Raw genomic sequence first — 56,698 nt, forward strand, 5'->3', positions numbered from 1 at the left:
GGCCCATGTGCGCGACGTAGATGCCGAGGATCGGATCGAGGCCGCCGGGCAGCGGTGCGCACCTATAGGCACCACCCCTGGCCGGGGGTGGGATCCCGACCGTCGCACCCATGCGCCACGATGGCTCCATGTCGTCATCACGCAGGCACTTGCCGTCGTGGCTCGGGGGCCACCGGCACGGCCATGGGCACAAGCGGAAGCGGAAGAAGGGCAGCTGGCTCGACGGCTGCGACTTCTGCGACTGCGATCTGCCCTGCTGCGACTTCGGCCTGCTGTCGACCTCGCTCCTGCTGGCCGCGCGGACGCCGCTGTCCGAGCGCGCCGCCACCACGGCCATCCGCGGCTACCGGCGCTTCTTCTCGCCCCGGGTGCCGGTGAAGTGCCGGTTCGAGCCGTCCTGTTCCGCCTACGCGCTCGAGGCGGTGACCCGGCACGGCACGCGCGCCGGGTTGCGCCTCGCCGCCGCCCGGCTGCGCCGTTGCCGCCCGGGTGTGCCGTACGGAACGCACGATCCTGTCCCGCACGACCGTTGAGGAGGCCGTGTTTTGGGTGAAGTGAGCCGCCGGACCTGGCTGCCGCGTCGTCGCGGCGACGAGGCGAACCCCGAAGACCTGCCCGCCGACCCGTTCCCGCCCGAGCCGCCGCCGCCCGAGCCCGAGTCGGTGCCGATGGAGGCGCCGCCGCGGGTCACGCTGGCCGCGGTGCGCCTCGCCGCGCTCGGCCTGGCCCTGGTGCTGACGATCGGGATCACCATGGCCCGGCTGTTCGTCGGCGGGCCGCCGTCGGTCGAGGAGTTGCGGGCGCGGGCCGGGGTGGACAATTGGTCCACGATCGCCATCGGCGTGAAGGACGATCAACCCGGCACGGCCGAGCGTCGCGAGGACGGCACCTGGGCGGGGTTCGACATCGAGATCGCGTACATGATCGCCGAGGATCTGGGTTTCCGCCGGAGCGAGGTGCGCTTCTACGGGATGGAGAGCGAGGATCGGGCCCGGATGCAGGCCAACGACCCGGACGGCAAGCGGGTGCCGGTCCAGATGGTGGTGGCCAGCTACAGCATCACGCCGGAGCGGGAGGCCCGTGACGAGGTGACGTTCTCCCAGTCGTACCTCTACACCGAGCAGTCCGTGCTCACCCTGCACGGCCACAAGAAGGTGTCGGCGCTGGAGGACTTCAAGGGCAAGGACGTCTGCACACTGTCCACTGCGACCAGTGCCTCCGCGCCCGAAAAGGCGAAGGCGGTCGTGCACCAGCGCAACCGGATCAGGGAGTGCGTCGCCGACCTGCGCGCCGGCGACGTGGACGCGGTCACCACCGACGCGGCGATCCTGGCCGGGTACAAGGCGAGGTTCCCGACCGAGTTCGACCACTGGGACCTCGGTCTCGACTCGACCGAGCGGTGGGGCGTCAACGTGGGCCAGAACCAGGCCCTGAAGACGCTGGTCGATCTCACCCTCTACCGCTCGCTGAAGGACCCGCAGGACAACCGGTGGGAACTCGCCTTCGATCGGAACTTCCAGGCCGAGGTCCCGCTGAACAAGGGCACCCCGATCGCGCAGGCGCAGCAGCCCGACGTGACCAAGCCGCGGGTGCGTGAGCAGCCGTGGGAACGGGTCGTCCCATGACCGACATCTACGTCAAGGACGGCGGGGTCGCGCCCCGGCGCCGGCGGGCCCAGCTCAACTGGCTGCTCACCGCGCTGCCCGCGTTCCCGCTGGTGCTGCTGGTCCTGCGGGTCTGGTATCTGAGCCGGCAGGACCTGCCGACCATGCTGCTGCTGGTGCAGTACATCAGCCCGCTCGGCATGATCAGCGCGCTCGGCATCACGCTGATCTGGGCGGTGCCCGCGGTCATCCTGGTGCTCCGGGTGCTCGGCGGGATGCTGCTGGTCAGCGCGCCCGCCGAGGCCGGCCGGTCGCTGCTCGCGGTGACCGCGCTGCGGATGCCCGACTGGGTGGTGCTGCTGGCCGCCGGGCTGGCCGGGCTCACCTGGCAGTTGCGGCTGCTGCCGGTGCTGCTCATGCTGGTCGTCGCGATCATGGGTCTGACCGCGTTGCAACGCTTCCAGGCCGACCGGTGGCTGATCCCCTGGGTCACCGTGGGGGTGCCGATCGCGGCCGGGTTCCTGGTGCTGGTGTTCGTGGCGCCGGGCATCCGGGAGGCGCTCGCGGTGGGCGAGTACGACACCGCGCTGCTCCTCGGCGTACCCCCCTTGCTTGGTCCTTTCCTCACCGGGCCGGTGCCGTCGCGGGCCGCCCGCTTCGCCACCCACTGGCCCGCGGTCGGCGCCACCCTGATCGCGCCGCTGGTGGTCGGGCTGCTCTTCCTCCGCGCGCCGGTGCTGCCGAACAGCGCCGTGGAGATCGGGCCCGAGGGCGGCAAGGTCACCGATGTCGTACGCGGCCAGCTGATCGCCGTCGACGACACCTCGACCACCGTGCTGGGCCGCGGCGGCCAGGTCACCTTCCTGTCCAACGATCAGGTCCGGTCCAAGACGCTGTGCCCCGAACCGGTGCACGGCCCGGACAGCGTCGTGGTGGTACGCGGCTGGGCCGCCGAGGCCTCCGCGCTCACCTGGCTGGCGCCCGTGGTGCCCGCCACCGACATCGATCCACGCTGCCTGGGCCGCCCGCTCGCGCCCGGCTGACAACGATTTCCTCGGCGGCATCCGCGCCACGCCGCCGACCGGCTAGAGACACGGTGGACATGACCTGGCAAGCTTCCGCCATGACCTTGCACCTCCGGTGGGCGGCCGTCACCGACCAAGGACGCGTCCGCAGCAACAACCAGGACGCTTTCTACGCCGGTGACCGCCTCCTCGTCGTCGCCGACGGCATGGGAGGGATGGCCGCCGGCGACGTGGCCAGCCGCCTCGCCGTCGACGCGATGGCCTCGCTCGACGTGGCGATCGACAACGAGCAACAGATGGATGCTCTGCACAAGGCGCTCGAGGCGGCCAACGGCCGGATCGCCGAGACGGTCGCCGAGGACACCGCCCTGCAGGGCATGGGCACCACGCTCACCGCGGTCATCTTCTCCGGCGACCGGGCGGCGCTCGCCCACGTCGGCGACTCGCGGGCCTACCTGCTGCGCGACGGACGGCTCAACCAGCTCACCAAGGACGACACGTACGTCCAGATGCTCGTCGACCAGGGCCTGATCCGGCCCGAGGAGGCGGCCGGGCACCCGCGGCGGGCAGTGGTCACCCAGGCGTTACAGGGCGAACCGGTCAGCCCGTCGTACGTGATCGTGGAACCGCAGCCCGGCGACCGCTGGCTGCTCTGCAGCGACGGGCTCACCACCGTGGTCTCGCCGGAGGCGATCGAGGCCGTGCTGCTCGAGGTGGCCGACGCCCAGGACTGCTGCAAGCGGTTGCTGGCGCTGGCGCTGGAGGGCGGCGGGCCGGACAACATCACCGTCATCGTCGCCGATCTGACCAGCGAGAACCAGGCCGACCTGGGGTAGGTTACACCGGTCGTAGTGGCGATGACCGGGGTCCGGTTGGTGGTGATGACGACGGCGCGGCTGAGCACCACGCGGATGCTGCCCGTGGCGGTGGCGCTGATCGCGCTCATTGTCGCGGCCGGTGAGTTCGTCGTACCCGCCGGTGACGGCCGCCGTGTCTACCACGTCCTCATGCAGCTGATCGTCGGCGTCGCGGCCGCGGTCGTCTGCCTGACCATGGCCACCCGCCGCGAGGACGCCGGGCGGCGCTGGCGGCAACTCGTCGGCATCGGGCTGGCCGGCTGGGCCGCGATGCGGCTGTGGTGGCTGATCCGCGCGTTCGCCGACCCGGACGGCCTGGCCCGGCTGCGGCCCGGCGACGTCGGGTTCCTGGTGCTGCCCGCGCTGATGTTCGCCGGGCTCCTGATCGGCGCGGCCGCGTTGCCCCGGCCGGTGCCGCTGCCCGGACGCCGCGACCTGGTCATCCTGGTCATCGACAGCGTGCTGCTGGCCGGGTCGCTGATCGCGCTGGTCTGGTCGCTGGTGCCGGAGCGGGTGTTCGAGCAGGGCGGGCGGACCCCGACGGTGCTCGCGCTGGCCGTGGCGTACCCGGTCGCCGATCTGATCCTGATCGCGATGGCCGTGCTGATGCTGATGATGCGGCAGGGCGGCGGCGCGGTCCGGCGCCAGCTCCGGCTGATCGCCGCGGCGCTGGCCGCGTTCGGCGTCGCCGACACGTTGCGGCTGTTCGACCTCGGCGCGGACGGGCTCAACCCCGCCGCGGCGGCCGGGGCGCTGCTCGGGCCGGCCCTGCTCGCCCTGGCCGCGCTGGCGCCCGGGGCCGCCGCGGGCGACCTGAATTTGGCCCGGCGCGAGCGGGACTGGCTGCACCTGCTGCTGCCGTACGTCCCGGTGGTGGCGACCGGGGTGGTGATCGCGGTCCGCACCGGCACCGGCGGGCAACTGACGTCGTTCGAGGCGTACCTCGGCTGGCTGGGTCTCGGTCTGGTGGTGGCCCGGCAGATGTTCACGATCGTCGACAACCTGGTGCTGCTCTCCCGGGTCACCGAGGGGCAGCGGCGGATGCGCCACCAGGCGTATCACGACCCGCTGACCGGGCTGGCCAACCGGGCGCTGTTCCGGGAACGGCTGGACGCCGCGCTCGCCGCCCGCAGCGCCCACGGCGGCCCGCTGGCGCTGCTCTTCGCCGACCTGGACGACTTCAAGCTGATCAACGACAGCTTCGGGCACGCCATGGGCGACCGTCTGCTCCGCGCCATCGGCGAGCGGCTGCTCGGCGTGGTGCCCTCCGGCGACCTGGTGGCCCGGCTCGGCGGGGACGAGTTCGCGGTGCTGCTCGACCATCGCGCGGCCGACGCCGAGCTGATCGGCAACCGGATGCTGGCCGTGCTGCGCGAGCCGTTCCCGATCGACGGCCACACCATCGGGGTCGGCGCGAGCATCGGCCTGGTGCTGCCCGAGCCCCACGACCGCGACCTGACCGCCGACACGTTACTGCGAAGAGCAGATGCCGCGATGTACGCCGGGAAGCGCCGCGGCAAGGGAACGATGGCGCGCTACTCCGGTGGCGCCGACGGCGGCCCGCACGCCGACCTGCCGCACCAGCTCGCCCAGGCGCTGGCCGGCGACCCGTCGGCGGCCGGTTTCGAGGTCTACTACCAGCCGATCGTCCGCTTCACCGACGGCGTCACGGTGGCCGTCGAAGCCCTGGCCCGCTGGAACGACCCGGTCGCCGGGTTCGTCGACCCGGACGTCTTCGTGACCGTGGCCGAACGCACCGGCCTGGTCGGCGCGATCGACGACTTCGTGCTGGACCGGGCCTGCGCCGACGCCGCCGTGCTGGCCAACATCTACGGCCGGCCGATCGACGTGCACGTCAACGTGTCGGCGGCCCGGTTCTGCCAGCAGGGCCTCGATTCCGCGGTGCTGGCGGCCCTCGACCGGCACGCCGTGCGGCCGTCCCGGATCGTCGTCGAGATCACCGAGACCCGGCGGATCCCCGACCTGCCGCGGGCCATCGAGGTGGCGACCCGGCTGCGGGCCGCCGGGGTGCGGCTGGCCCTGGACGACTTCGGCAGCGGCTACAACGCGCTGGCCCAGCTGCATTCGCTGCCGGTGGACATCGTCAAGCTGGACGCGACCCTGACCGACGTCGAGGTGTCACCGGAACGCTCCGAGGCGCTGTGCCGGTCGGTGCTGGCGATCTGCGAGTCGCTGGGGCTGACCGTGGTCGCCGAAGGGATCGAGACGGCGCCGCGGGCGCACGCGATGGCTTCGATGGGATGCCCGCTGGGGCAGGGTTATCTGTTCGGCCAGCCGGTGCCGCCCCATCGTCTCGGCGAACCGGCCCACCCCCTGGTCTCGTAGACCGGCCAGGTGTTGAGCCGCCGTCCCCCTGGTCGCGGATGAAGTCGAGATGAGCTTCTGTACTAGTGACATTGATCAATGGGGTTTGTAGGCCGGAGGGATGAGATATCCCGCAGCATCGGTAACGCGGATGCTGCCGCAAACTACCGCTAGGCCCGCTTCCACATTCGCCACCGGGGCCGGCGCCCCGGAAGCGAATGTGAAACAGAACCTGGCCGAGCGGGCCCGGTCCTCTCCATCACCGAGGACGAGCCCGCTTCCCGGCAGCCGGCCTCAGCACCCTCCGCACGTCGCTCAGAAGGTGACGTCCAGAGAGGAGAGACGGTGGCCGAGCGGCGGGGTCGGCTGCCAGGCCGGAGACCGGTACGCCGGCGCGATGTCCGGGCAGCGGTCCAGCAGGATCCGGAAGCACTCGTCGGTCTCCATCCGCGCGAGCGCCGCGCCCAGGCAGTAATAGGTGCCCATGCCGAAGGCGAGGTTCCGGCCACGCTTGCGGTGCAGGTCGAAGGTGTCCGGGTCGGTGAAGTGCTCCGGGTCCCGGTTGCCGGCCATCAGCGCCAGGTAGACGCGCTTGCCGGGCGGGATCGGATGACCGTGCAGCTCGATCGGCTCGGTGACGGCCCGGCCGATCACGCTCGCCGGGCCGTCCAGGCGCAGCATCTCCTCGACCGCGAGCGGCGTCAGGTCCGGGTTCTCCTTGAGCAGCGCGAGCTGGCCGGGGTTGTCGAAGAGCAGCACCAGGCCGTTGGCGATCAGGTTGGCGGTGGTCTCGTGGCCGGCGAAGAGCAGCAGCACGCAATTGGCCACCGCCTCGTCCTCGGTGATCTGCCCCTCCGCCTCGGCGGCGACGAACATGCTCAGCACGTCGTCGCGCGGTTCGATGCGGCGCTCGGCGGCGATCACGCGCAGGTAGTCGTGCATCTCGAGCATGCTGCGCTGGGCCTGGCGCAGGCCCGGCACGTCTCCGTTGCCGAAGACCGCCAGGATGTCACGGGACCAGAGCTGCAACCGCTCGCGGTCGCTGGTCGGCATGCCGAGCATCTCGGCGATCACGTTCGCCGGCAGCGGGTACGCGAGGTCGCGTACGACGTCCATCCCGCCCTTGCCGGCGACCGCGTCGAGCAACTCGTTGGTGATCGCCCGCACCCGTGGCCGCAGCCGGTCCACCATGGCCGGGGTGAAGTAGCGCTTGAGCAGTTGCTGGAAGCGGACGTGCTCGACCGGGTCGGTGTGTCCCATCCACATCTCGATGGACCGCCGGACCGGGGCCAACTCCTCCTGTTCGGCCGGCGTCAGGCGGAGCAGGCTCTGCGTCATGTTGGCGGTGTCCATCCGCTTGTCCCGCAGCGCGGCGACGATGTCCGCGTGGCGGGTGAGCAGGTATCCGTCGAACTGCGGGAGCCGAGCGAGCGGACTCTCCGCGCGCACCCGGTGCAGGAAGGCGTTCGGATCCGCCTGCACCTCGGGGGTGAAGACGTCGTAGTCCCGGATCGTCGCGGTTTGATCACTCATGGCCGCGATTCTGCCTACTTCGGTGATCCATCTCCATGCCGGAATCCGCAATGGACGATAAACCGCAGCTAGGGCGTGTTTCATAGCCCGGCCCAGCGATCTCTCCTCGCGCGGCACCTCTTTACGTACATGAGGTTTCTGCTTCCCGGCCTCATCGAGCGTGGTGGACGCGATCATCAGCGCCGCCGAGCTGCGCCCACGGATCATCGAGGAGATCGAGCACGGCAGGAAGCTGACGGCCGGGGAGGCCACCCGCTCAGGAGCGTTCGAGGCGGCGCGCCAGATGGCGCCCGGTCGCGCTGTTCCGGGCCTCGGCGATCGTGGCGGGAGGGCCGGTCGCGACGACCTGGCCGCCCGCGTCCCCACCGCCCGGGCCGAGGTCGATGACCCAGTCGGCGCCGGCGATCGTTTCCAGGTCGTGCTCGACCAGAACGACGGTGTTGCCGGCGTCGACGAGTCGGTGTAGTTGCCGCAGCAGCAGCGAGATGTCCGCGGGGTGGAGTCCCGCGGTCGGCTCGTCGAGCAGGTAGAGCGCGTGGCCGCGGCGGGCCCGCTGCAACTCGGTGGCAAGTTTGATGCGTTGGGCCTCGCCACCGCTGAGCTCGGTCGCCGGCTGGCCCAGCCGCAGGTAGCCCAGCCCCACCTCCCGGAGCGTCTCGAGGCTCCGGGAGGCGGCCGGCAGGTGGGCGAGGAACTTGGCGGCGTCGTCGACGGACATCGCCAGCACGTCCGCGATGTTCTTGCCGCGGTAGGTCACCTCCAGCGTCTCCGCGTTGTACCGCGCGCCGTGGCAGGCCGGGCACGGGGCGTACGTCCCGGGCAGGAACAGCAGCGCGAACTGGGTGCCCCGCGACGCCGTTGAGGCTGGCCTGTTACCGCTGGTCGTCGTGTTGGTGCTGGCCGGCGGGTGCGCCGAGCCGCGGCTGCCGATCACCTGGCGGCCGCTCGATGAGGCCGGGCACAACGGCCTGCGTCATCGCGCGGGAGGCCGTCGAAGGCGATCGCGGGTCCGGTGCAGAGGTATGGGCGGCGATCCGCGATGAGGCTCTCCGCTCCGATCGGAACTTCGTGCGGGATCGGGCCGAAACCCTGGATCGCGACATCCAGACTACCGCCGGTCCGACGCGCTGTTCAGCGTCGTCTGGATCTGCCGCAGGAGCGTGTCGGCGCTGAACGGCTTGTCGATGATCGGCACTCCCTCGGGAAGCTCGCGGTCGCCGTCGGCGGTGTAGCCGGACATGAAGACGATGTGGATCGAGGGACGGACGGCGAGCACCGTCCGGATGAAGTCGAGGACGGGCATTCCGGGCATGATGACGTCCGACAGGAGGAGGTCGAACGACAGTGTGTGGTCGTGGACGAGCCCTAGCGCTTCTTCTCGGGTGGCAGCGTCGGACACCTCGTATCCGCCGCGGGTCAGCACCCGTCGGGTGATGGTCCGGATGTCGTCGTCGTCCTCGACCACGAGGATTTGTTCGCCTCGGCCTGCGCGTGCTTCGCCGGCTGGCCCGTCCGGTGCGGTCGTGGGTGCCGGCGGGTCGGCGGCCGGCAGGTAGACGGTGATGCGCGTTCCCGCACCCGGTGCGGAGTCGACCGTGATCGCGCCGTACGCCTCCTGGACGGCGCCGTAGACCGTCGCCAGGCCGAGGCCGCTGCCCTGACCGGTGCTCCTGGTGGTGAAGAACGGTTCGAACGCCCGCTGCTGGACCTCCTCGTCCATTCCGCAGCCGGTGTCGGCGACGGTGAGACACACGTAGCGCCTCGATGGTGGCTGGTTGCCGATGGCGGTGGCGGGCACGTCATTCGAGCTTGCCGTCCGGATGACGAGATGTCCTCCCTCCGGCATCGCGGCGCGCGCGTTGACCACCAGGTTCATGATGATCTGTTCCAGGCGGCTGGGGTCGATGGTGACGAATTCGAGATCCGGCCGCAGATCGGTGCTGAACTCTATGTCCTCTCCGATCGTCCGGCGCAACAGTCGCTCGATCTCGCCGACCACGTCATTCAGGTTCACCACGACGGGATGCGACGGTTGCAGTCGGCTGAAGATGAGCAGCTGGCGGGTCAGAGCGGCGGCCCGCCGGGCGGCATGGTCGATGTTTTCCAGGTCCGGACGGCACGGATGGTCGGGGCCGAGTTCGTCGAGCACGAAATTGGTGTAGCCACCGATCACGCCGAGGAGGTTGTTGAAGTCGTGCGCGACGCCGCCGGCGAGCTGGCCGAGGGAGTCCAGCCGTTCCACCTGGTGCAGCTTCCGCTCGAGTTCCTGTCGTTGCTCGGCGGCCTCGACCTGTTCGGTGATGTCTCGGAGAATGCCCTCGACGGCGGTCGGTACGCCGGCGTCGTACACCGTGACGAGCCGCTGTTCGGCATAGGCGCGACTGCCGTCGGGCCGCGACCAGCGCAGGGTGAGGGGACCGTCCGGCGGCGACTGCCAGGACCGCCGCATGAGGTCGCGGTCTTCCGGTTCCAAGATGTTGAAGAGCAGTTCCGGCTGCTCGTACAGCTCGTCCGGCAACAGCCCGGTGACCGTGGCTATGGCGGGGCTGATGTATTCCAGTGCGGGTACCGGGCCGGGCCGGAATCGGAACAGCACGTCTTGGAGGTTCTCCGCTACCAGCCGGAACCGTTCTTCGCTGTCGCGCAGCGCCGCCTGTGCTCGCCGCCGATCCTGGCGGTCGCGTGCTTCGCGCAGCTCGCGTTGCACTGCGGGACCGAGGCGAGCGAGTTTGTCTTTGAGTACGAAGTCATGTGCGCCGGCACGCATCAGCGCGGTGGCGGACTCCTCGCCGATCTGACCGGAGACGACGATGAAAGGCACATCCAGTCCGGTTTCACGGAGCAACCGCAGCGCCGCCTCCGCGTTGAACGCGGGCATCCCGTTGTCGGAGATCACGATGTCGGGTGCCTGGTGGAGTAGAGCGGCGGACATCGCCTCGGCGGTCTCGACGCGTTCGTAGGCGACGCGCAGACCGGTGCGGCGCAGACGGTTAGCCACGAGGACGGCGTCGTCTTCGCTGTCCTCGATCAGCAGCAGCCGGATGTCGTCCGGCTCGTCAGTCATGAAGCCGTCCCGCCGGTCGGTTCACCAGCAGCCAGTACATGCCCAGCACGCGCACCGCCTCCAGGAATTCGTCGAAGGCGACCGGTTTCCGTACGAAGCTGTTGGCTCCGAGGTCGTAGGTGTTCACGATGTCGCGTTCCTCGGTCGACGTGGTGAGGACGACCACCGGCAAATACTTGGTACGGGGATCGGAGCGGATGCTGCGCAGCACCTCCAGGCCACTGACCTTGGGCATGTTCAGGTCCAGCAGTACCAGTGCGGGCAGCGCATCGGTGCGGCCTGCGGGCGGTTCGCCCGGCGGGAACAGGTGCCGCAATGCCTCCTCGCCGTCGGCGGCGATCTCCACGGGGTTGGTGATGTTGTTCTTTCTCAGCGCACGTAACGTGAGAGTCACGTCGTCCGGGCTGTCGTCGATGATCAGGATCTTGCCGTCGACGGTCATGGCTTCCCCTTTGCCCCGCTCATCAGGTTGAAGTAGAACGTCGCGCCGTGGCCGACCTCGGCCTCAGCGAAGATGTGGCCACCGTGACGTCGGACGACGCGAGCCACGATCGCGAGCCCGATGCCGGTGCCCTGAAAGTCGGCGGTCGTATGCAGCCGCTGGAAGGCATCGAAGAGCTTGTCGGCATAGGCCATGTCGAAGCCCACGCCGTTGTCACGTACGAAGAAGAAGGTCTCACCGGAGCGGACGGCCTGGCCCACTTCGATGACCGCGTCGGGCCGTTTGCCGGTGAACTTCCAGGCGTTGGCCAGAAGATTCTGGAGGGCGAGCCGTAGGAGTTGAGGATCGGCTTCAGCGACAAGGCCGTCCGGGACGACGAGCGTGACATCGCGGGGCGGATCGGCCGCCCGCAGCTCGGTCACGACGTCCTGGCTCATCGCCGTGAGGTCGATCTCGCGGCGCTCCAGGTCGGCTCGGGTGGCCCGGGACAGACTGAGCAGGTCGTCGATCATCCGGCCCATGCGTCCCACATTGCGCTGCAACCGGCGCAGGTAGTCCTTGCCGCCGTCGTCGAGAACGTCGCCGTAGTCCTCGAGCAGCGCGTCGCTGAACCCGTGCAGTGAGCGCAGCGGCGCCCGTAGATCGTGCGAGACCGAGTATGCGAACGCGTCGAGTTCTTTGTTGGACGCCTCCAGCTCAGCCGTGCGCTGCAGAACCCGGGTCTCGAGGCTCGCGTTGAGTCGTCGTACCTCGTCCTCGGCGCGCTTACGCTCCGTGATATCAGTGGAAATGCCACACACGGCGTAAGGGTCGCCGGCGCTGTCGAGCACGGGAAACTTGACGGAGATGTAGGTGCGCTCGCCGTCGATGCCCTCCGCTGTCTCCTCGTACTGGACCGACTTGTTCCCCGCCGCGACCCGGAGATCGTTCTGCCGCAGCTGGTCTGCGAGTTCGGCGGGGAAGACGCCGTGGTCGGTAAGGTTGATCACGTGGTCTCGGGTGACCCCGAACAACCGCTCCCACTCCTTGTTGACGAGCAGGTACTGGCCGTTGTCGACCCGCTTCATGTAGATGTTCGACCCGGTGTTGTCAATCAGCTTCTGTAACTGGTTGTGACTGGCGGCCGCCTCGTCCTGTGCTTCGACACGGGCTCGGTCCGCGCGCCTGACGATGTTCAACGCGTACACCCCGAAACCGCCGAGCACGGCCACCTGGGTGGCGATCAGCATCGCGGTCGACCGGTCGGCGTGGTCGAAGACGAGCAGGCAGCCGAGCGCTGAGCTGGCCACAACGGCGGCCGCCAGCGCTCGGCGCAGCGCCGCCGGGGCCGCCCGGGCGAGGAGTTGCCTCAGGACCGCGATGCCTCGTGGCGGCCGAGGCTGCGCGCTGACCGCAGGACTCGTTGACATGGCGGCCCCCGGTTACGCACTAGCTACGGTGAAATGACGCTACCACCCTGCGTAATCAGGCCGTCTCAGTTTCCGGGCTGCCGGACGAGTTCTCGTACTCGATGTGCAGGGTCCGGTCGACAAGGTCCACCAGGCGCCGTACTTCTTGGTGAGCCGACGCGGACCCGTGCACGATGCCCAGATACGTGAGCGTGCCCTGCCGCCAGTCCAGTGCCGCACCCGGCTCCACGAAGATCTCGATGAGGTGGATACCGGTGGCGCGGCCGAGTTCGTCGAGCCCGTCGAGACGCCGCAACGCGACCGCGTCCATGGGCGGAGTGAGAAAGTACTGGAACGCGTGCCGCCGGTACGCCGTGGGCGGCGGCGGGGGGCAGGGCCGCCCCAGGGCTATTGTCAGCGCGGCCCGTACGAGGTCGAATCCACGTGCGCGTCGCACCAGATCGGCGACGTATCCGCCGAGCCGGCCGTTGACCTCGATGATCCGTGGACCGTCAGGGGTGAACTTGATCTCCGTGTGGGTGATTCCGTGCCGTACTCCGAGGGCCGCGAGAGCCGATCCGGTCAGTGTCAGCACTTCCTCCCGCCGGTCCTCGCTCAGCGTGCTGGGCACCACGTAACCCGTCTCCCTCAGTGGTGGGGCGAGGGGGAACTTCCCGGTCACCTCGACGTGCCGGATGTCGCCGTGCGAGGTCATCGACTCGACCGAGACGTAGTCGGCCCAGTCCGCTCCGGCGACCGAGGAGTCGCCGGCCAGCAGCTGCTCGACGACGAAATCGATGCCGGCGCCCCCTGCCGCCGGATCCGTGAAAGCCCGGTACCGTCCGGCGGCCTCCTGCCGGCTGCGGACCGTGCAGGTGCGTGCGCTGGCCGCGCCGTGGCGGGGCTTCAGAACCGCCGGAAGACCGACCGCGTCCAGAGCCGGATCAAGGTCAGCGAGATCGCGTACGATGCGGCATTCGGTGTGCTGCACGGATGACTCGGCGAGTATCCGGCGTTGCGTGTACTTGTCGGTCACCGCCGCAGCGGTGTGCACGTCGAGGAAGGTCAGACCGAGACGATCGGCGAGGGCAGCGGTCCGCCTGATCTGGCTCTCGCTGAACGTGACAATGCCGGCGAGGCCCGCGCATTCCGGTAGGGCGAGAATCTCGTCGTCGGTCAGGCCGGTGATGTCACCGACCTGTGCCAGCGTACGAAGCTCGTCGAAGAGCGGCCGGACGTGAGGCAGGTCCCGGTCGCACAGGAAGACGATCTCGGCCAGGGCGCGGGCGGAGGCGAGGATGCTCATCGGGCTGGCGGAGCCGAAATCGAGCACGACAGCCAGCCGGGGCAGCCGTTCCGGGCTGGTCATGCCGTTCCGTGGCGCGCGCCGGTGATCTCCCGGCCGGCGCCGGGGGCCGGGAAATACCCGCACCGCTGGAAGAAGCGCACGTAGTGGTGCAGCAGCGCGGCATCGACCGGAGGCGTCGAGAGGGCCGATCCCGCCAGCGCCCTCTCGGCATTGCTCCGAGCGAAACGGGGGAAGTGCGCGGTGAAGTACATCTCCTTGACCACGAGACCGCTGCGCGGGCACCGATCAACCCAGAGCGGCACGAACGGGGTGAACGGGTGCCGGGGGTTGTCGGCGACGAACGCCACCGCCCGGTTCACCCACTCGTCGAACGGCAGCGTGCGGATCCGGTAGCCCTGCTCACGTAGGACCTCGGTCATGTCGGGCAGCGTCGCCGGCCTCGGATTGGTCAGATGATAGGTGCGTGTCTCCTGGGTACGGGTCAGCGCGATGTGCACGATCTGCGCCGCCAGCACGTCGACCGGCACAAGATCGAGCGACAGTTCGATGTCCGGCGCGATGAGCGTGTCGACGATCAGCCGCAGCAACGCGCACGTGGCGTTCTCCAGATTCCACGCCCCGTGTGCTAGATCGCCGGACACCTCGTACGGACGGTGGATCCCAACCGGCAGTCCATCGCGTGCCGCACGGCGCAGCACTGTCTCGGCCACCCACTTGGTCTCGGTGTAGCCCATGAACAGGTACTCCGGGTAGGCCAGCGGCGTGTCCTCGGCCACGTCACGCACCCCCGCCGCCCCGAAGCCGGCCAGCACAGCCAATGTGGACACGAAATGCACGGGGATGCGCCTCGGCATCGCGAGTCGCACGATCTCCCGTGTGCCGCCGACCGTGACCGGCGCCAGCTGGGAGTAGGGGTAGGTGAAGTTCACGTAGGCGCCGGCGTGCAGGACGAGATCCAACCGATCGGCCAGCCCGTCGAACTCCGCGGCCGACAGCCCGAGACGCGGACGACCGAGGTCGCCGGCCAGCGGACGCACCCGGTCGGCGGGAAGATCGCCGAGCCCGTACCGCTGCTGCCCATCCACCAACCGGCGTCGGGCCCGGTCCTCGTCGGCCGCACGGACCAGGCAGTAGACCTCCGCATCGGTGTTCGTCAGCAACCGGCGTAACAGATAGCCGCCGAGGAAACCGGTGCCACCGGTCAACAGAATCGCCCCGCCCTGGAAGCGCCGCGGCGCGATGATCCGGTCGTGATCGGCCGGCGACCGTGGCCGAGCCACCATCGGCGGCGGGCCGTCCGGCCCCGGGATGGTCCCGAACTCGGCGTCGAGTCCGCTCTCACGCCGGAAGTCGGGATCCAGCGCGGCGCTGTTCTGGTCGAGGAGGCCGGTCCGCGCCTCCTGCACCGCGGCCGCGCAGGCGGCGAGGGTCGGGTCGGCCAGCAGCCGCGAGGTCAGGAACCGGCCCTGGGACCGATCGACACCGAAGATCGTCTGTAACCGGACGAACAGGCGCGCCGCCAGCAAGGAGTTGCCGCCCAGGTCGAAGAAGCTGTCCTCGAGACCGACCGCGTCCGGCTCCACGTCGAGGACTTCCGCCCACAGCCGCGCGAGACCCACTTCGATCGGTGTCCCCGGCCGGCGGACGGCCGACGAATCGCTGTCCGCGCGGTCCGTGCCACGCGAAGTGCCGGACGCGAGCACCGCGAGCGAGGACCGGTCGACCTTGCCCGTGGCGGCCAGCGGAAGGCGGTCCAGCGGGACGATCCGCGCGGGGAGCATGAAGTGCGGGAGGCGGGCGGCAAGGAACGCCCTGAGTTCCGGCACTGTCACTCCTCCCGGCTCGCTCACCGTTCGGTCCGGCGCCGAGCCGCGATCCGGCTGGTAATAGGCGACGATCATCCGCGTGTCCGGGTCGTCGCCGGTGACCACGACGGCCGCGGCGGCAACACCGTCCGCGCCGGCGAGAACCGCCTCGATCTCGTCCAGCTCGACCCGGAAACCGCGGATCTTCACCATCCGGTCCCGGCGGCCGAGGAAGTCGATGTCGCCGTCCGGCAACCAACGAGCCCGGTCACCGGTACGGAACAGTCGCGCGCCGGGGCGGCGGCCCAACGGATCCGGCACGAACCGCTCGGCGGTCAGCGCGGGATCATTGACGTATCCCAGCGCGACGCCGTCGCCGCCGACCCAGAGCTCGCCTTCGACGCCGACCGGCACCGGCCGGCCATCATCGTCCAGGATGTGGCAGGTGGAGTTGGCCACGGGGCGTCCGATCGGAATCCGTGCCGTCCCCTCCGGCACATCGGTGATGTGGCGGGTCGTCGAGAAGGTGGTGTTCTCGGTCGGTCCGTAGCCGTTGAGCAGCCGCTCCGGCGGCGCGCCGGCCAGCACCCGTCGCACCAGGGCCGTGTCGAGCACGTCGCCACCCGCGATCAGGCAGCGCAACCCGGCGAACATGCCCGGCAGAGTCCGCGCGCACTGGTGGAACACGCCGGCGGTCAGCCACGCGACCGTGACGCCGGCACGTGTGAACAACTCGTCCAGCCGAATCGGATCAAGCAGGGTGGCCTGGTCCACGATCACCAGTCGGGCGCCGTTGAGCAGCGCGCCCCAGATCTCGAACACTGACGCGTCGAACGCCGGATGGCCGGTGTTCGAGATCCGATCGGCCGGAGTGATCCGAAGGTGGTCGGCGCCGACCACGAGCCGTGCGACGGCGCGATGCGGCACGGCAACGGCCTTCGGCACACCGCTCGACCCGGAGGTGAACATGATGTAGGCCAGATCGCCACCGCCGGTTGCGTGCCGCGGCGGCCTTCCCTCGAAATGGTCCGTGGCGGCGACCGAGGCGACATCCTCCAGGATCCCCGCGGTGCCCGGCAATCTGATCACGTGCCGGATTCCGACCTGTTCGATCAACGTCCTGAGCCGGCCGGCCGGATCCTCAGGATCCAGCGGCACGTAGGCCGCACCGGCCTTCATGATGGCAAGCATCCCGGCCGGCGCCTCGGCGCACCGCTCGCCCAGCAGGCCCACGGTGTCGCCGGCCCGCACCCCGGCCTCGGACAGCCGGGCGGCCAACGCGTCGGACCATCGATCGAGTTCCGCGTACGTGACACAGCGATCGCCATCGACCACCGCGGTCGCGTCCGGACACCTCGCCACCTGCCGCGCGAACAGATCCACGATCGAGGAATCATCGGGGTAGTCGGTCACCCGGCCGGACCAGTGGGCCGGCGGTGGCACAGCGCCGGATTCGTCAACAGTCATGGTCAGACCTCCGCCTCACCTCGAGCACTGGCTGTACGCCTGCGCTCAGGCCGACGACCCACTTCACCAGCCCTTTCCTCATGTTGTGGGGCATGCATGGCTTTTGTGAAGGCAAGTCCTTCGATCGAACTACGACCGTCCACGCCGGCCGAGCGGCTGAGCGTCGGCGGCCACTCCGTGGACCTGTTCGGCCCGGCCGTGGAGGTGGCGGAGCGGATGGGTTGCTCCACATCGCATGGTCAGCGGCGGTGAGGGCGGTTGGTCCGGGCCGTCGGCGCGGCGGTGGTCGGGTCCTCGGGCCAGGGGTGCCGGGGGTAGCGGCCGCGCAGCTCGGCGCGGACCTGCTGGTAGCCCGAGGCCCAGAAGGAGGCCAGGTCGGCGGTCACCGCGACCGGCCGGCCCGCGGGGGACAGCAGGTGCAGCAGCACCGGGATGCGCCCGTCGGCCAGGCGGGGCGCGTCCCGCCAGCCGAAGGTCTCCTGCAGCTTGACGGCCAGCACCGGCGCCGCCGGGTCGGCGTAGGACACCCGGACCCGCGAGCCGCTCGGCACCGGCAGCCGCTCGGGCGCCACGTCGTCGAGGCGGCCGGCCACCGACCAGGGCAGCAGCCGGCGCAGGGCGGTGGCCACGTCGATGCGGGCCAGGTCGGCGCGGCGGCGGGCGCGGGTCAGGTCGGGGCCCAGCCAGTGCTCGGCGGCGGTCAGCAGCGACTCGTCGTCGACCGCCGGCCACGGGTCGCCGAGGGCCGCCCGCGCGAAGGCCAGTCGCTCCCGGAGGTCGGTGGCGGTGCGGCTCCAGGTGAGCAGGCCGAGGCCGTCCTTGCGCAGCCCGTCGAGCAGGGCGGCGCGGAGCTTCGCCGGGTCGGGCCGGTCGAGCCGCCGCTCGGTGAGGACGATCGCGCCGAGCCGGTCGACCGACCGCGCCACGACGTCGCCGTCGACCCAGGCGATCTCGGTGGCTGAGCTTCGCAGGGTGGCGGCGGCTTCGCGGGCGGTGACTTCGTCGATGGGTACGGCCGACCGGATCCGCGCACTCCGCGCTCCCGCATCCCGGTCCGCGGCCGCGACGACCAGCCAGGCCGCCCCGGCGAGCGGACTACCCACGGCCAGATCCGCAGCCGTTCCCCCGGCCATCAGATAGGTCCGCCCGCCCGGCTCCCGCACCCGGGCCACCCGCTCCGGGAACGCCAGCCCCACCACCAGCCCGGCCGCCACATCATCAGCCATCGCACCGCCCGCTTCCGAGGCGCCCGCGCCGCCCTGCCCGCCGCCCGCTTCCGAGGCGACCGGTGCCGGGGTGGGCGGGATGGCGGAGGTGAGGCGGCGGACCTCGGTTCGCCAGGTCGGGGTGTTGTCGCGGCGGGACTGGCGCCAGGCGGCCAGGAGGTCGTCGCCGGCGGTGCGGTTCTCGTCGAGGACGGCGACGATCTCGGCGGCTCGGCGCCGGCCGACCAGAGGGGCGCCGTCGAGCAGGGCCCGGGCCAGGCGGGGGTGGATGCCGGCGCGGGCCAGAGCGTGGCCGCGTGAAGTGGGGCGGCCGTCTTCGGCGACCGCGCCCAGGTCGTGCAGGGTGGTCATCGCCGACTGCAGGGCGCCGGGTGGTGGCTGGTCGGGAAGGGCCATCCCGGCGCCGGTCGGGTGGCCCCACAGGGCCAGGTCCAGGGCGAACGAGGTCAGGTCGGCGGTGGCGATCTCGGGTTCGGGGTGGGCCGGCAGGCGGTGGTGCTGGGCCTCGGACCAGCAGCGGAATACGACTCCGGGCGCCTCGCGGCCGGCCCGGCCCGCTCGTTGTTCGGCCGAGGCCCGGCTCACCGGGACCGTGACCAGGGCGCCCAGGCCGCGGGAGTGGTCCATCCGCGGCACCCGGCTCAGGCCGGCGTCGACCACGACCCGGACGCCGGGGACGGTGAGGCTGCTCTCGGCGACCGCGGTGGCCAGGACGATGCGGCGGCGCGGGCCGGGGCGCAGGGCGGCATCCTGGTCGGCGGCGGACTGGCGGCCGTGCAGCGGGATCACGTCGGCGTCGAGGCCACGCAGCAGGCCGGCCACCGTGGTGATCTCGCGGACCCCGGGCAGGAACACCAGCACGTCGCCGGGGGCGGTGACACCGCGGACGACCGTGGCGATGTGATCGAGGAGGCGTCCGGACCCGGGCGGCGTCCACCGGATCTCGACCGGGAACATCGGCGCGGTGGCGGTCACCACCGGCGCCGACAGCAGGTCGGACAGGCGTTCGGTGGCGGCCGTCGCCGAGGTGGCGATGAGCTTCAGGTCGGGGCGGAGCGTCTCGCGCACCTCGGTCAGGAAGGCCAGGGCCAGGTCGGCGTCGAGATGCCGTTCGTGGCATTCGTCGAGCATGACGGTGGCCGTACCGGACAGCTCGGGGTCTCGTTGCAACCGCCGCACCAGAACGCCGGTGGTGACCACCTCGATCCTGGTCTCGGCCGAGACCCGGCGGTCGCCGCGCACCGAGTAACCGACCACGCCGCCGACCTGGGTGCCGAGCAGCGAGGCCATCCGCCGCGCGGCCGCCCGGGCCGCGACCCGCCGCGGCTCGGCGACCACGATGCGCCCGGCGACCGCGAAGGAGGGTAGGTCGGCGGAGGAAGAGAGGCCGGCCAGGACGAGTGGCACCAGGGTGGTCTTGCCGGTGCCGGGGGGCGCGACCAGCACCGCGGCCCCCCGCGAGGTCAGCGCCTCGGCCAGAGCGGGCAGCGCGGAGCGGACGGGCAGGTCGGGCAAGTCGAGCGGCACCGGCACAGTCTGGTGCACGTCCGTGAAATGGCGGGGAAACAGGTGCGTCTCACCGCCCGGGTTTGCTTTGATCGAGGCCGGAGACTGCCAAGCACAGCCGAGGACCGGAAAGAAGGCGCGGATGCGGGAGCCGACCGAGCAGGAGCTGCTGGCCTGCTGCGCCGCGCCGGCCTGGGCCGGGGCGATCGCGGCCGGTCGCCCGTACCCGGACCGGGCCGCTCTTGAGACCGCGGCCGCAACCGCCGCAGATGCCTTGAGCTGGGACGACGTGGCGCAGGCCCTGGCCGCGCACCCGCGGATCGGCGACCCCCCGAAGGGCGACAGCCAGGAGGCGGCGTGGTCGCGGCGGGAACAGCAGCAAGCCCGGAAGAGCCCGGAGCTGATCGAGGCCAACCGGGCGTACGAGCAGCGCTTCGGCCGTGTCTTCCTGATCTTCGCGAGCGGCCGCACGGAGGACGAGATCGTGGCCGCGGCCAAGGAGCGGCTGGGCCATGACGAGGCCACCGAACGGCGCGTGACGCAGGGGGAACTCAAGAAGATCGCCATGTTGCGCCTGGGGAGGCTGCTGGATGCCCTCGAATGACGGTACCGAGCCGGAGATCCACGCGCGGATCTCCACGCACATCCTGGACACCGTCGCCGGTGAGCCGGCCCGCGGCGTCTACGTGCGGCTGGAGCGCCGGGACCACGACGGCTGGCGGACGGTCGACGAGGGCGACACCGACACCGACGGGCGGCTGCGGTTCCGGGTGCCGATGCACGACTGGCAGGCCGGCGGTTACCGGCTGCTGTTCTATGTGGAGCCGTACCTGAAGGGCGAATCGTTCTTCCCGGAGATCACGGTTGCGTTCCACGTGCACGACCCGGCCCGCCACTACCACGTGCCGTTGCTGCTCAGCCGCTATGGCTACACCACCTATCGAGGGAGCTGACGCGTGGCGATCACGCTCGGACCGAACCGGTACGGCAAGGCGGAGGTGCGCCTGGTCCACGTCGGCCGCGACAGCGCCACGCATGTGCTCACCGACCTCAACGTCAGCGTCGCCCTGTCCGGCGACCTCGCCGCGACGCACGAGACGGGCGACAACCGCGGCGTCCTGCCCACCGACACGATGAAGAACACGGTGTACGCCTTCGCGCGTTCGCATCGCGACGAGCTCGCCCAGCCCGAGGAGTTCGGGCTGCGACTGGCGCGCTACTTCATCGCCACGCAGCCACAGATCAAGGGCGCGACGATCACGATCCGGGGGTACGGGTGGGAGCGCCTCGGTCCGCACTCGTTCCGGCGGCGCGGCGACCACATCGAACTGACCATGGTGACCGTCGTGGGCGACCAGGAGCAGGTCGTCGGCGGCATCGAGGGCCTGGTCCTGATGAACACGACCGACTCGGAATTTCACAGTTTCCCGCGCGATCGTTACACGACGCTGCCCGAGACGACGGACCGCATCCTGGCGACCGAGGTCAACGCCAGGTGGCGGCTGGCTGAGCGAAAGAACGTTCGCTCTCTCATCGAGCGAGCGCTGACGGACGCGTTCGTGAACACCTACAGCTATTCGTTGCAGCAGACGCTCTACGCCATGGGCAAGGCCGTGCTGGAGCAGTGCCCCGAGGTCGCTGAGATCCGGCTGGCCCTGCCCAACAAGCACCACTACCTGGTCGACCTGAGTCCCTTCGGGCTGGACAACCCGGGCGAGGTGTTCCAGGCCGGCGACCGCCCGTACGGCCTGATCGAAGGAACCGTGACCCGCGACGACGCGCCACCGGCCCTGGAAGCGTGGCATTCGTGATCATCATCGAGAACGTGGCCGTCGCGACGGTCGACGCCGACGGCACCGAGTACGCCGACGGGCACGTGGTGGTCGGCGACGACGGCCGGATTCTCGCCGTCGGTCCCGGCCACGCGGGCCGCTACCAGGGCAAACAACGACACGTGGACGGCACCGGGGGGCTGGTCACGCCGGGCCTGGTGAACACGCACCATCACCTCTACCAGTGGGCGACCCGCGGCCTGGCGCTCAACGACACCCTCTTCGGTTGGCTGACCACGCTTTATCCGATCTGGGGGCGGCTGGACGCCGAGGTGGTCGGCGCGGCGGCCGGCGCCGGTCTGGGCTGGCTGGCGCTGTCCGGCTGCACGACCAGCATGGACCACCACTACGTCTTCCCCCGCGACGGCGGCGACGTGCTGGCCGCGGAGATCGAGGCGGCCCGGCTGATCGGGTTGCGCTTCCACCCGGCCCGCGGCTCGATGGACCTGAGCCGGAAGGACGGCGGCCTGCCGCCGGACAACGTGGTCGAGGACACCGACGAGGCGCTCGCGGCGACCGAGGCGGCCATCGACCGCTGGCACGATCCGTCGGACGACGCGATGCTCCAGATCGCGGTGGCGCCCTGCTCGCCGTTCTCGGTGACCGAGCGGCTGATGAGCGAGGCGGCCACGCTGGCCCGGCGCAAGGGCGTACGCCTGCACACGCACCTGGCCGAGACCGACGACGAGGAGGCCTTCTGCCAGGAGCGGTTCGGCTGCACCCCGGTCGAGTACGCGGAACGTCTCGGCTGGCTCGGCGACGACGTCTGGCTCGCGCACGGCGTGCATCTGGACGACAAGGCGATCGAGCGGCTGGGCGCGACCGGCACCGGGGTGGCGCACTGCCCGTCGTCGAACGCCCGGCTGGGTGCGGGCATGGCCCGGGTCCGCGAGCTGCTCGACCACCGGGTGCCGGTCGGTCTGGGTGTGGACGGCGCCGCCTCGCAGGAGGTGTCACATCTGGGCGCCGAGCTGCGGCAGGCGCTCTACACGGCCCGGCTGCGCGGCGGTCCGGGGGCGCTGGACGCCCGCGAGGCGCTGCGGATGGGCACCATGGGCGGGGCGCGCTGCCTGGGCCGGTCGGACCAGATCGGTTCGCTGGAGCGGGGCAAGCTGGCCGACCTGGTGCTGTGGAAGCTGGACGACCTGGGTCACGACGGCATCGACGACAGGGTGGCGGCGCTGGTGTTCGGGCCGCCGGCCGAGGTGGAGCTGGCGCTGGTGGGTGGGCGTCCGGTGGTGGAGCGTGGCAGTCTGGTGCACGCCGACGCGCGTGAGCTGGCCCGGGCGGCCCGGCGCGTGGCCCGCAAGTTAAGGAAGACTTAAACCGGAAAGCAGTTATCGAATGGCTGCTCCGCGGCCACCTGCGACGCAGAAAAGTGTTATTCCTAAGTCTTTCTCCGCAGCTTGATACAGCTCTTGGTGATTCACATACTCCCTGGTGAGAAACCCCCAGGGATGGAATGCGGCAATGCCGAGAAAGAAGACCAGGCTGATTCTGGCCGCAACGATTACCGGCGCCTTGGCGGCCAGTGTGATCGTGGTGGCGAACGCGGGCGCCGACACGGTCGCGACGCCCGGGCGGGTCGAGGCCGAGCGTTCTGCCGCGCAGTCCGGCGCGCAGGTGGAAGGCACGTCGGACACCGGGGCAACGGCCGATCCCGCATCGACGCCGCCGACCACACCCGCCAGTTCTCCGCCGGCCACCGGTGACGGCTGGGTGCCCATCGACCAGGCCAGTGGGACAAGTAACTGGCTGAGTACGAGGCCACGCCGGCCCAGCCCGTCCCCGCGGGCAACGTCCGGGTGCCCGAGTTCAACGCCTCCTGCACGATCAGCCACCGCCGGCCGGACGACCCGATCGTCTTCCCCGGCATGCCCGGCGCCTCGCACCTGCACACGTTCTGGGGCAACAAGAGCGCCGGCGCCGCCACCACCAACGAGTCGCTGTTCGCCAACCCGGCCACCACCTGTGACCCGGCGGACGACGACTTCTCGGCCTACTGGATCCCCACGCTGCTGGAGAACGGTCAGCCGGTCGACCCGCACGGCGTGACCGTCTACTACGGCTCGCGCCTCAAGGACCCGACCGCGACCAAGCCGTTCCCGGAAGGGTTCCGGATGATCGTCGGCGACGCCAAGCGCCAGGTCGACACCCCGAAGGGCGCACCCGCCCAGTTCTGGTGCGCCGGGGCGGGCGGCGAGACCGGCCGCAGCACCGACGGCAACTGGCCGGTCTGCGCCGGCGGTTTCTAGGACCTCCGTTCCCCTCCGGAAAGGCAGCGGCCTCCGCATCCCCAGAGACTTCGGTCTCGCGGAGGCCGCTGCCCCGTTCTGCCGTTACGGTGAGGGGGAGATCCGCAGTCCGTGAGGGGAGCACTCCGTCGTGACCGAGATCCTGTCCGCCGAGGCCGTGGCGTTCGTCGAAGACCTGAACCGGCGGTTCCGGCCGCGGCGCAACGAGCTGCTCGCCGCCCGCGCCGAGCGCCGGGCCGCGATCGCCGCCGGGACGCCCCTCGACTTCTTGCCCGAGACCGCGGCGATCCGGGCCGGCGACTGGACGGTCCCGGCCGCGCCGCCCGCGCTCACCGACCGGCGGGTCGAGATCACCGGCCCGACCGAGCGGAAGATGACCGTCAACGCGCTCAACTCCGGCGCCAAGGTCTGGCTGGCCGACCTGGAGGACGCGAACACACCGCACTGGGCCAACGTGGTCGACGGTCAGCAGAACCTCTACGACGCGATCCGCGAGACGGTCACCCTTCAGACCGACAAGAAGACGTACGAGCTGAACGGCGGCCCGTACCCCACGATCGTCATGCGTCCCCGCGGCTGGCACCTGGACGAGCGCCACCTGACGGTCGACGGCGAACCGGCCGTCGGCGCGCTGGTCGACTTCGGCCTCTACTTCTTCCACAACGCCCGGGAACTGCTCGACCGCGGCCGCGGACCCTACTTCTACCTGCCCAAGATGGAGTCGCACCGCGAGGCGGCCCTGTGGAACGACGTGTTCACCCACGCGCAGGAGACGCTCGGCATCCCGGTCGGCACGATCCGCGCCACCGTGCTCATCGAGACGATCCCGGCCGCGTTCGAGATGGACGAGATCCTGCACGCCCTGCGCCCGCACATCTCGGGGCTGAACGCCGGCCGCTGGGACTACCTGTTCAGCATCATCAAGTACTTCCGGGACAACCCGTCGATGGTGCTGCCCGACCGCGCGTCGGTGACGATGACGGCGCCGTTCATGCGGGCGTACACCGAACTGCTGGTGTCGACGTGTCACAAGCGCGGCGCCTTCGCGATGGGTGGCATGGCGGCGTTCATCCCGTCCCGGCGCGACCCGGCGGTGAACGAGGTCGCGCTCGGCAAGGTGCGGGAGGACAAGGAACGCGAGGCGGGCGACGGCTTCGACGGGTCCTGGGTGGCGCACCCCGACCTCGTACCCGTCTGCACCGAGATCTTCGACCGGGTCCTCGGTGACCGGCCCAACCAGGTCGAGCGCCGCCGCGACGACGTGTCGGTGACCGCCGGCCAGCTGCTCGACGTGGCCGCCACCCCGGGCTCGGTGACCGAGGACGGGCTGCGCGGCAACGTGTCGGTCGGCCTGCAGTACCTGGAGGCGTGGCTGCGCGGGAACGGCGCCGTGGCCATCAACAACCTGATGGAAGACGCGGCCACGGCCGAGATCTCGCGTTCGCAGATCTGGCAGTGGATCCACAACGGCGTCACGCTGCCCGACGGCACGCCGATCACCGCCGAGCTGGTGCAGCGCATCGAGGACGAGGAGCTCGCCAAGATCGCGCCGGGGCCGGGCAACCGCTTCGACGACGCCCGCAAGCTCTTCGAACGGGTCGCGCTGGCCGACGACTTCGCCGACTTCCTCACCACCGCGGCGTACGACAGCATCGACTGATGCGCCTCGACGACGGCGACTATCGGCAGATCGACGAGCTGCTCGCCGATCACGACGCGTTCCTGAAAGCTCGTTACCCGGGTGAGCGCGCGGGCCGCCAGCCGGTACACACCGTGTACGTGCCGGCCGACCAGGTCACGCCCGACCTGGTCGACGGGTGGCGGGCTTCCGCGCTGGCGGCCCTGCACGGCCAGGAGTGGCCGTTCGGCCACGCCGAGCGGGTCGAGGCCAAGCTGCGCGCGGAGCCGATCGAAGATCTGCGGGTCGACCTCGAGGACGGGTACGGGGTGCGTGACGACGCGACCGAGGACGCGGCGGTGAAGTCGGCCGCCGCCGCGCTCCACGAGGGCATCCGGGTGCCGTTCGCCGGCATCCGCATCAAGTCGCTGGAGGCGGCCACCCGGCGCCGCGCGCTGCGCACCCTCGACCTGTTCCTGACCGCCTACGGCGAGCCGTTCACGATCACGTTGCCCAAGGTGAGCGGCCCGGCCCAGGTTCACGCGATGGTCGCGCTGTGCGACCGGCTCGACCGGGCGTACGGGACCACGCTGCACTTCGAGATCCAGGTGGAACTGCCGGCGGCGGTGCTCGGGGCCGACGGCGCCGCGACGGTGGCGAAGCTGATCACGGCGGCCGAGGGGCGCTGCTCCGGCCTGCATTTCGGCACCTACGACTACAGCGCCGCGGCCGGTGTCGCGGCGGCATACCAGTCGATGGACCACCCGGCGGCCGACCACGCCAAGGCGGTGATGCAGGCGGCCGCCGCACAGACCGGCGTGCGCCTGAGCGACGGCTCGACCAACGTTCTGCCGGTCGGGTCGCCGGCCGAGATCCGCGCGGCCTGGGAGCTGCACCACCGGCTCGTCCGGCGATCGCTGGAACGCGGCTTCTACCAGGGCTGGGACCTGCACCCGGCCCAGTTGCCGACCCGTTACGCCGCGGTCTACGGCTTCTACGCCGACGGCCGCGACGCCGCGATCAGCCGGCTGCGCCGCTACCTCGACCGCCAGTCCGGCGGCATCGCCGACGAGCCGGCCACCGCCCGCGCCCTGGCCGGATTCCTGCTGCGCGGCCTCGACTGCGGCGCACTCACCGACGTCAGCTTCACCCGCGAGGAACTGCTCGCCTTCGTCTGAACCGACGCACGGGTCGTCCATCTCACTCGCTCCGGGCGACCGGTTCCCGCCGGAGCCGGCGCACGAGCCACACCGTCGTGGCCGCGAGGATCAGGACGGCCGGTCCGGTGTGGACGGCGAAGACGCCGAGCAGGCTGGGGCCGCCCCAGTCGTCGCGATAGCTCGCCGGGTTGTCGTAGTCGATCACCCAGAACTCGGCGATGCCGCGGACGACCAGGTAGAGCGCCGGCAACCCGCCGGCGGTCAGGCCGAGGAACCGGAGCACCGGGCGCCGCCACCGCTTCGAGACGATCGCCACCACCAGCGCCACCAGCACGGCGACGCCGACAAGCGTCACGATGAGACCGGTGCGCGCCTCGGGCCCCGGATCGCCCTGCACCGCGAGCGGGTGGACGACCATCAGGCCGAAGACGCCGTACGTGCCGGCCCGGGGCAGGGAGCGCCGCCACCGCCGGACGATCAGCGCCACCCAGGGACCGACCGCGCCGGCCAGGGTGAGCGCGCCGAGCACGGTCGCCGGAACCCACAGCACGTTGACGGCGAAACCCTCGCGGTGGGCGATCACCCGGCTCACCGTGGCCACCGCCAGCGCCGCCACGATCAGCAGGCCCTCGGTGTGGGCGTCGCACCGCAACCGGGCCGCGTTGGCCACCACGTCGGCCACGGCCCTGGGCGTGAGCCGGGTGTCGTCGAGCAGGGCGGCGAACTCGTCGCCGTAGCGCCGGCGCCAGGCCGGCGGATGGAGGGCGACGAGGAGCCGGGTCAGGTCCATGCCAGCCGCGCCTTGCCGGTCTCGACGACCCGGGACCAGAGCCGCAACTGGGTCGCCAGGGCGGCGCGCCCGGCGTCGGTGATCTCATAGGGACGGCGCCGATCCTCGCTGGGCAGCGGGGCGATCAGGCCCAGTTTCTCGAGCTTGGCGAGGGATCCGTAGAGGGTTCCCGGGCCGAGTTCGACACCGGTGCGGTCGGTGATGTCGGCGACGATGGCGTAGCCGTGTTTCGGCCCGTCGCTGAGCGCGAGCAGCACCAGCAGGCCGGGCTCGCCGAACCGCGCCAGCCCGCCCGCGTCGGGCGATTGCTTCGTCATGCGGTGCATCGTATCGCGTTACATCGTCTGGCGTAGTAGTGACCTTTGTCGCTCATGCCCGTCGGTGATCGGCCGTTAAGCTCGCAGTCATGATGGATCTCGTCGTCCGGTCCCGCCGGGCCGTCACCGCCGACGGTGAACGGCCGGCCGCCGTCGGGGTGCGCGAGGGTGTGATCGTCGAGGTGGCCGGCTACGACGCGGTGCTCGACGCGGCCGAGGAACACGACCTCGGTGACGACGCGCTGCTGCCCGGCCTGGTCGACACCCACGTGCATGTCAACGAGCCCGGGCGTACCCAGTGGGAGGGATTCGCGACGGCCACCCGGGCGGCCGCGGCCGGTGGCGTGACCGCGATCGTCGACATGCCGCTGAACAGCCTGCCGCCCACGGTCGACGTCGACGCCCTGCGGGTCAAACAGGCGGCGGCCACCGGGCAGTGCCATGTCGATGTCGGCTTCTGGGGCGGCGCGATCCCGGGCAACGCGGGCGCGCTGCCCGGCCTGCACGAGGCCGGGGTGTTCGGGTTCAAGGCGTTCCTGGCCGATTCCGGGGTGCCCGAGTTCCCGCCGGTCAGCCCGATCGAGCTGGCCGCCGCGCTGTCCGCTGTGGACGCCCAGTTCGTCGTCCACGCCGAAGACCCGTTCCACCTGCACGAGGCGGCGTCCTCCACGGCGTATCCGGATTTTCTGGCCTCGCGCCCGCCCGAGGCCGAACACGCCGCCGTGCGCACCGCCATCGACGCGGCCCGGGCCGGCGGCCGGCGCGTCCACATCCTGCATCTCTCGGCCGCCGGCGCGCTGCCGCTGATCAGGCGGGCGCGGGCCGAGGGGCTGCGGGTGACCGCCGAGACCTGCCCGCACTACCTGGCGCTGGCCGCCGAACATGTTCCGCCCGGCGCCACCGAGTTCAAGTGCTGCCCGCCGATCCGTGAGGCGGCCAACGCCGACCTGCTGTGGGCGGCGCTGGCCGCCGGCGAGATCACCTGCGTGGTCAGCGACCACTCGCCGTGCACGCCCGAGCTGAAGCGGCCGGACACCGGCGACTTCGCGGCGGCCTGGGGTGGCATCGCCTCGGTCCAGCTCGGGCTGCCGGTGATCTGGACGGCGGCGCGGGCCCGGGGCCACTCGCTGCCCGACGTGGTGTCCTGGATGGCGCGCCGCCCGGCCGACCTGGTCGGGCTGAGCCGCAAGGGCCGGCTGGCCGTGGGCGCCGACGCCGACCTGGTCGCCTTCGCGCCCGACGCGTCGTTCACCGTCGACCCGGCCGCGCTCCATCACCGCAACCCGGTCACGCCGTACGCCGGGCAGACCCTTACGGGTGTGGTGCGCGCGACTTGGCTGCGTGGCCGGCCGGTGACCGGCGAGACTCCACACGGCCGGTTTCTGACCAGGGAGAGCTGAATGGACGACACCCAGTACATCGACCTGGCGTCCCGGGCGTTCGGCGCCGGGGTGGTCGCGGTCAACGACGAGTTCTTCGCGGCCGCCGACCACCTGCTCTCGCCGGCCCGGCCGACGCACTCGACACGCACCTTCGACCACCGCGGCCAGGTGTACGACGGCTGGGAGACCCGGCGGCGGCGGGAACGCGGGAACGACTGGGTCATCATCCGGCTCGGCGCGCCCGGCGTGGTCCGGGGCATCGACATCGACACGTCGTTCTTCACCGGCAACTTCCCGCCGTACGCGTCGGTCGACGGGTGTTCGCTGCCCGGTTATCCCGACGCCACGCAGCTGAAGGCGGCCACGTGGACGCCGCTGGTGTCCCGGTCGGCGCTCAGTGGCGATACCCAGAACCTGTTCACCGTCGACAACCCGAAGCGCTTCACCCACGTCCGGCTGACCATCTACCCGGACGGCGGCGTGGCCCGGCTGCGCGTGCACGGCGACGTGGTTCCCGACCCCGATCTGCTGCCCGAGGTCTTCGACGTGGCGGCGGCCGAGCACGGCGGCCGGGTGACCGCGTGCAGCAACATGTTCTACGGCCACCCCGGCAACATGCTGATGCCCGGCCTGGCCGCGTCGATGGGCGACGGCTGGGAGACCTCGCGCCGGCGCGACGACGGCAACGACTGGGTGACCGTCCAGCTCGCGGCGCCGGCCGTGCTGTCGCTGGCCGACCTCGACACCCGCCACTTCAAGGGCAACGCGCCGGGGCGGGCGTCGCTGCGCGGGGCCGACGCCCGCAGTGGTTCGGTGGACGACCCGACCGAGTGGTTCGACCTGATCGAGCCGGTGCCGCTGGCGCCCGACACGCCACACCGGTTCCGGGTGGCGGCGGCGCGGGCGGTGACCCACGTCCGGCTCGACATCTTCCCGGACGGCGGCATGGCCCGGTTGCGGCTGCTCGGCCGGCCCGACGCGGCCGCGCTCGACGCCATGCGGGAACGTTACGAGTCGTTGCGCTGAGCGCGGGCCCACACCGCGGGCCAGTTCCAGTTCGCCGGGGCGCGCAGCGGGCCGCGCGGCACCGGGCGGCCGGTCAGCTCCTTCGGGGTCGCGGCCCGCCACGCCTCGGGTCGTTCCCGCCTGATCGGGGCGCCCACACCCAGGGCGGTGGCGGCCAGAGCCATCGCGCACAGCGTCGGCACGTCCGGGCCGGCCGCCAGGCCACGGGCCAGCGCCGGGTCCTCGGCGGCGACCAACCGGCCCAGCGCCGCGCGGACCCGGATCGACACCACGTCGACCGTGCGGGCCAGCCGTACCTCGGGCAGCCGGGCCAGCGGCCGCAGCGCGCCCGGCAGCGGCTCGTCGCGGGCCAGCGGCGCGATCCGCGTTCCCATCTTCCGGATCGCCGCCCCCAGCGGGCGCTCGTCGGTCCCGTGCCACAGCTCGCGCACGGTCATCCCGGCCCGGAACGCCCGCCGGCACGCCTCGTCCAGCTCGGCGTCGTCGGCGCGGCGCAGGGCGGTGACCGCCTCGGTGCCGCGGGTGCGGGGCGGCTCGGGCAGGGCGTGCGCCAGGCGTACGAGAACCGGCGCTTCGAGGCCCGACAGCCGGCGGCGCAGCACCGGCCCCACCTCCCGGACCACCCGCTCGGCCGGCGTCGAACGCCGGACCGTCCGCATCGGACGGACGCCGGGCGGCGGCAGGTCCGGGACGTCCGGGGGCGTCGGCTGCGGCACCGGCAGCGTCGCCACCCACGCCCGGACCGCCTTGTCCTGCCCCGGATCGGGGTCGGCGTTGAACCGCGCCTTGAACTGGTCGATCCGCCAGTGGCCGAACCGCCGCACCAGCTCCACGTTCAGCACGATGCGGCGGTCCGGGGCCCGCAGCGCGAGCACGACGCAGGTGCCCAGCTCGGCCTCGCGGGTGTAGTACGAGCCGTTGAGGCAGTTGCCCATGAAGTCGCTGTACGCGGCCAGATGACGCGGTGTGGTGGCCACCTCGACCCGCAGGCCGGTGCCCGGTACCTCCTGGCCGTCCTGGGCCAGCAGCACCTCGGGCACCGGGAAGCGACCGGTCAGCGCCTGCGACACGTCGGCCGAGCCGTAGAGGCCGGCCACCAGCTCGGCCCAGCCGCGCGGTTTGCCCGGCACCACCCCGCCCAGCTCGGCCAGGTGGGCGGCGCCGGTCAGGGCGGTGGTGATCGACAGGTACGCGACCGGCCCCGCCTCGACCGGCCCCGCCTCGACCGGCCCCGCCTCGATCGGCCGCGCTTCGGCCGGCCCGGTGAGCGGGTCCACGGTCGGATAGTCGTCGTCGAAGCCGACCTCGGCCCGCTCGCGCCCGTGCAACCGGGCCACCTGATCGCCGAGCTCGGCCATCCAGACCAGGTCGTCGATCCGTTCCTCGCCGCCGGCCGGTCGCCGCTCGGCCAGCGGGGCGCGGTCGTGGCCCGGCTGGCCCCAGCCGTCGAGGCGCTCCGGCGACACGTAGCCGAACGCCGCCCGCCACTCGGTCATCGGCTCGGCGCCCCAGGCGCGCAGCTCACCGGCCGAGGCCGCGTCCAGCGACCGCAGGCCGTCGGCGAACTCCGCCAGCTCGCCGAGCAGGATCGTGCCCCAGTCCCGGGCCCGCGCGAGCCGCGCCGCGACGTACGCCTCCTTCTTGGGCGTGAGCTCGCCGGTCAGCGTGGGGACGATCTCCATCACCCAGACGGCCGGCCGGGCCGGTACTTTGCCGATTCGCCGGGCCAGCTTGACCGCCCGGTCGGACGGCATCTTGGCGACCAGCCGCAACGCCGCGGCGTACCTTCGCAATGCCCCCGCCAGACCGGTCGCCGTCGCGTCCTCGGCCAGCCGTCCCATCAGCGTCACCGCGAGCGAATCCTGGTAGAGGCGCCGGGCGCCGGACAACCAGCCGTAGGGCGGGAAGGTGTGCCGGATCAGCTGCGCCGCCCGCGGCTCGCCGTCGTAGTGCCCGGCCACCCAGGTCAACGCCGACGCGTCGTCCAGCCGGTGGTAGACCTCGCGCAGGTCGTCGAGGCCGTGGCCGTCCTGTGAGGCGCGCAGCCGCTCGGCCCGCCCGGCGCGCACCCGGTCGGCGCCGACCACCCGCCACAGATCGGCCAGCAACGACAGGCGGCGGGGCTCGGGCAGGTCGCGGGTCAGGCGCTCCAGGTGTACGGCGGCATCCGACGCGAGGCCCGTACCGAACGGATCGATGCCTTCCGGCGCCTCCCACGCGAGCACCTGCTCGAGCTGCTCCGGCCCGAGCACGTCACTGGCCGCCGCGGCCAGCTTGACCGCGCCCCAGCGCCCGTCCTCGACGGCCCGGCCCGCGGCGGCGCCGACCCGCCGGGTGACCCGCGGCCCGAACAACGCGGTGACGATCGCCTCGCGGGCCCCCAGCGCCGACGGGTCGGTGGTCAGCGCGGCCAGCATGGCGTCCCGGCGATCGCCGCGCCCGCCGTCGAGCAGCGCCGACCGGAAGCCGTGCCCCAGATCGACCTCCGCGCCCGCGGCCAGCCGCCCACCGGCGGCGACGAGGTTGCCGAGCGCCCGGACGGCCGCCGCCACCCGGTCCGGCGTGGCCCCGGCCGCGCCGAGCGCGACCGGGGCGCCGGGCGGGGTGCGACCGGCCACGCTGTTGTCGAGCGCGACCGGCTCGCCGGCTGGTCCGGCGAGCCAGAGCCCGCAACCACCCGGCGGCACCACACCGCCAGCCAGACGTACACCCACAACGCCCGATGATGGCGGCCGGCGCCGAACCGCCCAACCGATTTCCCACCCGCGGCCCTCGGTCAGCCGCCGCCCTGATCGAGCAGGCCCGCGCGGTGGGCCAGCAGGGCCGCCTGGACCCGGTTCTCGCAGGACAACTTCTGCAGGATGCGGCTCACGTGGGTCTTGACCGTGCTCTCGGAGATGACCAGGCGTTCGCTGATCGCGGTGTTGGACAGGCCTTGCGCGAGCAGTTCGAGCACGTCGCGTTCGCGGGAGCTGAGCTGCTCCAACAGGGCCATGACGTCGTCGCCCGGGGGAGTGGGGCGCAGCTGGCGCAGCTGGGTGACGGCTTGGCGGGTCACCGGCGGCGACAGGAACATCTCGCCCGCCGTCACCGCACGCAGCGCGGGCTCCAGCTCGTCGGCGGCCGAGCTCTTCAGCACGAAGCCGGCCGCGCCGGAGGCGAGCGCCTCGTCGATGTAGTGCTCGTCGCCGAACGTGGTCAGGATCAGCACCGCCACCGACGACGACCGGCAGATCTCGCGCAGCGCGGCCAGGCCGTCCATGTGCGGCATCTTGATGTCCAGCAGCACCACGTCGGGGCGGTGCCGGATGGCCAGGTCGCGCGCCTCGACGCCGTCACGGGCCTCGGCCACCACCTCGACGCCGGGGATGCCGCCCAGGATCAGCCGGATGCCGCCCCGGGTCAGCTCGTCGTCGTCGGCGATCATCACCCGCCGCACGGCCGGGTCAGCCGACATCAGGTCGCCCCGAGACACCAGAATCAACCGGGATGCGAGAGCCGGCCGCGGGTCGGAAGTCAGTCCACATCGGCGAGTTCCTCCTTCGAGATCAGGGCGCCGGCCCCGAAGCAGAAGCGATATCCCTCGACGCCGGCCGGTCGCAACGTCGGCGCGGCCCGGTAGGCCACGCAATCACCGCCGGCGGGCGCCGCCGGAAGAACCCGGGCCGGGTCGAGCGCGGCGTCCCGGTCCGGCAGCTTCTCCCGTACGCCCACAGCGCTGTCACCCACCCGCACCCGCTCGAAGGTCGCGGAATCGACGGTCTGCTGCCGCACCGCCACCCAGATGCCGCCCGCGCACAGCCCGACCACCACCAGCGCGCTCACCCCGACCACCACGGTCCAGAGCCGGCGCCGCGAATCGACCCGGCGCAGATCGGCGCCGAACTCGTCCGGCACATCCACCGCGCCACCGGACTTCCCGGCGGCCGCCGGCATCGGCGCCACCGCGGTCAGCGGCAGCGTCGCCGCCACCCGGAAGCCGCCGTCCGGCTCCACGCCGTGGTAGAGCACCCCGCCGGCCAGCCGGATCCGCTCGGCCAGACCGTAGAGCCCCTGCCCGCCGCCGGCCGGCCCGTCACCCCGCCGGCCGGGCTCGTTGACCACCTCGGCCACCAGCGCGTCGTCCTCGAACCGCAGCGCCGCCCGGATCGCGCCGCCCCGGGCGTGCCGCAGCGCGTTCGTGACACCCTCCTGCAGCGTCCGGTAGGCGGCGTGCTCGATCATCCGGGGCACGTCGACCGGTGGACCGGAGCGCGTCAGCTCGATCTGGGCGCCGGCCCCGCGCGCGTCGGCGACGAGCTTGTCCACGTCGTGGTCGCCGTCCGGCTCGGCCGACTCGTCCCGCAGGACGGTGAGGATGTGCCGCAGCTCCTCCATCGCCGTCACCGAGGTGGCGTGCAGCAACCGCACCGTCTCGGCCGACTGCTCGGGGGCCGAGCGCAGCGCTCCGGCGTACAGCGAAAGGAGCGTGAGCCGGTGACCGAGCGAATCGTGCATCTCCCGGGCGATCCGGTTGGCCTCGCGGGCCCGGGCGCGCTCGGCGATGATCCGCTGCTGCTCGTTGAGATAGACGGTCCGCTCGTGCATCAGCGTGAGGATCCGGCGGCGCTGGGCCGACAACCGGGCCAGGGTCGCCGGGAACGCCGACAGCACCAGGAAGGTGCCGACGGTGAGCAGCGTCGTCGAGAGCTGGACGGTCCGGTCCCGCAGCCAGAGGCCGCCGACCTGGAGGACCAGGACGGCGGCCAGGGTGCCGGTCAGGCGCCACGGCCCGCGGATCCGGAAACCGGCCGCGAAGGCCAGCCCGAAGGCGAGCAGGAAATCGGCGCGGCCGGGCACGGCCATCGTGGCGGCCGCCACGATCAGGACGGCCGCCGGGAACCGGCGCCGCAGCGCGACCAGGGCGAGGTCGGCCACGGCGAGCAGGGCCGCGGTCACCGGGGGCATCGAGCCCAGGAGCGACAGCCCCGCGGTGGCCGCCGCGAGCGTGGCGGCGAGCGTCGCCTCGTACCAGGGGAAACCCGCCGGCCGAACCATCAGCTCGCGACCCTGATCTGCTTCTTCTCGGCCAGCTTGCCGCCCGCGAAGCAGAACCGGAACAGCGGCCGGTCGCCGCCCTCGGTCAGCGGCTTGACCGCGTAGTAGACGCAGTTCGAGCCGGCCGGTTTGCCCTGCCGCGTCGGGTCCGAGCCGTAGATGTCCGACTCGTCCTCGTCGGGCAGCGGCTCCGGCAACGCCTCCCGCACCGCGGTCTCCTCCCCGCCGACCTGTTGCGCGTCGAACTCGGCCTGGTTGATGGACGATGTGGCGATCTGGTCGCCGATCTTGATTCCGTTGTAGAGGAACCAGCCGCCCACCCCGCACACCACGACGGCCACCACAGCGATGATCACAAATACTTTGCGCATGTACCCAGGCTCGCGGGAAAGATGTCCCGGAACGACCGTCCTCCGGCCGATCATGGGGCAGCCGTCGGTGGTACGAAAGTACCGTCAGGGCAGCGAGACCAGCGCCTGATGGTCGTCGTAGGGCAGGTCGTCCGCGGCCACCGCGAAGATCTCCAGCTCGGGCATGGTCAGCGCCCCGGTGATGGTGGTGGCGAAGGCGGTGTCGGCCGCGTCCCGCCCGGTGGCGATCCGGACCAGGGTCGGCCGCGGCGCCAGCCGGGTGGCGTCCCACACCCGCCACTCGCCGTCCAGCAACGTCTCGGTGACCAGATGGAAGTCCATAGGGGACAGTCCGGGGGCGTAGACCGCGGCCACCCGCGCCGGGATGTCGAGCGACCGGCAGAGGGTGGCGGTCAGGTGGGCGTAGTCCCGGCAGACGCCCTGGCCGGACAGCAGGGTGTCGATCGCGTCGGTGGACGGGCCGCTGGCGCCGGCCTGATAGATCAGGTGCCGGTTGACCCAGTCGACGATCGCCCGCACGGGGTCGTCCGCCCCACCGAACATGCGGGCCGCGAAGCCGCCCAACCGGTCCGACGGGCAGTATCGGCTGGGCCGGAGCGCCTCGATCCGGCCGATCGGCGCCGGCGGCGGTGGCGTCGACACGCGCGCCTGGTAGGAGACGACGACCCGGCCGACCGGCGCCCGGAAGTCGTCGGAGACGGCCAGCGGCCGGCCGTCACAGGTGGCGGTCAGGCTCTCCGACGACGCGCCCGCCGCCGCGATCTGGAGCACGATCTCGGCGGGTGACGTCACGTCGAAGACCAACCGGCACCCGACCTCTGCGGAATTCACGCCGAAACGGTATCCCCGGAGCCCCGCGCGGAAACGTCGCACACGTTACGGTCTCGGTCGTGGGTCGCACAGTGAAACTGGTTCTGCTCGACACCCTCGGTGTCCCGCTCGGCGCGCTGCCGCCGTTCGACGTGTCGGTGCCGTGGTGGCCGGAGGTCGAAGAGGTGGTGGCCGGCGCCCGCTCCCGCTACGGGATCGAGGTCCAGGTGCTGCGTCTGCTCACCGCCTCGGGCGCCACCGCGGCCACCGGCGGCGGCACGGTGACGTATCTCGCCCAGCTGGCCGGGTCGCCGCCGATCGCGGTGGAGCCCGCCGACCCCGACCTGTCGCCGCAGCCGTGCCGCGCCCCGTACGCCGAACCGGGCGGCCCGGCCGCCTCCATCCGCTGGGCCATCGCCGCGCTCGACGCCCTGGGCAGCCCCAACGCCGTCGCCACCCAGCGCAAGACGTGGAACCTCTCCGCCATCTGGCGGCTCGACGTGGCCGGCGCCCCGGTCGCCTGGCTCAAGCAGGTGCCCGAGTTCTTCGCCCACGAGCCGGCCGTGCTCGGCCTGGTCGCCGGGGTCGCGCCCGGCCTGGTGCCGCCCCTGCTCGCCGCCGGTTCCCAGGGCCGGATGCTGCTGGCCCACGTGCCCGGCGAGGACGGCTTCGGGGCCGGCGCCGGGGTGCGCGCCGAGATCGCCGCCGAGTGGCACCCGGTGCAGGAACACTTCGCCGACCGGGTCGACGACCTGCTCGCCGTGGGCCTGCCCGACGCGCGCCTGGCCGTCGAGCCGTTCGCCCGGGTCGCCGCCGGGCACCGGGCCGACGTCGACGGCCTCGGCGAGCTGATCGACGAGCTGCCCCGGCGGCTCGAGCGGATCGCCGCCTGCCGCCTGCCCGACACGATCGTGCACGGCGACCTGCACCCGGGGAACGCCCGCATCCGGGCCGGCGCCCCCGCCGTGATCATGGACTGGGGCGACGCCAGCGTCGGGCACCCGGCCGACGACATCCTGCGCCTGACCGAGGGGCTGCCGGGCACCGAGGCCGAGGCGCTGACCGCGGCGTGGGCGCTGCGCTGGCGTGCCGCCCGCCCGGACAGCGACCCGCAGCTCGCCGCCGAGCTGATGCGCCCGGTCTTCCACCTGCGCCGGGCGGTCATCTACGCGGACTTCGTGGCCAAGATCGAGCCCGCCGAACACCCGTATCACGCCGCGGACGTGCGGGAAGGTCTCACCGCCGCGGTGGCCGCCGTACGGTGAACGGGTGACCGGCAGCGACCGGCGGGCGCGCCTCGTCGACCAGATGCGCACGGCCGGCGCGCCGCTCACCCCCGAGCTGGCCGCCGCGTTCGCCGCCGTGCCGCGCGAGGCCTTCGTCCCCGACGGCTTCCAGCGCCCCCGCGGCGGCTGGGTCACGCCCCGCGACCACGACTTCCTCGACCTCGTCCACCGCGACGACGTCCTGGTCACCAAGGTCGACGGCCGGCTGCCGATCAGCTCCTCGAGCCAGCCGTCCCTGATGGCGATCATGCTGGCCGCGCTCGACGTGCGCCCCGGCCACCGGGTCCTCGAGATCGGCGCCGGCACCGGCTACAACGCCGCCCTGCTGGCCGCCCTCGGCGCCACCGTGGTCAGCGTCGACGTCCAGGACGACGTGGCCGCCCGAGCCACCGCCGCCCTCCGCGGCGTGGGCGTGGAAGGCGTCGAGGTCCAGACCGGTGACGGGTACGCCGGAGCCCCCGGCCACCGCTTCGACCGCGTGATCGTCACCGTCGGCGTGGCGGGCCTGTCACCCCGATGGCTGAACCAGCTCGACCCCGGTGGCCTGGCCGTGGTCCCGGTCGAACACGCCGGGACCCATCCCGTGCTGGCCGTCCGGGGCGCCGCCGCCGGCCCGGTGACCGCCGAGGTCATCTGCCCGTCCGGTTTCATGAGCGCCGCGGGCCCGCTGACCGCGCACCACCAGTTCGCCCACCCGGCGCCGGCCGCCCCCGGCGACCTGGCCCCGCTCACCCAGGCCTCGGCGCCCCGCTTCGACCCGCCCGTCGACGCCATCACCTACCGCGACCTGTGGTACGCCGCCGGCGTCTGGCACCGCCGAGCCACCCACGCCGCCATCCCCGGCACCGAGCACTCCTGCCTGGTCCTCCTGGATGAGGACCGGGTCAACGGCGCCGCCATCCCGCCCGACGGTTCCGTCCTGACCACCGGCAGCCGCGCCCTCGCCCAGGACGCCGGCGACATCCTGCGCCGCTGGGACACCGAAGGCCGGCCGCCGATGCAGTCGTGGCGGGTGACGCTGGCCCTGGCCGGCCACCCCGAGGCCCCGATCTGGGTCCCGGCCAACTGGAGCCTTCAGCCGCGCGTGAGCTGAGCGACGGGGAACGTCACGCCGGTGAGGTTCTCCGAGAGGGCCCACAGCCGCTGCTGGACGGCCACCTCGTACGACTCGGGGCTGGAGGTGACCAGGCGGGGGTGGCCCTTCACCTCGTTGCGTCCGCCGGGACCGTAGTACTGGCCGCCGAGCACGGCCGGGTCGGTGGCGGCGCGCAGGGTCGCCAGCGCGCCCATCGCCGGTGTCTGTGTGATCAGCGGCGCGAGCCAGGTGAGCGGGAGCCGGAGGGCGGCGGGGGTGTTGCGGGCGAGATCGGTGCTGGACAGGCCGGGGTGCGCGGCGGCCGCGACGGTGGTGCCGTGCGGGGCGAGCCGGCGCTGCAGCTCGTAGGTGAACATCAGGTTGGCCAGCTTGGACTGACCGTAGGCGGCGATCCGGCTGTACGACCGCTCCCACTGGGGGTCGTCGAAGTGGATCGCGGCCCGAATGCGGTGGCCGGTGCTGCTGACCGTCACCACGCGTGAGCCGGGCACCGGCAGCATCAGGTCGAGCAGCCGCCCGGTGAGCGCGAAGTGGCCGAGGTGGTTGGTGCCGAACTGCAGCTCGAAGCCGTCCCGGGTGGTCTGCTTCGGTGTGTACATCACGCCGGCGTTGTTGATCAGCAGGTCGATCCGGTCGAGCCGGGACCGCAGCGCCGCCGCCGCGGTCCGGACCGAGTCGAGCGAGGTCAGGTCGAGCGCCAGCACGGTCACGTCGCCGGTCATGCGGGCCGCGGCCCGCTCACCCTTCTCGACATCCCGTACGGCGAGCACCACGGACGCGCCGCGCCCGGCGAGCGCCTTGGCCGTCTCGTACCCCAGCCCGGTGTTGGCCCCGGTCACGACGGCCACCCGTCCGCGCTGGTCGGGAAGGTCGGCCGTGGTCCACTTCTCGCTCATGTCGAGCCCCTGACTCTCTAACGTACCGAAGGTATCTTGTGCCGACGACGTTAAAGTACTTACGGTACGTTGTCAACGTACCGCAGGTACCTAAGTTAGGCTGGTGATCATGACGTTTCAGCGGGCGCGAACCGAGGAGCAGCGGGAGATCCGCCGGCGGGCGATCCTCGACATGGCGTCGGCGATGCTCGACGAGATGCCGGTGGCCGCGGTCACCCTGAACGAGCTCAGCCGCCGGGTCGGCCTGGCCAAGCCGAACGTGCTGCGCTACTTCGAGTCCCGCGAGGCGGTGCTGCTGGAACTGCTCGACCACTTCCTGCGCGAGTGGCTGACCGAACTGGCCGGCGAGCTGGCCGACGGCGTCGACCAGAAGTCACCCATGGCCGGGCGGGCGGCCGCGGTGGCCGAGATCCTCAGCCGTTCCCTCGCCGCCCGGGTGGTGCTGTGCGACCTCTTCGGCGCCCAGGGCAGCGTCCTGGAACACAACGTGTCGGTCGAGGTCGTGGCACGGTACAAGCGCGCCTCCCTGGACCGCCTGACCACCATGACCGACCTGATCCGGAAGTGTCTGCCCGAGCTGGGCGAGAACGCGACCCTGTTCAGCCTGCAGACCATGGTCATGGCCGGCGCGCTGTCGGCCTACAGCACCCCGCCGCCCAGCCTGCTGGCGGCCTACCAGGCCGAGCCCGAACTGGCCCGCTTCCACCTGGAGCTCGAGGACGCCTTGAAGCTGGCCCTGACCGCCACGCTCCTGGGTGTGCTGCCCCGCCGCTGACCTGTCAGCGGGGATTGTCGCTGCGCAGGTAGGCCAGGACGGCCAGGACCCGGCGGTTGGTGTCCTCGGCCGGTGGCAGGTCGAGCTTGCTGAGAATGTTGCCGACGTGCTTGCCGACGGCGGCCTCGGACACGAAGAGCCGGCCCGCGATGGCCGAGTTGGAGTGGCCCTCGGCGATCAGCGCCAGCACCTCGGTCTCCCGGGCCGACAGGCGGCTCAACGGGTCGCGGGACCGGTTGAGCAGCCGCCGCACCACCTCGGGGTCGATCACCGTGCCGCCCGCGGCCACCGATCGCAGCGCCGCCACAAAATCCTCGACGTCGACGACACGGTCCTTCAGGAGGTAGCCGACGCCGCGGCCGGTGCCGGTGTCGAGCAGGGTCGAGGCGTACTCCTCCTGGACGTACTGGCTGAGCACCACGACGGGCAGCGACGGCTGGGACGTCCGCAGCTGGACGGCGGCGCGCAGGCCGTCATCGGTGTGCTCGGGCGGCATCCGGATGTCGGTGATGACCAGGTCGGGTGTGGTCGCGGCGACGGCCGAGACCAGCGCGACGGCGTCACCGACGGCGGCCACGACCGAGAAGTCGAACCGGCCCAGCAGGCCGGCCAGACCCTCGCGCAGCAGCACGCCGTCCTCAGCCAGGACCACTCTCACCGGCACGGCAACTCCACGCGCACCAGGGTGCCACCCCCGGGCGGAGAGGCCAGCAGCAGCCTGCCCCCGGCCGCCGCGACCCGGTCGGCCAGCCCGGTCAGGCCACTGCCGGCGGTGGGGTCGGCGCCGCCGGCGCCGTCATCGCGTACCTCGAGGATCAGGTCTTCTCCGTCCCAGATCACGCGCACCTCGGCGTGCTGGGCGGCCGCGTGCTTGGTGACGTTGCCGAGCGCCTCCGAGGCCACGAACCAGGCCGTGGTCTCCACGTGCTCGGGCGGGCGGGTCACCACGTCGGGGGCGATGACCATCACCGGCAGCGGCGCGCGGTCGGCCAGTTCGCGCAGCGCCGGCATCAGGCCGAGATCGCCGAGCACCTGGGGGCGGATGCCGTGCACGATGTCGCGGAGCATCACCATCAGGTCCTTCGCCTGGTCGTGGGCCCGGTTCAGCGGCTCGGCGGCGGGCGAGCCGGCCGGCAGGTCGAGGCGGGCCATGCCCAGTTGCAGGGTGAGGCTGGTCAGCTGGTGCTGGGCGCCGTCGTGCAGGTCGCGCTGGATGCGGCGGCGTTCCGCCTCGAACGCGTCGACCAGCCGGGCCCGGGAGCGGGCCACCTCGCGCAGGGCGCCGGAGGTCCGGTCGTTGTCACCGAGCAGGGCCCGCGCGGCGGCGGCCTGGGCGGCGGCCACCCCGCCACCGAGGTAGGCCAGCGGCGGGATGAGCACCAGACCGATCACGGAGGCGATCGCCGCCTCGCCCGGCGTGTCGATGGTCATCGAGCCGAGCTGGATCGCCGACGAGCCCACGGCGAACAGCGGCGCGGTCAGCAGCGCCAGCTCGATCCCGGTGATCACGACCAGCACGCCGTAGACCACGGGCACGACCAGGGTGAACAGCAGCCCGTAGAGCAGCTCGCGCCACGTCGCGGCCTCGCTGTAGCGCAGCCGGAGCCAGGCGATCGGGTCGCTCGGCGCCGGCCGGTGCGCGCTGCGGACCTCCCGCGGGTCGAGCAGCCCGAGCCGCCGCCGTTCGATCGCGGCCAGCGGCACCGCGACCAGCGGGCCGAACAGCGCCAGCACCACGACGCTGACGACCATCAGCAGGTAGTTGTGGTAGTGCGGAAGCTGCCCGTTCCGCAGGTCGCTGAGCGTCACCAGCCACGGCAGGGCCAGCAGCCAGCTGACCGCGGCCACCGGCGCGGCCACGATCACGGTGGTCACCATGTAGAGCAGGGACCGCCAGGGCCAGGAAGAAAGCAGGAAACGCCGGGTACGCAGGGCCGGCCAGATGCTGGACATGCCGATCACGGTAGGCAATCGGCACCGCCCGCCACGAGCCGTCCAGCCCTAGGACCCGGGTATGCCCAGCCCTACCAGTTGCCGGCCCGCCGGTCCCGCCGCGGGCGCCCGTCCGGGTCATAGATCAGCTGGTAGGCGGGCGTCGCCCAGGCCTTCGTGAACCACGACAACTTGCCCGTCTCGTGCGGCACCAGCCGGCCCGGCGGCCGGGCACCCCGCTGTCCGCCGCGATGCCAGTCCCGCAGCCGGTCCGCGGTCGCGTTCACCCGGCGTACCGTCTCGTCCGGGTCCACCAGGCCCTCGTCGTCGGACGCGTCGAGGTGTTCCCGCAGCAGCCGGAGCCGCAGATCCCGCGCGAAGCGGCGGGCGCCGTCGCCCAGACCGGCCGGATCGGCCGGGGAGCGGCCGTCGACCGTCTCGTCCAGGATCGAGCAGGACAACTCGCTGTCATGCGTCCACGACCGGCGGTTGAAGTTGTCCGACCCCACGGACGCCCAGACGTCGTCGACCACGCACACCTTCGCGTGCACGTACACCGGCGTGCCCTGATGGTTCTCGACGTCGAACACGTGCACCCGGTCCGGGGCGGCCTTCCGGCACAGCGAGATCGCGTGTTCCCGGCCGACCTGGTTGGGCGGCAGCGCGAACCGCCCGTCCACATCCGGGTGACGCGGCACCACGGCGATCAGGTGCAGGTCGCTGTGCTGGCGCAACGACTCGGCGAACAGGTTGGCCACCTCGCGCGACCACAGGTACTGGTCCTCGAGGTAGATCAGCCGCCGCGCCCGCTTGATCGCCTTCGTGTACCCGCGGGCGACCGTCTGCTCACCGAGCTTCGCGAACGAGTAGGCCGGCCGCATCGCCGGGTAGGTCCGCAGCACCTGAATCGCCAGCGTTCCCACCTCCGGCGGATCCGGCGGCTGCTCGGGCAGGTGGTCGGCGCTGAGGTCGGCGTGCCGCAGCTTGTCCTGGATCGTGGAGATCGGCCCGTGCTGATCGAGCGGCGCCGGGTCGGTCCAGCGTTCCCGGAAGGTCAGGTCGAGCGCCCCCACGATCGGCCCGCGCAGCAGGAGCTGCACGTCATGCCAGGGTGGATGCTCGCCGTAGGCCTTGGCCATCACCACCGCCTGCGGGTCACCGGCGTGGTCAGCGTTGTCCCGCCGGCTGTGGCACAGGTCGATGCCACCGGCGAACGCCAGGTCGTCACCGTCCTTGCGCCGGATCACGACCAGCTTCTGGTGATGCGAGCCACCCCGCCGTACCCGCTGGTCGAGCAGCACCTCGCCGCCGGCCGCGGCCACATCGTCGGCCAGCGACCGGTTCTCCTCCTCGGAGTACGCGAACTTGTCCAGGTGCGAGCGCCACAGCAACCCTTTGACCACCACCCCACGCTTCGCCGCGGCGGCGAGCAGTTCGGCGATCGTCGGCCCGTCGTCCCGCATCCGCTGGTCCGGGTCACCCCGCCAGTCGGTGAAGAACAACGTGTCGCCCTCGCCCAGGGTTTCCACCTCGGCCACCAGCCGGTCAAAATACGTTTCACCGTGTATCAGCGGTTCAGCCGTGTTTCCGGCGGTCCAGGTGGGTATGGAGGAGTCCGGGTTGCCGCGCTCCTCGCTGGTGAGGAACCAATCAGTAAGCGGCACGCCCACACGCTAAGCCGACCGTGCCGATTCTGCATGTCGACCGCCCCCTCTTCCGAGGAGATCACCATGAGCTCCGAGCCCATCACCACCCCCATCGCCTCCGAGCCCGCCGCCTCCTCCGAGCGGGGCCTCCTGATCGCCATGGCCATCCTGGTCCTGACCGGCGTGGCCGCCATGCTCCTCATGACCAGCTGACCCACCCAACGACAAGATCAAGAACGCGATGTCGCACCTGGGCGGGTGGCCCTGACCGTCGCTCCCGCCGAGGCCGGGCTCCCGGCTCCAGGCCGCAGGGCGGCCAAAACAGAGCCGCGACCCCTTCATTCTGCGTAAGTGGTCACCCTCTCCAAGACCACCAGCCACCCCGCGAACCCACCCCAACCGCCCAACGCCGACTCCGTCACCACGCCACTACGAAGGCTCCGGAGCGCCACTCTCCCGTCGAGCAGAACCCCGGCGCCCGTAGCCCGCGGGCCGCGCCCGCCCCAACGGATTCCCCACAACCCGCCCAGCGTCCGAACAAGCCGCCGCCGCGCCTCACCCGCGCTCGGGTTGCCCACCTAGGCTCCCCGTGAGCCCCGGTCGTGCGCCTGCCCCGTGCGCTTGGGTCGACGGCTCGGCCGGTCCGCGTCTCGCCCCTGCGTCTTCCCCCCGTGTCTCGTGCGCCTGGATCGGCGTCTCGCCCGCGCGCGTCGGTCCTTAATTCTCCCGTCGAGTGCCCACGCCGCGCTGTACCTCGCCGTGCGAGCTTTCGCAGGCTGGCGACCATTGCGCGCCGCCCCGCCGTGACGCTGGCCACCTACTTTGCGGCCCTTTGCTCTGCGCACATATAGGCACCGCTTCGATGGTGGCGGTATCCGGATGTTGCCGGTATCCGAGTGTTGCCTATATGTGCGCAGAGCAAAGGAGCTCAGGGCGGTGGTTGGCCTGGCGTATTGCCCACGCTCGCTCACACACGGTGTCGGTGAGTTTCGATAGTTCGCCATCGCCCGATGGCGTGGCGTCTGTGCTGGTCATGATGTTTGCGGTGGCTAGGTCGCGTGGGTGCTGGGTATGACCGAACGGATCATGGCCGCGACCGCGACCGCAACAGCAACAGCAACAGCGGCTCGAGCAGTGACTGGGGCAGCGGCAGCGGTCACTGGCAATGTGATTGGTGTGCGCCGCTGGACGCGGTCGTCGGGCACACACCGAGGTCGACGCCGGGTTCGAGCACGAACGGCAATCCACGAGGGCAGTCGCGCCGGACTGAAACGACTGGTCGACCGTCAGGTTCTGACCCAGACGGAACCCGGCACGGACGTCACGGGCCGGGTCGGACGGTCAGCGAGTGCCGTCGACGATGCAGAAGTCGTTGCCCTCCGGATCGCGCATCCAGGCGTGGGCCTCGAAACGCTCCTTGACGGTTGCGCCCAGAGCGGTGAGGCGGTCGATCTCAGCCCGCCAGTCCGCGGACGCGATGTCGAAGTGCACGGGGGTTTTCGATCGCGGCTCGAGTTCGACCTTCTGGAAGCAGACCTCGAGGTGGGGGCCGTCGAGGATGACGACCGGATCGGTCTCCGGCGTGAGGCCGAGCGAGGCCAGGCGGGCGACCTCCTCGTCGTCGTAGGGCCGGATGTCGAAATCGTCCAGCGCCTCCGCCCAGAACCGGGCCAGCGCGGACGGCGTCTCGCAATCGACGACGACCTGCTTGAGACGTGCCATACCGGGCTCCCAACGTGTGTGCGGTTCATGCATCGTCAGCAGATCAGTCTTGCTCAGCCCTCGCCGGATCAGGGGGCGGGATCGCGGTGCTCCGTAGCCCACCGCGTCGGCGACACCGGCGAGCCGCCCGAACCGGGGCTGCGACGCGCGAGCACGAAAGCAGTGGGCCCGACGAAGAGCAGCGGGCGGTGGCGAGGTTGGGGCGCGGCGTGGAGTAGCGGGGCGGTGGAGGGGTTGGGGCGCGGAGCGCCTGGAGGGTGACCACTTACGCAGAATGAAGGTCGCGCGGCTCTGTTTTGGACGCGCCAGCGGCCAGGAGCCGCGCGGCCGGCCTCGGCGGGAGCGACGGTCAGGGCTCCCCGCCCAGGTGCGACATCAAGCTCTTGATCTTGATCTGGTTGGGACGAAAACAGGGCCTTGGCGGGAGTTGCGGTCAATGATCTTCAGAATTCTTGTCCGCCGACGTCCACCTGGCCGTTGGCGGCGAGCCAGCGGACCGATTCGCGCAGCGTCTCCACCACCGTGTACCTGGGCGAATAGCCCAGAACGTCGCGGGACCGGTCGATGCTCGCGGCGATGTTGCGGTGGCCGTGATCGCGGGACGTCGCGGCGTGATCGGCGCCGACGCGGGTCTCGAACTCGGCCCACGACACCATGTCGAAGGCCGGCTCGCGACCGAACCAGGCCGCCACGCCGGTGGCCAGGCCGCGCATCGTCATGGCCTGGGCGGCCACGGTGTGGAAGCTCGAACCGATGGCGGCGGGGCGGGTCAGGGCGCGTTCGAAGGCCTGGGCCACGTCGTCGGCGTGGACGTGGTGCAGGACGCCGAGGCCGTTGTCGGGCAGGGGGAGCGGCTTGCCCAGCGCGAGCGTGGTCCAGACGGTCGGGTCGAGGTTGCCGGCGGGGGTGATGACCGGCCAGCCGGGGCCGGAGATGTGGCCCGGGTGCAGGACCACGCTGGGCACGCCGCCGGTGCGGGTCTCGCGGTGCAGCAGGGACTCGATGTGCATCTTGGCGACGCCGTAGTCGCCGTAGGCGGTGCGCGGCTCGTCCTCGGTGATCGGGGAGCGCAGCGCGGGGCCGTGCACCCAGATCGTGCCGCAGTGCACCAGCAGCGGCTTGGTCGGGCGCAGCGCGTCGAGCAGGTCCTGGGCCTGCTGCGGCGTGAAGCAGACCAGGTCGATGACGGCGTCCGCCTCGAACGCGGCGACCCGGTCACCGAACGAAGCGGTCTCGCGGTCGGCGGTCACGCGCTGTACCGACTGCCATTCCGGGGACGGGTGGTAGGGATCGCGGCTGCCCCGGCTGAGCGCGATCACCTCGTGGCCGGCGCGGACCAGCCGCGGAACCAGGTAGGTGCCGATGTGGCCGGTGGCGCCGATGACGACGACTCGAGACATGCCTACAGTTTGCGCCGCCCGGCGAACCCCAGGTCAACCCGGTGGTACCAGGACAGCTCGGCGTCGCCCTCCAGCCAGCACAGCAGCACCGGCACCCCGTCCAGGTCGGCGGGGAAGTCGATGAGCAGCGGCGCCACGCCCTTCAACTCGGCGCCGGTCTGCTGGACCTCGGCCATCAGCTCGTTGAGCCGGGCCTCGGCCGCCTTGCGTTCGGGAAGCCCACCCAGCGGCGTAGGCGCCCCCGACGCCAACTCCACCATGTCAGCACGCACCGTGACCATCTCGTCAAGCATCGGCAGCAACCGGACGAGCTCAGCCCGAGCCTCGTCAACCGTGAACAACCCCATGCCGCCATCCAATCATTCGAGCCGAAGCACGCACTCCTCGATCTCCTCCCGCCGCGCAATCGCGAACCCGGTCTCCGTCCCCACGACCACGAACCCGTTCTTCGCCAGCACCCGCAACGACCCGGCGTTGTCCGCCGCGGCCCGCGCGACGATCGGCCGGGTCCGCACCTCGTCGAGCATCAGCTTCACCGCCCGCCCGGCGATGTCCCGCCCCCAGAACGCCCGATCCACCCAGTAGGTGAGCTCGGTCTCACCGTCCTGCACGAACGTGGCGATGGTTCCCACGAACACGCCGTCCAGGGTGATCGCGCGCTCCTGAACCCCGGGCCACACCGCGATCCGCGCCCGCTGCGCGTCGAAGGCGACCCGGTCATCGGGATCGTCCGCGGTGAATGCCGCCATCCGCACCGATTCCGGGTCGCGCATCTGCGCGAACACCGCGTCCATGTCCGCCTCACCCAACGCCCGCAACGCCACCTCAGCCATGCCCGTCCCCGTCGCCGTTCGCGTCCGCAGTGATTCGCCGGAAGTCAGAGATCAGGATCTCGCATCCGAGGGGGTGGCGCTGACCGCGACTTCAAGATCAAGAGCATGATGTCGTTGCTGGGTGGGTGGTGCAGACCGCAGCTCCCGCCGAGGGCGGCCACCCGGCTCCTGGCCGCTGGCGCGTCCAAAACAGAGCCGCGCGACCTTCATTCTGCGTGCGTGGCCACCCTGACGGCGCTTCGCGCCATCCTCGTGCGGTCGCGCCATCTGGCCAGCGCATGGTGTGCATCCCCGATCCTCATCGGGCAGGGTCACGGTCGGCATACTTGATCAAGTGCTTCGCCGCGCCGACGTCATCAATGGCTCGCGGCCTGAGCGTCACCCGCCCCCGACTGATGCCTGGTGGCAGACACCACGGGGCTTCCACGCATATCGACCTGCCGGACGGGGTTCCTGCCTGAGTCTCTCGCGATTGACCACGGCACGGCCTGCCTAGGCTTCGCGGCCGGCGGCGAGGCCCGCGAGGTTGGCGACGCCCGCCGGGCGGTCCGCGAGTGGGTGTTGAGGGCGTTGTGTCACCGGGTGAGTCCGGTGAGGCGGATGAGGGCGGCGAAGCCGTCTTCCGTGCCTGGCCACTTCTCTCGGACCGCGGCGAGTCCGGCGTGACGCACGACGGAGCGGAGCACAACGATGACGATGATCGCGTCGTCGGCGTAGCCCAGGACGGGGATGAAGTCGGGTACGAGGTCGAACGGGAACGCCAGGTAGGCCAGGAGAAGACCGAGCCGCACACGCACCCCGCGGGGCAGCGTCGGGTCGGCGGCGAGCCGGCGCAGCAACCGCAACACGTCGGGCAGCAGCCGGAGGGCTTCCTTGATCTGCGCCGTCCCGGGCTTGGCGACCAGGAGCGCGACCACCAGCGCGAGCCACCCGAGCAGCAGACCCACGCCGACACCGATCAGCGTCTGCCACCACCAGGCCATCTTTGCCCGCTCCTCCACCACACGTCAGAAACGGAGTCAGGAGCAAACAGATCCGCGCCGACACCGATCAGGCTGTCCCGGGCTCGCTCCTCCACCACACCTCAGGAACGGTAGTGCTCTGGCTGGTAAAGATGATCCCCGAGGGCGGGCTTCCTGGCGGGAAACGCCGGATCAGAGGTCTACCTGAAGCGCCGGATGACACCGCGCGCCTTGAGCTTCTGCCACTGGTGGCGGCCGAGGAGGATCCCGCCGGAGTTGGTGCGGCCGAAGGCGACGTGGTTGATCACGGCGCGGGCCGCGGGCACCTGAAGCAGGATGGAGAGGATCAGGACACTGGTCAGAGTGGCGCGGGCCGCGTCGTTGCGCAGGGTGCGAATCAAGGCGGCGGCGACGGCGCCAGAGCAAGTCGCCAAGCACGAGCGGGCACCCCAGATGAACACGAGCGGGCACCCCAGGGGAACAAGCGCCGCCGCCGCCCGTCAGCCCGGGTCACGGCCGATCCTGATGGCTCGGAACGCGGGAATGGAGGCCGTCAGGAGCATCGCCGCCGCTGCTATCGCGCCGCCGGTGATGGCCACGACCGCGGTGCCGAAGGTTGCGGCCAGGAGGGGGGCGGCCAGCTGGCCGGCGGGGGAGGACGCCGTCGACCAGAACTCGTCGTGGGCGCCGACCCGGGAGAGCAGGCGCTCGGGGATGAGCGTGTTGGTGACGGTCTGCCAGGTGACGGTGAAGAACTCGGCGGCCGCGCCGGCCAGAAGGGACGCCGCGGCCAGCCCGACGGTGCCGGCGCCGGCGCCCAGCAGGATGAGTGGCAGCGTGGCCACGGTCATCGAGGACAGCGCCGGTCGCATCGGCCGGCTCATCAGCGGCACCCGCACCAGGACCACGCTGGAGAGCAGGGCGCCGGCGCCGCGGGCGCTCAGCACCAGGCCCCAGGCGGCGGCGCCGATGGTGGTGTTGGCGATGACCGGGCCGAGGATCTGCCAGAAGCCCATGTTGGTGGCGTTGAAGACGGCGAAGGCCAGGGTGACCGACCAGAACCAGCGGTGCGACCTGAACCAGGTCCAGCCTTCCCGCAGGTCGGCGGGCCGGGGCTCCAGGCGGGGCAACCTCATCCGGGCGAAGCAGGCGGCCGCCAGCAGGAACGAGGCGGCGTCGGCGGCGATCGCCCATCCGCCGCCGGCCGCGGCGGTGAGCAGGCCGGCGGCGGCCGGGCCGCCGATCCGGGCGATGTTGCCGGCCGCGGCCAGCAGGGAGCCGGCCCGCTGGAGGCCGAGACCGGAGGTCAGGTTGGCCAGGATGCCGCGGAGCGTGGGCGTGGTCAGGCCCTGGAAGACGCCGTTCAGGGCGGAGAACGGCAGCAGCAGCGCGGGATGCCGATCGGTGAGCAGGAGCACCGCGACGCCGGTCTGGGCGAGGCCGGCGCCGAGGCTGGTCAGCACGAGCACGGTGTCGCGGCGGTAGCGGTCGGCGACAGCGCCGCCGAGGAGCATCGTCGCGACCATCGGCACCAGGGCCGACGCGGTGACCGCGGACAGCCAGGCGGCGCTGCCGGTCAGCTCGAGGACGCCGAAGGCCAGGGCCACGGGCGACATGAAGCTTCCGATCAGCGAGATCGAGCGGCCGGCGAAGAACCAGCGCAGCGCCGGGGACACCTGCTAAGGCCGGCCCTCGAAGATGTGCCGCGCGGTGAAGCCGATCAGCTCGCGCGCCGGTGCGAGGTCGATCGGCACGGTGCGGCCGGGGAACGACGGGCGCGGGGTGCCGGGGTGGAAGCGGGCCAGCAGGTCGTCGGTGGGGTACGGCGCCAGGGTCGTCGGCGCGGCCACGTAGATGACATGGCAGCCGGGCGACGCGGGGGTCAGCGCCGCCACCATGGCCCGGCCGGCGTCGCGGGTGTCCAGATAGGACCAGACGTCGTTGGCGCCGGTCAGCGGGTCGTCGGCGTATCGCCGGGCGGCCGAGGCCAGCCGGTCGGACGGCGAGCCGACGAACGGGAGCCGCAGCGCCACCACGGTCAGGTCGTAGCGGCGGCGCATCATGGCCGCCGTCTCCTCGTCGACGCGTTTCGACAGGGCGTACGCGTCGTGGATCTGCAACGGCAGCGCCGCGTCGATCGGCAGGTAGGGCATGGTCAGCCGGTGGGGCGCGAACGGCAGGCCGCAGATGGCGTAGCTGCTGGCCAGCGCGACCCGCCGCACCCCGGCCCGGCCGGCCTGGTCGAGCACGGTGAAGGTGGCCTGGGTGTTCAGGGCGAAGACGAGTTCGGCCGGGTCGCTCAGCGGGGACGGGATCGCGGCCAGGTGGATGACCGCGTCGACGTCGTCCAGCGCGCCGGCCACCACGCCGGGGTCCCGCGCGTCCCCGATGACCACCCGCGCGCCGTCACTCTCCAGGGGCACATTCGACAAGGCGGTGACGGGTACGCCCGAAGCGAGCAGATGATCGACGGCGGCGCGCCCGATCATCCCGCCGGCGCCGGTGACCAGGACGCGGGGCATCAGCGGACCGCCGTGGCCGGAACAGGGTGACGCGTGGGGAAGGCGGTGCGGAGGGGAGCCATCAAAAATCAGGCTAACGGAGGCATACGCCACATCTCTGGTATTTCAATTTTGAAAGACCTATCGTGGGGATCGTGACCGAACCGCTCAGCCCGACGCAGCAGGAGTCGTGGCGCGCCTACGTCGAGTCGTCGTGGGCGCTGCACACCCGGCTCGAGGACGAGCTGCGGGCGGCCACCGGCCTGAGCATGGCCGACTTCCACGTGCTGGTCGTGCTGTCCGAGGCGCCCGGGAAGCGGTTGCGGATGGGCGAGCTGGCCGGGCGGCTGGTGTTCTCGCCCAGCCGGATCACCTACCAGATCAACTCGATGGTCAAGCGCGGCCTGGTCCGCAAGCAGCCGTGCGCCGCTGACGGCCGCGGCAGCGAGGCCGTGCTGACCAGCGCCGGCCTGACCGAGCTCGAGGCCGCCGCCCCGCTTCACCTCAGAACCGTTCGTGCCCGCTTCATCGACCACCTCGACGACGAGGAACTCGCCGTCATCGGCCGCGCGTTCGCCCGGATCAGAAAGGCCTGAGCCATGCCCGCCATCACCGTCGACGACGTCCTCGTCCTGCCCCGCCTGCCCGAACTCGACCCCGCCGCCCAGCAGCGCCCGGTCCGCCGGCTCACCACCGCGCCGAGCGGCTACGAGGGCGAGGGCTTCCCGGTGCGGCGCGCCTTCGCCGGCGTACCCGTCAACGAGCTCGACCCCTTCATCCACCTGGACCAGATGGGTGAGGTCGACTACGCCCCGGGCGAGCCGAAGGGCACACCGTGGCACCCGCACCGCGGCTTCGAGACGGTCACCTACATGATCGACGGCGTCATGGACCACCAGGACTCCAACGGTGGCGGCGGCACCATCACCAACGGCGACACCCAGTGGATGACGGCCGGCGGCGGCATTCTGCACATCGAGGCGCCGCCGGAGCAGCTGGTGATGAGCGGCGGCCTGTTCCACGGCATGCAGCTGTGGGTGAACCTGCCGCGCGTGGCCAAGATGATCGCCCCGAAGTACCAGGACATCCGCGGCCGCGAGTCGGTCCTGCTCACCACCCCCGACGGCGGCGCGCTGATCCGGGTGATCGCCGGCGGCCTGGCCGGTCACGAGGGCCCCGGCTCCACGCACACGCCGATCAACCTGGCCCACGTCACGCTCCAGCCCGGCGCCCGCCTCGACCTGCCCTGGCCGGCCGACTACAACGCGCTGGTCTACGTGATGTCCGGCCGCGGCACGGCCGGCGCCGAGTCCCGGCCGATCGAGATGGGCCAGCTCGCGGTGTACGGCCCCGGCGACGCGATCCGGGTCTCGTCCTCGTCCGAGCTCGACCTGTTCATCATGGGCGGCCGCCCGCTCCGCGAGCCGGTGGCCCACCACGGCCCGTTCGTGATGAACACCCGCGAGGAGCTCAAGCAGGCGTTCGACGACTTCCAGAAGGGCCGCCTCGGCGTCGTCCCGGCCTCGAAACTGCCCCACACCGACTGACGTTCACCGGTGACCCGGCAGCTCCATGCGGGCCGGCTCGGCCGGGTCGGCCACGGCGTCGGTCAGGAGCGCTCGGTGAAGTAGAGCCGCAGCCGGCCGTCCGACCAGGACACGTCGGTCACGGTGATCACCGAGGCCCGGGAGTTGAGCCAGCTGGTCGCCGCGCCGAAGGCCTCGGCCGCGGTCTGGCCGCTGAACGAGACCCGCTGGAGCCAGCCGTCGGTGTCGCGCGCCGGGTGGCTCGGCGCGGCCACCGAGGCGACCATCGGGTCGGGGCCGGTGATGACCGCGGTGGGGCCGATCGGCTCGCCGTTGACGACGCCCTGGATGAACCAGTCGTTGATGCTCTCGTCGTGCTCGACGGTCCAGCCGCTGATCGGGCCGAGGTCGGCGGCGATCGCGTTCTTGGCGTTGTCCATCGCGGCGTCGAGGGTGGTGACCTCGAGGTCACCGCCGTTGTACTCCACCCGGTAGTTCATGGGCGCCCCAGTACCCGGCCGGGGCGCCCGGGAACCTTCAGGCGGCCTTGTCGTTCAGCGCCTGGGTGAGCGTGGTGCGGAGGCGGCCGAGGTCGACCTCCCGTTCGGTGATGATCTGCATGGCCAGGCCGTCGCCCTCGCGGAGCAGGCCGAGCAGCAAGTGTTCGGGCGCGATGAAGTTGTGTTTCAGGCGGAGGGCCTCGCGCAGGCTCAGCTCCAGCACCTTCTTGTTGCGCGGGCTGAACGGGATGTGTCCCTTGGCGCCCTCGCCGGCGTAGAAGCGGCCGAACAGCCCGCGCCGTTTCGGCGCCTGCGCGCGGGGCAGCCGCAGCGCCCCGGGCCCGAAGTTCTCCTCGATGGCCCGGCGCACCTGGTCGAGGTCGATGCCGATGGCCTTGAGCGCCTCACGGTCGTCGGCGTCGCGGTCGACGAGGGTGGCGGTGTCCGGCGCGGCGTCGGCGGGGACCCGGCGGAGGATCTCGGCGCGGACGTAGCGCTGGTCGATGCCGTCCGCGGCGAGCGCCCGGGCGATGGCCGACGACGGGTCGGCCAGCATCGCCAGCAGCAGATGTTGGGTGCCGATCGGGGACTGGTGCAGCTCGCGCGCCTCTTGCTGGGCGCCGACGACGATCTCTCGTGCGCCGTGGGTGAATCGCTCGAACATCTCAGTCCTTCCGTGGGTCGATCATCGGCATCAGGCGGGCGTGCTTCTTGTGCACGCCCTGCCGGGTCACCTCGAGCGCGTCGGCGATCTCCTGCCAGCTCCAGCCCTTGCGGCGGGCGTTGGCGACCTGGAGGTGTTCCAGGCCCTCGAGCAGGCGACGGAGGGCGACGACGGCACGCAGCCCGACCCGGGGGTCAGCACTGGAGGCGGCAGCAGCCAGGTCGGTCGCTTCGGTCATAGGTGTCAACCTACGTTGACGGGAGGTCTGCGTCAACCCGAGTTGACGGCCAGAAACCGATGTCGTAGCTGGGTGGGTGGTTCAGACCGTCGCTCCCGCCGAGGGTCGCTTCGCTCCACCTGCGTGCGCGGTCACCCGCAAAGGACAAACCCACAAAGACAAAGAAAGGGCCACCCCCGCTGCAGTAGGGGTGGCCCTTCGGTCAGGAGCGGCTCAGCGGCCGCGACCGGTCTTTTCCTGGAGCTCGTCGATCTTCTGGGACGCCTCCGCCTTGGTCAGCGTGGCGGGCACCTCTTCGTGGGCCTCGCTCGCCAGCGTGTGGAGATATGACTCCTGCGCCCCGGTGGCGGGCTCGTCACCCGTGGTCCAGTCGTCCGGGTCCTTGATCGTGTTGTCTCCGGAGGGAGCAGCCATGACCACGCCTTCTTTCATGGGTGTAGTTCTCGTACACCCGTGCTACCTACCCCGGGAAGGTCAGCTCCATGCCGGCCATCGCGCTGAAGGTCAGCATCAGGTCGACCGGGCGCGAGGTCGGGGCGGTCACCGCGAACGGCGTACCCCACGGGTCGCGCAGCTCGGCGATCAGCCCGAGCCCCATGTCGGTCGGGGCGATGACCACCTCGGCGCCCAGGTCGGCCGCCGTGGCCATGGTCGCCGCGCAGTCGGCCACCTGGAAGGCCGCCCGCCAGCGGGCCACCCGGCCGCCGGGGGCGAGGCCGGCCACCGCGTCGTGCCCGGGGGTCAGCCATTCGATACCGTCGCGCAGCAGCCAGCCGAACGCCGAGCCGTAGAACCGCTCGGCCTGGGCCGGGTCGGCGGTGAGCAGCTCGGGCCAGGCCATCGTGCCGGGCTCGCCGGCCATCTGGGCGCCGGCGAAGTCGGTCGCCTCCCACAGCCCGAGCGTCGCGCCGGACGGGTCGGCGACCACCGCGCCGCGGCCACCCCGGCCCTCGGTCGGCCCGCTCAGGCAGCGGCCACCGGCGGCGGCGAACCGCTGCACGGCCCGGCCCAGATCTTCGGCCGCGAAGTAGGTCAGCCAGCCGGCGGGACGGCCCGGCCGGGTCCGGGTGAGCCCGGCGACCGCCTGGCCGCCCAGTTTGAAGCGATCGCCGGCGGGATCCCAGCCGAACAGGCTCGCGTAGAACTCCTGAGCCCGGCCCGGCTCTGCACTGGCCAGTTCGACCCAGCAGGGTGCCGCCGGCGCGAAACCTCTGATCCGCATTGACTCGCTCCATCGTGGACGTCGCCGTGTGTCGACCACCATACGCCAATCAATACGCTCCGCCACCATCTGAGGGTTCAATGTCGGAAATTATCGAGTTTCAGTTACCGTGCGTGTTCTTAACTTCCACTGATCCAGCAATCGCATCACCGGCGTGACGGCGATGCCGTGCAGAACCACGGACACGAGCACGACGAACGCGACGGTCGCCCAGAGCAGATCGGACTGTGGGAACGTTGCGTGCGTCATCGCGTACGCCAGGTAGTAGAACGACCCGATCCCGCGGATGCCGAAGACGGCGATCACCCCGCGCTCGGCGTGTCGCCCTTCGGTGCCGATCAGCGAGGCATATCCGATCAGCGGGCGGACCACGAAGACCAGGGCCAGACCGACCAGCGCGGCCGGCCAGGTCAGCGGGGCGAGCAGACCGGTCACCACGGAGCCGCCGAAGAGGAGCAGCAGGAGGACGGTCAGCAGCCGCTCGGTCTGCTCGGCGAAGTCGTGCAGAATCTGGTGGAACTCGTGCGACCGCTCCAGCGACCGGATGCCCCGCGCCGCCACGAAGACGGCCAGGAAGCCGTAGCCGCCGGCCACCTCGACCACCCCGTAGGCCAGGAACGTCGCGGCCAGCGCCAGGAACCCCTCGGAGTGCTTGGCCAGCCGCAACGACTCGCGCTTGGGCCGGAAGAACAGCCGGCCCAGCAGCCGGCCGACGACCAGCCCGCCGGCGATCCCGACCAGGATCTTGAAGAAGACGTCCCGCACCGCCCACTCGGCCGTCCAGGCCAAACCACCGGCGCCGGCCAGTGCGATCGCCGCGTACACGAACGGGAAGGCGAGCCCGTCGTTCAGCCCCGCCTCCGAGGTGAGCGAGAACCGCACCTCGTCCTCGGAGTCCTCCTCGTCGGTGGGCTCGCCGACCTGCACGTCCGAGGCCAGCACCGGGTCGGTGGGCGCGAGCGCGGCGCCCAGCAGCAGCGCCGCGGCCGGCACCAGACCCGCCCACCACCAGCCCAGCAGCGTCACCGCGGCGATGGTCAGCGGCATCGCGATCGCCAGCAGCCGCCAGGTCGACTGCCAGCCACGGAGGCTGAGCGGCCGGTCGATCTTCAGGCCGGCGCCCATCAGCGCCACGATCACGCCGATCTCGGTCAGGTGCTCGGCCAGCTTCGGGTGGGCCAGCGGATCGGGTTCGGGCAGGCCCAGCGGCAGCGCGAAGACCGCCATGCCGAGCAGGAGGAAGACGATCGGCATGGACAGCGGGCGCCGTTCGAGCACCCGCGGCAGAATGCCGGCCAGCAGGGCACCCACCCCGATCAGGGCGAAGAGGAGATCACTGAGTTGCACCCC

General features: G+C 71.6%; 54 protein-coding genes. 20 read left to right on the forward strand and 34 right to left on the reverse strand.

Translation table 11 applies throughout. The features are described from left to right. The first annotated feature begins 287 nt into the window (after positions 1–287). The 5 genes from yidD to AB0M54_RS21490 all read left to right on the forward strand — a co-directional run bounded on the left by yidD (position 288) and on the right by AB0M54_RS21490 (position 5,832). Complete coding sequence (gene yidD, locus AB0M54_RS21470) at positions 288–533, forward strand: membrane protein insertion efficiency factor YidD (protein WP_364323799.1); 246 nt, start codon at positions 288–290, stop codon at positions 531–533. A 21-nt stretch (positions 534–554) separates the two neighbouring features. Next, positions 555–1,625, forward strand: coding sequence for a transporter substrate-binding domain-containing protein (locus tag AB0M54_RS21475; RefSeq protein ID WP_364473541.1), 1,071 nt, complete (start codon positions 555–557; stop codon positions 1,623–1,625). Continuing rightward, positions 1,622–2,647, forward strand: coding sequence for a hypothetical protein (locus AB0M54_RS21480; RefSeq protein ID WP_364473285.1), 1,026 nt, complete (start codon positions 1,622–1,624; stop codon positions 2,645–2,647). Before AB0M54_RS21475 ends, AB0M54_RS21480 begins: the two co-directional genes overlap by 4 nt. A gap of 80 nt (positions 2,648–2,727) precedes the next feature. Next, positions 2,728–3,465, forward strand: a complete 738-nt coding sequence (locus tag AB0M54_RS21485) for a Stp1/IreP family PP2C-type Ser/Thr phosphatase (protein ID WP_364473287.1) — start codon at positions 2,728–2,730, stop codon at positions 3,463–3,465. Positions 3,466–3,486: 21 nt separating this feature from the next. Then, the gene (locus tag AB0M54_RS21490) at positions 3,487–5,832 is read left to right on the forward strand and encodes an EAL domain-containing protein (RefSeq protein ID WP_364473542.1); all 2,346 of its coding nucleotides are present in this window, start codon (positions 3,487–3,489) and stop codon (positions 5,830–5,832) included. Positions 5,833–6,126: 294 nt separating this feature from the next. Here AB0M54_RS21490 and AB0M54_RS21495 read toward each other — a convergent pair whose 3' ends face one another. The 8 genes from AB0M54_RS21495 to hrpB form a co-directional block, all read right to left on the reverse strand. Continuing rightward, positions 6,127–7,344, reverse strand: coding sequence for a cytochrome P450 (locus tag AB0M54_RS21495; RefSeq protein ID WP_364323281.1), 1,218 nt, complete (start codon positions 7,342–7,344; stop codon positions 6,127–6,129). Positions 7,345–7,600: 256 nt separating this feature from the next. After that, the gene (locus tag AB0M54_RS21500) at positions 7,601–8,278 is read right to left on the reverse strand and encodes a hypothetical protein (RefSeq protein ID WP_364473289.1); all 678 of its coding nucleotides are present in this window, start codon (positions 8,276–8,278) and stop codon (positions 7,601–7,603) included. 174 nt (positions 8,279–8,452) lie between these two features. Further along, the gene (locus AB0M54_RS21505) at positions 8,453–10,408 is read right to left on the reverse strand and encodes a response regulator (RefSeq protein WP_364473291.1); all 1,956 of its coding nucleotides are present in this window, start codon (positions 10,406–10,408) and stop codon (positions 8,453–8,455) included. Further along, positions 10,401–10,850, reverse strand: a complete 450-nt coding sequence (locus tag AB0M54_RS21510; RefSeq protein WP_364323289.1) for a response regulator — start codon at positions 10,848–10,850, stop codon at positions 10,401–10,403. Before AB0M54_RS21510 ends, AB0M54_RS21505 begins: the two co-directional genes overlap by 8 nt. Then, complete coding sequence (locus AB0M54_RS21515) at positions 10,847–12,079, reverse strand: ATP-binding protein (protein WP_364473292.1); 1,233 nt, start codon at positions 12,077–12,079, stop codon at positions 10,847–10,849. Before AB0M54_RS21515 ends, AB0M54_RS21510 begins: the two co-directional genes overlap by 4 nt. A 235-nt stretch (positions 12,080–12,314) precedes the next feature. Next, on the reverse strand, positions 12,315–13,607 hold the full coding sequence (locus tag AB0M54_RS21520; protein WP_364323293.1) for an ATP-grasp domain-containing protein: 1,293 nt from the start codon (positions 13,605–13,607) through the stop codon (positions 12,315–12,317). Then, positions 13,604–16,819: an amino acid adenylation domain-containing protein gene (locus tag AB0M54_RS21525; RefSeq protein WP_364473294.1), complete on the reverse strand. Its 3,216-nt coding sequence runs from the start codon at positions 16,817–16,819 to the stop codon at positions 13,604–13,606. The genes AB0M54_RS21520 and AB0M54_RS21525 overlap by 4 nt, the downstream gene beginning before the upstream one ends. Positions 16,820–17,058: 239 nt before the next feature. Further along, complete coding sequence (gene hrpB / locus AB0M54_RS21530) at positions 17,059–19,572, reverse strand: ATP-dependent helicase HrpB (protein ID WP_364473296.1); 2,514 nt, start codon at positions 19,570–19,572, stop codon at positions 17,059–17,061. A 121-nt stretch (positions 19,573–19,693) separates the two neighbouring features. Here hrpB and uraD point away from each other — a divergent pair, with 121 nt between their 5' ends. From uraD to AB0M54_RS21550, 4 genes are read left to right on the forward strand one after another with little or no spacing between them, the layout of a single operon-like run. Further along, entirely contained in the window at positions 19,694–20,155 is a 462-nt protein-coding gene (uraD, locus tag AB0M54_RS21535; protein WP_364473298.1) for a 2-oxo-4-hydroxy-4-carboxy-5-ureidoimidazoline decarboxylase, read from the forward strand. After that, a complete protein-coding gene (gene uraH, locus AB0M54_RS21540) occupies positions 20,142–20,504 on the forward strand; it encodes a hydroxyisourate hydrolase (RefSeq protein WP_364323301.1) in 363 nt (120 codons plus the stop codon). The genes uraD and uraH overlap by 14 nt, the downstream gene beginning before the upstream one ends. 3 nt (positions 20,505–20,507) lie before the next feature. Continuing rightward, complete coding sequence (pucL, locus tag AB0M54_RS21545) at positions 20,508–21,362, forward strand: factor-independent urate hydroxylase (protein WP_364323303.1); 855 nt, start codon at positions 20,508–20,510, stop codon at positions 21,360–21,362. Then, entirely contained in the window at positions 21,359–22,708 is a 1,350-nt protein-coding gene (locus AB0M54_RS21550) for an 8-oxoguanine deaminase (RefSeq protein WP_364473299.1), read from the forward strand. The genes pucL and AB0M54_RS21550 overlap by 4 nt, the downstream gene beginning before the upstream one ends. Positions 22,709–22,720: 12 nt before the next feature. Here the strand turns inward: AB0M54_RS21550 and AB0M54_RS21555 are convergent, their stop codons facing one another. Next, on the reverse strand, positions 22,721–23,110 hold the full coding sequence (locus AB0M54_RS21555) for a hypothetical protein (protein WP_364473301.1): 390 nt from the start codon (positions 23,108–23,110) through the stop codon (positions 22,721–22,723). A gap of 78 nt (positions 23,111–23,188) precedes the next feature. Here AB0M54_RS21555 and AB0M54_RS21560 point away from each other — a divergent pair, with 78 nt between their 5' ends. From AB0M54_RS21560 to AB0M54_RS21570, 3 genes are all read left to right on the forward strand, one after another. Further along, positions 23,189–23,638, forward strand: a complete 450-nt coding sequence (locus AB0M54_RS21560) for a DUF1996 domain-containing protein (protein WP_364473303.1) — start codon at positions 23,189–23,191, stop codon at positions 23,636–23,638. A gap of 130 nt (positions 23,639–23,768) precedes the next feature. Beyond that, the gene (aceB, locus tag AB0M54_RS21565; protein WP_364323309.1) at positions 23,769–25,298 is read left to right on the forward strand and encodes a malate synthase A; all 1,530 of its coding nucleotides are present in this window, start codon (positions 23,769–23,771) and stop codon (positions 25,296–25,298) included. Further along, positions 25,298–26,434, forward strand: coding sequence for an aldolase/citrate lyase family protein (locus tag AB0M54_RS21570; protein WP_364473305.1), 1,137 nt, complete (start codon positions 25,298–25,300; stop codon positions 26,432–26,434). Before aceB ends, AB0M54_RS21570 begins: the two co-directional genes overlap by 1 nt. A 22-nt stretch (positions 26,435–26,456) precedes the next feature. On the opposite strand, the gene AB0M54_RS21575 is transcribed toward AB0M54_RS21570, so the two are convergent. Both AB0M54_RS21575 and AB0M54_RS21580 read right to left on the reverse strand, forming a co-directional pair. Beyond that, on the reverse strand, positions 26,457–27,206 hold the full coding sequence (locus tag AB0M54_RS21575; protein ID WP_364473307.1) for a hypothetical protein: 750 nt from the start codon (positions 27,204–27,206) through the stop codon (positions 26,457–26,459). Then, positions 27,197–27,523 (reverse strand): PadR family transcriptional regulator, encoded by a 327-nt coding sequence (locus AB0M54_RS21580; protein WP_364323317.1) that lies wholly within the window; start codon positions 27,521–27,523, stop codon positions 27,197–27,199. The genes AB0M54_RS21575 and AB0M54_RS21580 overlap by 10 nt, the downstream gene beginning before the upstream one ends. A gap of 89 nt (positions 27,524–27,612) precedes the next feature. Between AB0M54_RS21580 and allB the strand changes: the two genes are divergently transcribed. Both allB and alc read left to right on the forward strand, forming a co-directional pair. After that, the gene (gene allB / locus AB0M54_RS21585) at positions 27,613–28,923 is read left to right on the forward strand and encodes an allantoinase AllB (protein WP_364473309.1); all 1,311 of its coding nucleotides are present in this window, start codon (positions 27,613–27,615) and stop codon (positions 28,921–28,923) included. Further along, positions 28,924–29,931, forward strand: coding sequence for an allantoicase (gene alc / locus AB0M54_RS21590; protein ID WP_364473311.1), 1,008 nt, complete (start codon positions 28,924–28,926; stop codon positions 29,929–29,931). On the opposite strand, the gene AB0M54_RS21595 is transcribed toward alc, so the two are convergent. From AB0M54_RS21595 to AB0M54_RS21615, 5 genes are all read right to left on the reverse strand, one after another. Further along, complete coding sequence (locus AB0M54_RS21595) at positions 29,913–32,645, reverse strand: hypothetical protein (RefSeq protein ID WP_364473313.1); 2,733 nt, start codon at positions 32,643–32,645, stop codon at positions 29,913–29,915. The two genes, alc and AB0M54_RS21595, sit on opposite strands and share 19 nt — an antisense overlap. A gap of 62 nt (positions 32,646–32,707) precedes the next feature. Then, positions 32,708–33,388, reverse strand: a complete 681-nt coding sequence (locus AB0M54_RS21600) for a response regulator transcription factor (protein WP_364473315.1) — start codon at positions 33,386–33,388, stop codon at positions 32,708–32,710. Positions 33,389–33,447: 59 nt separating this feature from the next. Continuing rightward, on the reverse strand, positions 33,448–34,968 hold the full coding sequence (locus AB0M54_RS21605) for a histidine kinase (RefSeq protein ID WP_364473317.1): 1,521 nt from the start codon (positions 34,966–34,968) through the stop codon (positions 33,448–33,450). After that, entirely contained in the window at positions 34,968–35,339 is a 372-nt protein-coding gene (locus AB0M54_RS21610; protein WP_364323329.1) for a hypothetical protein, read from the reverse strand. Before AB0M54_RS21610 ends, AB0M54_RS21605 begins: the two co-directional genes overlap by 1 nt. Positions 35,340–35,423: 84 nt before the next feature. Continuing rightward, positions 35,424–36,170: a transglutaminase-like domain-containing protein gene (locus AB0M54_RS21615; protein WP_364323331.1), complete on the reverse strand. Its 747-nt coding sequence runs from the start codon at positions 36,168–36,170 to the stop codon at positions 35,424–35,426. Between the two features lie 59 nt (positions 36,171–36,229). Here AB0M54_RS21615 and AB0M54_RS21620 point away from each other — a divergent pair, with 59 nt between their 5' ends. After that, the gene (locus tag AB0M54_RS21620; RefSeq protein ID WP_364473319.1) at positions 36,230–37,414 is read left to right on the forward strand and encodes a phosphotransferase; all 1,185 of its coding nucleotides are present in this window, start codon (positions 36,230–36,232) and stop codon (positions 37,412–37,414) included. A gap of 4 nt (positions 37,415–37,418) precedes the next feature. Continuing rightward, positions 37,419–38,528: a methyltransferase domain-containing protein gene (locus AB0M54_RS21625; RefSeq protein ID WP_364473321.1), complete on the forward strand. Its 1,110-nt coding sequence runs from the start codon at positions 37,419–37,421 to the stop codon at positions 38,526–38,528. Here the strand turns inward: AB0M54_RS21625 and AB0M54_RS21630 are convergent. Beyond that, positions 38,510–39,427 carry an SDR family NAD(P)-dependent oxidoreductase gene (locus tag AB0M54_RS21630; RefSeq protein ID WP_364473323.1) on the reverse strand — a complete coding sequence of 306 codons (918 nt, stop codon included), beginning with the start codon at positions 39,425–39,427 and terminating at the stop codon, positions 38,510–38,512. The two genes, AB0M54_RS21625 and AB0M54_RS21630, sit on opposite strands and share 19 nt — an antisense overlap. Before the next feature lie 109 nt (positions 39,428–39,536). Here AB0M54_RS21630 and AB0M54_RS21635 point away from each other — a divergent pair, with 109 nt between their 5' ends. After that, complete coding sequence (locus AB0M54_RS21635; RefSeq protein ID WP_364323339.1) at positions 39,537–40,202, forward strand: TetR family transcriptional regulator; 666 nt, start codon at positions 39,537–39,539, stop codon at positions 40,200–40,202. A 4-nt stretch (positions 40,203–40,206) separates the two neighbouring features. On the opposite strand, the gene AB0M54_RS21640 is transcribed toward AB0M54_RS21635, so the two are convergent. From AB0M54_RS21640 to AB0M54_RS21650, 3 genes are all read right to left on the reverse strand, one after another. Then, the gene (locus AB0M54_RS21640; protein ID WP_364323802.1) at positions 40,207–40,860 is read right to left on the reverse strand and encodes a response regulator transcription factor; all 654 of its coding nucleotides are present in this window, start codon (positions 40,858–40,860) and stop codon (positions 40,207–40,209) included. Further along, the gene (locus AB0M54_RS21645; RefSeq protein WP_364473325.1) at positions 40,857–42,155 is read right to left on the reverse strand and encodes a sensor domain-containing protein; all 1,299 of its coding nucleotides are present in this window, start codon (positions 42,153–42,155) and stop codon (positions 40,857–40,859) included. The genes AB0M54_RS21640 and AB0M54_RS21645 overlap by 4 nt, the downstream gene beginning before the upstream one ends. Positions 42,156–42,226: 71 nt before the next feature. Further along, positions 42,227–43,798, reverse strand: a complete 1,572-nt coding sequence (locus tag AB0M54_RS21650) for a phospholipase D-like domain-containing protein (RefSeq protein WP_364473327.1) — start codon at positions 43,796–43,798, stop codon at positions 42,227–42,229. A 66-nt stretch (positions 43,799–43,864) separates the two neighbouring features. Between AB0M54_RS21650 and AB0M54_RS21655 the strand changes: the two genes are divergently transcribed. Then, a complete protein-coding gene (locus AB0M54_RS21655; RefSeq protein WP_364323345.1) occupies positions 43,865–43,993 on the forward strand; it encodes a hypothetical protein in 129 nt (42 codons plus the stop codon). Between the two features lie 1,128 nt (positions 43,994–45,121). Here AB0M54_RS21655 and AB0M54_RS21660 read toward each other — a convergent pair. The 8 genes from AB0M54_RS21660 to AB0M54_RS21695 form a co-directional block, all read right to left on the reverse strand. Further along, complete coding sequence (locus tag AB0M54_RS21660) at positions 45,122–45,502, reverse strand: VOC family protein (protein ID WP_364473329.1); 381 nt, start codon at positions 45,500–45,502, stop codon at positions 45,122–45,124. Positions 45,503–45,945: 443 nt separating this feature from the next. After that, positions 45,946–46,902, reverse strand: a complete 957-nt coding sequence (locus tag AB0M54_RS21665; RefSeq protein WP_364473331.1) for an NAD-dependent epimerase/dehydratase family protein — start codon at positions 46,900–46,902, stop codon at positions 45,946–45,948. Between the two features lie 2 nt (positions 46,903–46,904). Further along, entirely contained in the window at positions 46,905–47,249 is a 345-nt protein-coding gene (locus AB0M54_RS21670) for a DUF2203 domain-containing protein (RefSeq protein WP_364473333.1), read from the reverse strand. Positions 47,250–47,261: 12 nt separating this feature from the next. Next, complete coding sequence (locus AB0M54_RS21675) at positions 47,262–47,735, reverse strand: GNAT family N-acetyltransferase (protein WP_364473335.1); 474 nt, start codon at positions 47,733–47,735, stop codon at positions 47,262–47,264. Positions 47,736–48,310: 575 nt separating this feature from the next. Beyond that, on the reverse strand, positions 48,311–48,718 hold the full coding sequence (locus AB0M54_RS21680) for a DUF1232 domain-containing protein (protein WP_364473336.1): 408 nt from the start codon (positions 48,716–48,718) through the stop codon (positions 48,311–48,313). A 179-nt stretch (positions 48,719–48,897) separates the two neighbouring features. Further along, entirely contained in the window at positions 48,898–49,158 is a 261-nt protein-coding gene (locus AB0M54_RS21685; RefSeq protein WP_364473338.1) for a hypothetical protein, read from the reverse strand. A gap of 39 nt (positions 49,159–49,197) precedes the next feature. Then, a complete protein-coding gene (locus AB0M54_RS21690) occupies positions 49,198–50,373 on the reverse strand; it encodes an MFS transporter (protein ID WP_364473340.1) in 1,176 nt (391 codons plus the stop codon). Between the two features lie 3 nt (positions 50,374–50,376). Then, positions 50,377–51,219 (reverse strand): NAD(P)-dependent oxidoreductase, encoded by an 843-nt coding sequence (locus AB0M54_RS21695; protein ID WP_364473342.1) that lies wholly within the window; start codon positions 51,217–51,219, stop codon positions 50,377–50,379. Positions 51,220–51,353: 134 nt separating this feature from the next. On the opposite strand from AB0M54_RS21695, the gene AB0M54_RS21700 reads away from it, so the two are divergent. Next, positions 51,354–51,794 (forward strand): MarR family transcriptional regulator, encoded by a 441-nt coding sequence (locus AB0M54_RS21700; RefSeq protein WP_364323363.1) that lies wholly within the window; start codon positions 51,354–51,356, stop codon positions 51,792–51,794. Positions 51,795–51,797: 3 nt separating this feature from the next. Beyond that, a complete protein-coding gene (locus AB0M54_RS21705; RefSeq protein WP_364473344.1) occupies positions 51,798–52,745 on the forward strand; it encodes a pirin family protein in 948 nt (315 codons plus the stop codon). A 62-nt stretch (positions 52,746–52,807) separates the two neighbouring features. Here AB0M54_RS21705 and AB0M54_RS21710 read toward each other — a convergent pair whose 3' ends face one another. The 6 genes from AB0M54_RS21710 to AB0M54_RS21735 form a co-directional block, all read right to left on the reverse strand. After that, positions 52,808–53,224, reverse strand: a complete 417-nt coding sequence (locus AB0M54_RS21710; protein WP_364323367.1) for a hypothetical protein — start codon at positions 53,222–53,224, stop codon at positions 52,808–52,810. 37 nt (positions 53,225–53,261) lie between these two features. Further along, positions 53,262–53,888, reverse strand: coding sequence for a Clp protease N-terminal domain-containing protein (locus tag AB0M54_RS21715; RefSeq protein WP_364473346.1), 627 nt, complete (start codon positions 53,886–53,888; stop codon positions 53,262–53,264). Between the two features lies 1 nt (position 53,889). Continuing rightward, positions 53,890–54,126: a helix-turn-helix domain-containing protein gene (locus AB0M54_RS21720; RefSeq protein WP_364323371.1), complete on the reverse strand. Its 237-nt coding sequence runs from the start codon at positions 54,124–54,126 to the stop codon at positions 53,890–53,892. Between the two features lie 213 nt (positions 54,127–54,339). Beyond that, positions 54,340–54,540, reverse strand: a complete 201-nt coding sequence (locus AB0M54_RS21725) for a DUF3072 domain-containing protein (RefSeq protein ID WP_364323373.1) — start codon at positions 54,538–54,540, stop codon at positions 54,340–54,342. Positions 54,541–54,586: 46 nt separating this feature from the next. Further along, the gene (locus AB0M54_RS21730; protein ID WP_364473348.1) at positions 54,587–55,348 is read right to left on the reverse strand and encodes a VOC family protein; all 762 of its coding nucleotides are present in this window, start codon (positions 55,346–55,348) and stop codon (positions 54,587–54,589) included. A gap of 90 nt (positions 55,349–55,438) precedes the next feature. Then, positions 55,439–56,695, reverse strand: coding sequence for a cation:proton antiporter (locus tag AB0M54_RS21735; protein WP_364323378.1), 1,257 nt, complete (start codon positions 56,693–56,695; stop codon positions 55,439–55,441). Positions 56,696–56,698: the final 3 nt, after the last annotated feature.

Source organism: Actinoplanes sp. NPDC051470 (assembly GCF_040682035.1).
Classification (GTDB): Bacteria; Actinomycetota; Actinomycetes; order Mycobacteriales; family Micromonosporaceae; genus Actinoplanes.

Coding starts and splice junctions, on each gene's coding strand:
- AB0M54_RS21510 (WP_364323289.1), bottom strand. CDS start 10,850: ATGACCGTCGACGGCAAGATCCTGATCATCGACGACAGCCCGGACGAC.
- AB0M54_RS21520 (WP_364323293.1), bottom strand. CDS start 13,607: ATGACCAGCCCGGAACGGCTGCCCCGGCTGGCTGTCGTGCTCGATTTC.
- AB0M54_RS21480 (WP_364473285.1), top strand. CDS start 1,622: ATGACCGACATCTACGTCAAGGACGGCGGGGTCGCGCCCCGGCGCCGG.
- AB0M54_RS21490 (WP_364473542.1), top strand. CDS start 3,487: ATGACCGGGGTCCGGTTGGTGGTGATGACGACGGCGCGGCTGAGCACC.
- AB0M54_RS21630 (WP_364473323.1), bottom strand. CDS start 39,427: ATGAGCGAGAAGTGGACCACGGCCGACCTTCCCGACCAGCGCGGACGG.
- AB0M54_RS21695 (WP_364473342.1), bottom strand. CDS start 51,219: ATGCCCCGCGTCCTGGTCACCGGCGCCGGCGGGATGATCGGGCGCGCC.
- AB0M54_RS21665 (WP_364473331.1), bottom strand. CDS start 46,902: ATGTCTCGAGTCGTCGTCATCGGCGCCACCGGCCACATCGGCACCTAC.
- AB0M54_RS21710 (WP_364323367.1), bottom strand. CDS start 53,224: ATGAACTACCGGGTGGAGTACAACGGCGGTGACCTCGAGGTCACCACC.
- AB0M54_RS21610 (WP_364323329.1), bottom strand. CDS start 35,339: ATGCGCAAAGTATTTGTGATCATCGCTGTGGTGGCCGTCGTGGTGTGC.
- AB0M54_RS21730 (WP_364473348.1), bottom strand. CDS start 55,348: ATGCGGATCAGAGGTTTCGCGCCGGCGGCACCCTGCTGGGTCGAACTG.
- AB0M54_RS21515 (WP_364473292.1), bottom strand. CDS start 12,079: ATGCTGATCGCCACCCAGGTGGCCGTGCTCGGCGGTTTCGGGGTGTAC.
- AB0M54_RS21660 (WP_364473329.1), bottom strand. CDS start 45,502: ATGGCACGTCTCAAGCAGGTCGTCGTCGATTGCGAGACGCCGTCCGCG.
- AB0M54_RS21675 (WP_364473335.1), bottom strand. CDS start 47,735: ATGGCTGAGGTGGCGTTGCGGGCGTTGGGTGAGGCGGACATGGACGCG.
- AB0M54_RS21680 (WP_364473336.1), bottom strand. CDS start 48,718: ATGGCCTGGTGGTGGCAGACGCTGATCGGTGTCGGCGTGGGTCTGCTG.
- AB0M54_RS21575 (WP_364473307.1), bottom strand. CDS start 27,206: ATGGACCTGACCCGGCTCCTCGTCGCCCTCCATCCGCCGGCCTGGCGC.
- AB0M54_RS21725 (WP_364323373.1), bottom strand. CDS start 54,540: ATGGCTGCTCCCTCCGGAGACAACACGATCAAGGACCCGGACGACTGG.
- AB0M54_RS21495 (WP_364323281.1), bottom strand. CDS start 7,344: ATGAGTGATCAAACCGCGACGATCCGGGACTACGACGTCTTCACCCCC.
- AB0M54_RS21670 (WP_364473333.1), bottom strand. CDS start 47,249: ATGGGGTTGTTCACGGTTGACGAGGCTCGGGCTGAGCTCGTCCGGTTG.
- AB0M54_RS21570 (WP_364473305.1), top strand. CDS start 25,298: ATGCGCCTCGACGACGGCGACTATCGGCAGATCGACGAGCTGCTCGCC.
- AB0M54_RS21505 (WP_364473291.1), bottom strand. CDS start 10,408: ATGACTGACGAGCCGGACGACATCCGGCTGCTGCTGATCGAGGACAGC.
- AB0M54_RS21605 (WP_364473317.1), bottom strand. CDS start 34,968: ATGGTTCGGCCGGCGGGTTTCCCCTGGTACGAGGCGACGCTCGCCGCC.
- AB0M54_RS21525 (WP_364473294.1), bottom strand. CDS start 16,819: ATGACTGTTGACGAATCCGGCGCTGTGCCACCGCCGGCCCACTGGTCC.
- AB0M54_RS21635 (WP_364323339.1), top strand. CDS start 39,537: ATGACGTTTCAGCGGGCGCGAACCGAGGAGCAGCGGGAGATCCGCCGG.
- AB0M54_RS21720 (WP_364323371.1), bottom strand. CDS start 54,126: ATGACCGAAGCGACCGACCTGGCTGCTGCCGCCTCCAGTGCTGACCCC.
- allB (WP_364473309.1), top strand. CDS start 27,613: ATGATGGATCTCGTCGTCCGGTCCCGCCGGGCCGTCACCGCCGACGGT.
- AB0M54_RS21655 (WP_364323345.1), top strand. CDS start 43,865: ATGAGCTCCGAGCCCATCACCACCCCCATCGCCTCCGAGCCCGCCGCC.
- uraD (WP_364473298.1), top strand. CDS start 19,694: ATGCGGGAGCCGACCGAGCAGGAGCTGCTGGCCTGCTGCGCCGCGCCG.
- AB0M54_RS21645 (WP_364473325.1), bottom strand. CDS start 42,155: ATGTCCAGCATCTGGCCGGCCCTGCGTACCCGGCGTTTCCTGCTTTCT.
- AB0M54_RS21705 (WP_364473344.1), top strand. CDS start 51,798: ATGCCCGCCATCACCGTCGACGACGTCCTCGTCCTGCCCCGCCTGCCC.
- AB0M54_RS21485 (WP_364473287.1), top strand. CDS start 2,728: ATGACCTTGCACCTCCGGTGGGCGGCCGTCACCGACCAAGGACGCGTC.
- AB0M54_RS21580 (WP_364323317.1), bottom strand. CDS start 27,523: ATGACGAAGCAATCGCCCGACGCGGGCGGGCTGGCGCGGTTCGGCGAG.
- AB0M54_RS21600 (WP_364473315.1), bottom strand. CDS start 33,388: ATGTCGGCTGACCCGGCCGTGCGGCGGGTGATGATCGCCGACGACGAC.
- AB0M54_RS21715 (WP_364473346.1), bottom strand. CDS start 53,888: ATGTTCGAGCGATTCACCCACGGCGCACGAGAGATCGTCGTCGGCGCC.
- AB0M54_RS21555 (WP_364473301.1), bottom strand. CDS start 23,110: ATGGGCACCCAGCCGTCACCGGTGGCCGGCGGAGAACTGGCGGGTGTG.
- alc (WP_364473311.1), top strand. CDS start 28,924: ATGGACGACACCCAGTACATCGACCTGGCGTCCCGGGCGTTCGGCGCC.
- uraH (WP_364323301.1), top strand. CDS start 20,142: ATGCCCTCGAATGACGGTACCGAGCCGGAGATCCACGCGCGGATCTCC.